At 66.8% G+C, this 56999-nt stretch carries 52 protein-coding genes and 1 pseudogene (2 of these 53 running past the window's edge); 28 read left to right on the top strand and 25 right to left on the bottom strand.

Features of this window, described 5'->3' with window-relative positions:
- From ACAM55_RS15385 to ACAM55_RS15355, 7 genes are all read right to left on the bottom strand, one after another.
- Positions 1-139, bottom strand: partial view of a GspE/PulE family protein gene (locus ACAM55_RS15385; protein ID WP_369652396.1) — the 5' portion only. It extends 1754 nt beyond the left edge of the window; 139 of the gene's 1893 nt are visible here — the first part of the coding sequence; its start codon is at positions 137-139; the stop codon falls past the left edge of the window.
- 136 nt (positions 140-275) lie between these two features.
- Positions 276-3323 (bottom strand): PAS domain-containing protein, encoded by a 3048-nt coding sequence (locus tag ACAM55_RS15380; protein ID WP_369652395.1) that lies wholly within the window; start codon positions 3321-3323, stop codon positions 276-278.
- A gap of 301 nt (positions 3324-3624) precedes the next feature.
- Entirely contained in the window at positions 3625-4971 is a 1347-nt protein-coding gene (locus ACAM55_RS15375) for an erythromycin esterase family protein (protein WP_369652394.1), read from the bottom strand.
- Between the two features lie 12 nt (positions 4972-4983).
- Positions 4984-5649 carry a phosphoribosyltransferase gene (locus ACAM55_RS15370; RefSeq protein WP_369652393.1) on the bottom strand — a complete coding sequence of 222 codons (666 nt, stop codon included), beginning with the start codon at positions 5647-5649 and terminating at the stop codon, positions 4984-4986.
- 113 nt (positions 5650-5762) lie between these two features.
- Entirely contained in the window at positions 5763-6101 is a 339-nt protein-coding gene (locus tag ACAM55_RS15365) for a hypothetical protein (RefSeq protein WP_369652392.1), read from the bottom strand.
- Positions 6102-6128: 27 nt separating this feature from the next.
- Positions 6129-6536: an Hsp20/alpha crystallin family protein gene (locus tag ACAM55_RS15360; RefSeq protein WP_369652391.1), complete on the bottom strand. Its 408-nt coding sequence runs from the start codon at positions 6534-6536 to the stop codon at positions 6129-6131.
- Between the two features lie 41 nt (positions 6537-6577).
- Positions 6578-7015 (bottom strand): Hsp20/alpha crystallin family protein, encoded by a 438-nt coding sequence (locus ACAM55_RS15355; protein WP_369652390.1) that lies wholly within the window; start codon positions 7013-7015, stop codon positions 6578-6580.
- A 302-nt stretch (positions 7016-7317) separates the two neighbouring features.
- On the opposite strand from ACAM55_RS15355, the gene ACAM55_RS15350 reads away from it, so the two are divergent.
- From ACAM55_RS15350 to ACAM55_RS15315, 8 genes are all read left to right on the top strand, one after another.
- Positions 7318-7644 carry a hypothetical protein gene (locus tag ACAM55_RS15350; RefSeq protein WP_369652389.1) on the top strand — a complete coding sequence of 109 codons (327 nt, stop codon included), beginning with the start codon at positions 7318-7320 and terminating at the stop codon, positions 7642-7644.
- Between the two features lie 200 nt (positions 7645-7844).
- Positions 7845-9740, top strand: a complete 1896-nt coding sequence (gene glgB, locus ACAM55_RS15345; protein WP_369652388.1) for a 1,4-alpha-glucan branching protein GlgB — start codon at positions 7845-7847, stop codon at positions 9738-9740.
- On the top strand, positions 9737-11788 hold the full coding sequence (locus ACAM55_RS15340; RefSeq protein WP_369652387.1) for an alpha-1,4-glucan--maltose-1-phosphate maltosyltransferase: 2052 nt from the start codon (positions 9737-9739) through the stop codon (positions 11786-11788). Before glgB ends, ACAM55_RS15340 begins: the two co-directional genes overlap by 4 nt.
- Before the next feature lie 10 nt (positions 11789-11798).
- On the top strand, positions 11799-15131 hold the full coding sequence (gene treS / locus ACAM55_RS15335; protein ID WP_369652386.1) for a maltose alpha-D-glucosyltransferase: 3333 nt from the start codon (positions 11799-11801) through the stop codon (positions 15129-15131).
- Positions 15132-15207: 76 nt separating this feature from the next.
- Positions 15208-15939, top strand: coding sequence for a hypothetical protein (locus ACAM55_RS15330; protein ID WP_369652385.1), 732 nt, complete (start codon positions 15208-15210; stop codon positions 15937-15939).
- A 27-nt stretch (positions 15940-15966) separates the two neighbouring features.
- Positions 15967-18129, top strand: coding sequence for a glycogen debranching protein GlgX (gene glgX / locus ACAM55_RS15325; RefSeq protein WP_369652384.1), 2163 nt, complete (start codon positions 15967-15969; stop codon positions 18127-18129).
- Entirely contained in the window at positions 18126-19967 is a 1842-nt protein-coding gene (gene treZ, locus ACAM55_RS15320) for a malto-oligosyltrehalose trehalohydrolase (RefSeq protein ID WP_369652383.1), read from the top strand. The genes glgX and treZ overlap by 4 nt, the downstream gene beginning before the upstream one ends.
- Entirely contained in the window at positions 19960-25017 is a 5058-nt protein-coding gene (locus ACAM55_RS15315; protein ID WP_369652382.1) for a malto-oligosyltrehalose synthase, read from the top strand. Before treZ ends, ACAM55_RS15315 begins: the two co-directional genes overlap by 8 nt.
- A gap of 81 nt (positions 25018-25098) precedes the next feature.
- On the opposite strand, the gene ACAM55_RS15310 is transcribed toward ACAM55_RS15315, so the two are convergent.
- From ACAM55_RS15310 to ACAM55_RS15300, 3 genes are all read right to left on the bottom strand, one after another.
- Positions 25099-25437 carry a PRC-barrel domain-containing protein gene (locus ACAM55_RS15310; RefSeq protein WP_369652381.1) on the bottom strand — a complete coding sequence of 113 codons (339 nt, stop codon included), beginning with the start codon at positions 25435-25437 and terminating at the stop codon, positions 25099-25101.
- Positions 25438-25619: 182 nt separating this feature from the next.
- Positions 25620-27209: a hypothetical protein gene (locus ACAM55_RS15305; protein ID WP_369652380.1), complete on the bottom strand. Its 1590-nt coding sequence runs from the start codon at positions 27207-27209 to the stop codon at positions 25620-25622.
- Between the two features lie 92 nt (positions 27210-27301).
- Positions 27302-27754, bottom strand: a complete 453-nt coding sequence (locus ACAM55_RS15300) for a helix-turn-helix domain-containing protein (protein WP_369652379.1) — start codon at positions 27752-27754, stop codon at positions 27302-27304.
- A 74-nt stretch (positions 27755-27828) separates the two neighbouring features.
- Between ACAM55_RS15300 and ACAM55_RS15295 the strand changes: the two genes are divergently transcribed.
- A complete protein-coding gene (locus tag ACAM55_RS15295; RefSeq protein WP_369652378.1) occupies positions 27829-28689 on the top strand; it encodes a class I SAM-dependent methyltransferase in 861 nt (286 codons plus the stop codon).
- A gap of 13 nt (positions 28690-28702) precedes the next feature.
- Here ACAM55_RS15295 and ACAM55_RS15290 read toward each other — a convergent pair whose 3' ends face one another.
- Positions 28703-28966 (bottom strand): hypothetical protein, encoded by a 264-nt coding sequence (locus tag ACAM55_RS15290; RefSeq protein ID WP_369652377.1) that lies wholly within the window; start codon positions 28964-28966, stop codon positions 28703-28705.
- A 38-nt stretch (positions 28967-29004) separates the two neighbouring features.
- Positions 29005-29436 (bottom strand): hypothetical protein, encoded by a 432-nt coding sequence (locus tag ACAM55_RS15285; RefSeq protein ID WP_369652376.1) that lies wholly within the window; start codon positions 29434-29436, stop codon positions 29005-29007.
- A 260-nt stretch (positions 29437-29696) separates the two neighbouring features.
- Between ACAM55_RS15285 and ACAM55_RS15280 the strand changes: the two genes are divergently transcribed.
- Positions 29697-30131, top strand: coding sequence for a hypothetical protein (locus ACAM55_RS15280; RefSeq protein WP_369652375.1), 435 nt, complete (start codon positions 29697-29699; stop codon positions 30129-30131).
- Positions 30132-30159: 28 nt separating this feature from the next.
- Here ACAM55_RS15280 and ACAM55_RS15275 read toward each other — a convergent pair whose 3' ends face one another.
- Positions 30160-30639, bottom strand: coding sequence for a DUF421 domain-containing protein (locus ACAM55_RS15275; protein WP_369652374.1), 480 nt, complete (start codon positions 30637-30639; stop codon positions 30160-30162).
- Positions 30640-30880: 241 nt separating this feature from the next.
- Here ACAM55_RS15275 and ACAM55_RS15270 point away from each other — a divergent pair, with 241 nt between their 5' ends.
- Entirely contained in the window at positions 30881-31195 is a 315-nt protein-coding gene (locus tag ACAM55_RS15270) for a plasmid stabilization protein (protein WP_369652373.1), read from the top strand.
- Positions 31196-31219: 24 nt separating this feature from the next.
- Positions 31220-31693 (top strand): CBS domain-containing protein, encoded by a 474-nt coding sequence (locus tag ACAM55_RS15265; RefSeq protein ID WP_369652372.1) that lies wholly within the window; start codon positions 31220-31222, stop codon positions 31691-31693.
- Between the two features lie 17 nt (positions 31694-31710).
- On the opposite strand, the gene ACAM55_RS15260 is transcribed toward ACAM55_RS15265, so the two are convergent.
- Together ACAM55_RS15260 and ACAM55_RS15255 are read right to left on the bottom strand one after the other, a co-directional pair.
- Entirely contained in the window at positions 31711-32286 is a 576-nt protein-coding gene (locus ACAM55_RS15260; protein WP_369652371.1) for a cysteine hydrolase family protein, read from the bottom strand.
- The gene (locus tag ACAM55_RS15255) at positions 32244-32525 is read right to left on the bottom strand and encodes a hypothetical protein (protein ID WP_369652370.1); all 282 of its coding nucleotides are present in this window, start codon (positions 32523-32525) and stop codon (positions 32244-32246) included. The genes ACAM55_RS15260 and ACAM55_RS15255 overlap by 43 nt, the downstream gene beginning before the upstream one ends.
- 411 nt (positions 32526-32936) lie before the next feature.
- On the opposite strand from ACAM55_RS15255, the gene ACAM55_RS15250 reads away from it, so the two are divergent.
- The 7 genes from ACAM55_RS15250 (at position 32937) to ACAM55_RS15220 (ending at position 41078) form a co-directional block, all read left to right on the top strand.
- On the top strand, positions 32937-34109 hold the full coding sequence (locus tag ACAM55_RS15250) for a DUF3182 family protein (protein WP_369652369.1): 1173 nt from the start codon (positions 32937-32939) through the stop codon (positions 34107-34109).
- Complete coding sequence (locus ACAM55_RS15245; RefSeq protein ID WP_369652368.1) at positions 34090-34869, top strand: alpha/beta hydrolase family protein; 780 nt, start codon at positions 34090-34092, stop codon at positions 34867-34869. The genes ACAM55_RS15250 and ACAM55_RS15245 overlap by 20 nt, the downstream gene beginning before the upstream one ends.
- An 8-nt stretch (positions 34870-34877) precedes the next feature.
- The gene (locus ACAM55_RS15240; protein WP_369652367.1) at positions 34878-35363 is read left to right on the top strand and encodes a hypothetical protein; all 486 of its coding nucleotides are present in this window, start codon (positions 34878-34880) and stop codon (positions 35361-35363) included.
- Between the two features lie 144 nt (positions 35364-35507).
- Positions 35508-36005 carry a hemerythrin domain-containing protein gene (locus tag ACAM55_RS15235; protein ID WP_369652366.1) on the top strand — a complete coding sequence of 166 codons (498 nt, stop codon included), beginning with the start codon at positions 35508-35510 and terminating at the stop codon, positions 36003-36005.
- A 94-nt stretch (positions 36006-36099) separates the two neighbouring features.
- Positions 36100-36693, top strand: coding sequence for a hemerythrin domain-containing protein (locus ACAM55_RS15230; RefSeq protein ID WP_369652365.1), 594 nt, complete (start codon positions 36100-36102; stop codon positions 36691-36693).
- Between the two features lie 51 nt (positions 36694-36744).
- Positions 36745-39165 carry a catalase gene (locus ACAM55_RS15225; RefSeq protein ID WP_369652364.1) on the top strand — a complete coding sequence of 807 codons (2421 nt, stop codon included), beginning with the start codon at positions 36745-36747 and terminating at the stop codon, positions 39163-39165.
- 257 nt (positions 39166-39422) lie between these two features.
- Entirely contained in the window at positions 39423-41078 is a 1656-nt protein-coding gene (locus tag ACAM55_RS15220; RefSeq protein ID WP_369652363.1) for a phospholipase D family protein, read from the top strand.
- Between the two features lie 13 nt (positions 41079-41091).
- On the opposite strand, the gene ACAM55_RS15215 is transcribed toward ACAM55_RS15220, so the two are convergent.
- The 4 genes from ACAM55_RS15215 to ACAM55_RS15200 all read right to left on the bottom strand — a co-directional run bounded on the left by ACAM55_RS15215 (position 41092) and on the right by ACAM55_RS15200 (position 43607).
- A complete protein-coding gene (locus tag ACAM55_RS15215; protein WP_369652362.1) occupies positions 41092-41595 on the bottom strand; it encodes a murein hydrolase activator EnvC in 504 nt (167 codons plus the stop codon).
- 131 nt (positions 41596-41726) lie between these two features.
- Positions 41727-42245: a CreA family protein gene (locus ACAM55_RS15210; protein WP_369652361.1), complete on the bottom strand. Its 519-nt coding sequence runs from the start codon at positions 42243-42245 to the stop codon at positions 41727-41729.
- 5 nt (positions 42246-42250) lie between these two features.
- A complete protein-coding gene (locus ACAM55_RS15205) occupies positions 42251-42802 on the bottom strand; it encodes an NUDIX hydrolase (protein WP_369652360.1) in 552 nt (183 codons plus the stop codon).
- Positions 42803-42905: 103 nt separating this feature from the next.
- A complete protein-coding gene (locus tag ACAM55_RS15200; RefSeq protein WP_369652359.1) occupies positions 42906-43607 on the bottom strand; it encodes a fumarylacetoacetate hydrolase family protein in 702 nt (233 codons plus the stop codon).
- An 89-nt stretch (positions 43608-43696) separates the two neighbouring features.
- Here ACAM55_RS15200 and maiA point away from each other — a divergent pair, with 89 nt between their 5' ends.
- Entirely contained in the window at positions 43697-44335 is a 639-nt protein-coding gene (gene maiA / locus ACAM55_RS15195) for a maleylacetoacetate isomerase (RefSeq protein ID WP_369652358.1), read from the top strand.
- Between the two features lie 22 nt (positions 44336-44357).
- Complete coding sequence (gene pgeF, locus ACAM55_RS15190) at positions 44358-45143, top strand: peptidoglycan editing factor PgeF (protein ID WP_369656405.1); 786 nt, start codon at positions 44358-44360, stop codon at positions 45141-45143.
- On the opposite strand, the gene ACAM55_RS15185 is transcribed toward pgeF, so the two are convergent.
- Entirely contained in the window at positions 45075-45461 is a 387-nt protein-coding gene (locus tag ACAM55_RS15185) for a hypothetical protein (RefSeq protein WP_369652357.1), read from the bottom strand. The genes pgeF and ACAM55_RS15185 overlap by 69 nt on opposite strands.
- A 54-nt stretch (positions 45462-45515) precedes the next feature.
- Between ACAM55_RS15185 and phaC the strand changes: the two genes are divergently transcribed.
- The gene (gene phaC / locus ACAM55_RS15180; RefSeq protein WP_369652356.1) at positions 45516-47270 is read left to right on the top strand and encodes a class I poly(R)-hydroxyalkanoic acid synthase; all 1755 of its coding nucleotides are present in this window, start codon (positions 45516-45518) and stop codon (positions 47268-47270) included.
- Positions 47271-47325: 55 nt separating this feature from the next.
- The gene (locus ACAM55_RS15175; RefSeq protein WP_369652355.1) at positions 47326-48504 is read left to right on the top strand and encodes an acetyl-CoA C-acetyltransferase; all 1179 of its coding nucleotides are present in this window, start codon (positions 47326-47328) and stop codon (positions 48502-48504) included.
- A 202-nt stretch (positions 48505-48706) separates the two neighbouring features.
- Here ACAM55_RS15175 and ACAM55_RS15170 read toward each other — a convergent pair whose 3' ends face one another.
- Entirely contained in the window at positions 48707-49618 is a 912-nt protein-coding gene (locus ACAM55_RS15170; RefSeq protein WP_369652354.1) for a LysR family transcriptional regulator, read from the bottom strand.
- A gap of 107 nt (positions 49619-49725) precedes the next feature.
- Between ACAM55_RS15170 and ACAM55_RS15165 the strand changes: the two genes are divergently transcribed.
- From ACAM55_RS15165 to ACAM55_RS15145, 5 genes and pseudogenes are all read left to right on the top strand, one after another.
- The gene (locus ACAM55_RS15165) at positions 49726-50709 is read left to right on the top strand and encodes a tripartite tricarboxylate transporter substrate binding protein (protein ID WP_369652353.1); all 984 of its coding nucleotides are present in this window, start codon (positions 49726-49728) and stop codon (positions 50707-50709) included.
- Positions 50710-50716: 7 nt separating this feature from the next.
- Positions 50717-51625 carry a MaoC family dehydratase N-terminal domain-containing protein gene (locus ACAM55_RS15160; protein WP_369652352.1) on the top strand — a complete coding sequence of 303 codons (909 nt, stop codon included), beginning with the start codon at positions 50717-50719 and terminating at the stop codon, positions 51623-51625.
- 16 nt (positions 51626-51641) lie between these two features.
- Positions 51642-52823 carry a CaiB/BaiF CoA transferase family protein gene (locus ACAM55_RS15155; protein ID WP_369652351.1) on the top strand — a complete coding sequence of 394 codons (1182 nt, stop codon included), beginning with the start codon at positions 51642-51644 and terminating at the stop codon, positions 52821-52823.
- Positions 52820-53689: a CoA ester lyase gene (locus tag ACAM55_RS15150; protein ID WP_369652350.1), complete on the top strand. Its 870-nt coding sequence runs from the start codon at positions 52820-52822 to the stop codon at positions 53687-53689. The genes ACAM55_RS15155 and ACAM55_RS15150 overlap by 4 nt, the downstream gene beginning before the upstream one ends.
- 41 nt (positions 53690-53730) lie before the next feature.
- Positions 53731-54734 (top strand): annotated as a pseudogene (locus ACAM55_RS15145) (tripartite tricarboxylate transporter substrate-binding protein).
- A gap of 21 nt (positions 54735-54755) precedes the next feature.
- On the opposite strand, the gene ACAM55_RS15140 reads toward ACAM55_RS15145, so the two are convergent.
- The 4 genes from ACAM55_RS15140 to ACAM55_RS15125 form a co-directional block, all read right to left on the bottom strand.
- Positions 54756-55550 carry an alpha/beta fold hydrolase gene (locus ACAM55_RS15140; protein ID WP_369652349.1) on the bottom strand — a complete coding sequence of 265 codons (795 nt, stop codon included), beginning with the start codon at positions 55548-55550 and terminating at the stop codon, positions 54756-54758.
- A gap of 7 nt (positions 55551-55557) precedes the next feature.
- On the bottom strand, positions 55558-56163 hold the full coding sequence (locus tag ACAM55_RS15135) for a TetR/AcrR family transcriptional regulator (RefSeq protein WP_369652348.1): 606 nt from the start codon (positions 56161-56163) through the stop codon (positions 55558-55560).
- A 98-nt stretch (positions 56164-56261) separates the two neighbouring features.
- Positions 56262-56765, bottom strand: a complete 504-nt coding sequence (locus tag ACAM55_RS15130) for a CinA family protein (RefSeq protein WP_369652347.1) — start codon at positions 56763-56765, stop codon at positions 56262-56264.
- A protein-coding gene (locus ACAM55_RS15125; RefSeq protein ID WP_369652346.1) for a DJ-1/PfpI family protein crosses the window boundary here: on the bottom strand, positions 56758-56999 show its final stretch. 391 nt of this gene lie beyond the right edge of the window; only the last 242 of its 633 coding nucleotides appear in the window; its start codon lies off the right edge, out of view; the stop codon is at positions 56758-56760. Before ACAM55_RS15125 ends, ACAM55_RS15130 begins: the two co-directional genes overlap by 8 nt.

Raw genomic sequence — 56999 nt, 5'->3', positions numbered from 1 at the left:
CCAGGCCCGCGCGCAACTGCTCTTCGGTGAGCACGCCGAGCGCCATCAGCGCCTGGCCGATGCGCAGGATCGGCATGCGGCTTTGAACCTCCAGCGCATGCAGCAATTGCTCGGGCGCGACGACTTCGGTGGGGGACATGAATGGATCTCCTGTGGGGTGATTCTGCTGGGGCCGGCGGGGCTTGTCAGCAAGGGAGCGGCGCCGGCGCGGCGCGGGCGCAACTCGACACTACGAAAGTTCTCAAAATGAAGATGACCCGGTCGAGGCGGGCGTATCAATCCGAAAACCCGAAGGTGTTGCGGCCTGCCGACTTGGCGCGGTAAAGCGCCGCGTCGGCGCGCGCCAGCAGGTCGGCGTCGGTGATGGCGGCTGCGGTGGGCTGGTGGAACGCGATGCCGATGCTGGTGGTGACCCTGAGGCTCTGGCCGTCGAGCCCGAAGGCCGAGGTGCCGATCTGTTGGACGATTTTCCGTGCCACGGCCACGGCGGCTTCGCGCGTGTGCACGTTCTCCAGCACCACCACGAACTCGTCGCCGGCCAGGCGCGCGACCGTGTCGGTGCTTCGCACGCTGGCCAGCAGGCGTTTCGCATATTCCACCAGCACACCGTCGCCGGTCGCATGGCCGAAGGTGTCGTTGATGGTCTTGAAATGGTCGACGTCCAGAAACAGCACCGCCAGTGCGTTGCCCGAGCGCTGGGCGCGGGCCAGCGCGCTGGGCAGGTACTCGTTGAAGGCGAGCCGGTTCGACAGGCCCGTGAGCGGGTCGAGCCGGGCCAGGTCGATCAGCTGGCGCTCCACGTCCTTCAAGGCGCTGATGTCCAGGCTGAGCGAGAAGATTCCGCGCGTGACGCCGTCGGGGCCGATGTCGGGCACGTAGCTGACGCGGGTCGTGCGATCGAAGTCCTTCGTCCGTGTCTTGGCCTCGAACTCGACGCGCTCGCCGGCGAGCGCACGCGCGATCATGGGCTTGCGCGAAAGATACAGTTCTTCGCCCGCCACCTCGCTCACGTGGCAGCCCAGCAGCCGGGCGGGGTCCACGCCCATCCACTCCCGGTAGGTGGCGTTGGCGAAGGTGATCTTTTCGTCGCGGTCGATATAGGTGATGAGCGCCGGCAGGTTGTCGGTGATGGTGCGCAGCCGCATCTCGCTTTCGGCCTGGCGCAGTTCCGCCTGCTTCAGCGCGGTGATGTTGAAGGTCATGAGATAGAAGCCGAGGAACCTGCCCTCCGCGTCCATGTCGGGAATCAGGTTGACCTGGAAGTAGCCGTTCTTTCCGTGCAGCGGCGCCTGGACCGGGAAGCGCACCGACTTGCCCTCGCGCACCAGCGGAAGGTAGGGCCTCTGCTGCCGGTACACCGCCTTGCCCACCGCCGAGCGCAGGGTCACGCCGTCGAGCGGGCCATCGCCCAGGCCCGCCATGCGCCGTGCGCGGCTGTTGGCGAACAGGCAGTTCTCGTTGCTGTCGAAGTAGCCCACCAGCGCCGGAATGCTGTCGGTCACGTCGCGCAGCCGCTTTTCCTGCGCGGTCAGGGCCTTGCGTATGTTCACTTCGTCGGTGATGTCGAAGGTCATGGCGAAAACGCCCTGCACCACGCCGTTCGCGTCCTGGTCGGGAATGTAGTGGGCCTTGAAGGTCCGCTCGCCGATGCCCAGCGCCGCGTCCCCGGCTTTCTCGATGACCACCGTTTCGCCGGCCAGCGCGCGCTCGTAGGCGGGCGCCACGATCGCGAAATCGGCCGGGCCCCGGACCTCGGGCATCGACCGGCCGACCATCGCGCGCTCTCTGTGCAGCGCCATGACCTGTGCATTGACGAAGGTGTACCGGAGCGAGGCATCGACGTGCGAGACCAGCGCAGGAATGTTGTCCGCGATGATGCGCACCTGCGCTTCGCTGTGCGCGAGGCTGAATTCGATGCGCTTGCGCTCCGTCACGTCGGAGGTCATGGCGTAGTAGCCGCGAACCTGTCCGGCCTTGTTGCGGTCGGGAATGAGTTCGGTCTGGAAGTAGCGGTCTTCCTCGCCGCGGCTCGCATCGCCCCGCCGTTCGAAACTGACGGCCTCGCCGGCCATCACCCGCTCGACGGCGGCCTTCATGGCCGCATCGTCTTCGCCGAAGCTGCGTGCCTCCCGCCCGATCAGCTGGGCCGCCCCGCGGTCGAGCCTCTTGCACAGCGGCGCGTTCACGAAAGTGTAGCGGCCTTGCGCATCGACGTGCGACACCATCGCGGGCAGGTTGTCGGTAATGTCGCGCAGGAACTTCTCGCTCGACTTGCGCTGCCACATCAGCGTGTCGAAGGTGCGCGCAATATCGCCGATCTCGTCATGCGGATAGGTGCGCGGCACGGCCGTTTCGAGGGCCGGGTTGTCCACGTCGAGCATGTGCCGGTGCAGGTGCGTGAGCGGCCTGAGCTGCCGCCGCACGATGCCCAGCGCCGCGGCGCCTGCGACCATTGCGAGCACCACCGCCCCGATCCATGCGGAACGCTCGATGGCGTCGACCCGGGCGAAGGCTTCCTTGCTGGGATACATGGACCCGATGACCCAGTTGGTCTCGCGCAGCCGCTTGAAGGCATACAGGCCGTGCACGCCTGCATGGTTGACGCCCTCGGTCGCGCCTTCGTAGGCTTCCATCGGGCGTTCGATCTCGGGGTTGCCGACCCCCTTCAGGCCCGTCTGGTTGATGATGCGATCCGTGCGCGGGTGGTCGATCACGGCACCTTCGGTGCTGGTGATGAACAGGTAGCCGGTCTGGCCGAATTTCACGTCGGCAAGCTCGCCCAGGATGTTCCGTTCCTTCAGGTTGATGGCACCCGAGATCACATACTTCACATGGCCCGCTGGATCGAGTACCGGCTCGGTCAGGGCGATCTGTGCCAGGCCGGTGAGCCGGTTCAGATACGGTTCCGAGATGACGCTGGCCTTGGAGGCGATGGTCTGCTGGAAGTAGGGCCGGTCCCTGATGTTCACCCTGCCGGGCTGCTGCGCACCGCTGAGGCTCGCGATCAGGTCGCCGTCGGCCGTAAAGAATGCGACATTGCTGAAGGCCTTCCGAAGCGATGGGTGCCTTTCGACAAAGCCCTGCAGCGCCGCCGCATCCGGAAAGTCGTTCGTCGCCACGCTGTTGGCAAAGGTTTCGAGCAGGGTGCGCCGGCTGATGAACTTTTGGTCTACCGTGTTCGCAATGGCCGACAGCCGCGCGAACGCTTCGTTTTCGATCGAGGCCTTCATGCTCGTCTTGACCAGCTGCAATGCCACGGTGGCAATGGCGAAGGTGGCCGCCAGCACCACCGCGGCCACGCCGAGGCTGAGACGTGTGTTCAAGCTGATGTGGAAATTCCTGAGACCTGATGAGTTCATGGGCGTGGAAAAAGCATCGCGACGTGGTCCGCTTTGCGCAGCTAGTGTGTCAGAAGCAGTGAGGGCCGTACTTCGCACAATCCCCCACAGTTGGTGCGGTGCCGGATAGCCTCGAATCCCGTCGCGCTTGCGTAGGAAGATGCCCCGTTGCGAAGCAGGCCGACATCGAGGTCTTGGCCTTGACCATGACGTGCGCGAACGCCGTGATGCCGAGCGTCATCGAAACGCTTCGGAACAGTCCGCGCCGTTTTGCGGGAGGCAGCTGCTACTTGCCGGACGGATAGGTTTCCGGAACCTCGGTGTCCGGTGCAGGCGCGTCACGCTCCAGCGGCTCGACGGCCCTGGTCTGGTCGAAGTGCAGCAGTGCATCGAACTGCACCGGCAGGCGGGCGAAGAAATAGTGGCTCTGCCGTTCGGTCCCGGGGCGGTAGATGACGCCGATGGCGCGCTCGAGCCGCGGCGCCCGCAGCGCGAAGAAGTGGCTTCCTTCGCCGCGCAGGGGCAGCATGAAACGCTCGAAGCCGGTCTCGTGCATGAGGCCTTCGTAGCTGTCGGGCCGCGAGGGAAGGACCTGCTTGCATTCGGCGGCCGCACCCCAGTCCGAAGCCGCCATCACGCTGCCCGCGTGGGTGGTGAAACCCACCAGCACCGCGTCGCGGCCCTGCCGTTCGCGCACCAGCTGGCCCACGTTGAGTTCGCCGCGCCGTTCGCCCATCTCGGTGGCGCGCGCATCGCCCAGATGCGAGTTGTGCGCCCACACCACGATCTTCGGGCGCTCGCTGCTGCGCCACAGGTGGCGCTCGAGTTCGCCCAGCGTCTCGGCCATGTGCCGGTCGCGCAGGTTCCACGAAGACACGTCGTTCAGGTACATCGAGCGGTAGTAGGCCTCGGCGTTTCTCACCAGGCGTGCGTTCTGCTCGGCATTGAAGGCATCTTCTTCGCTGGCTGCACTGCCGCTGCGCCACGCGTTGGCCGAAGCGCGGCGCATCTCGAGCAGCATGTCGATGACTTCCTGCCGGCACGAGGGTGTGTTGCCGAGGCCGGCCATCAGCCCGTACACCTGTGCGCCATCGCCGAAGCGGTCGAAGCAGGCGTAGCGCTCGCGCGCGCTGCGTGCGGTCTGCGGATCGGTCCTGTCGAAGTAGGCGAGCACGGCCTCTATCGAGGCGTGCAGGCTGTAGAGGTCCAGCCCGTAGAAGCCGGTCTTCCCTTGCGCCGGGCCGGCCTCATTGAAGGCGCGCTGCCATTCGATGAAGCCCGCCACGTCTTCGTTCCGCCACATCCAGGTGGGAAAGCGCCGGAAGCCCGCCAGCGCATCGCGCGCCGTGGCGTCTTCGCCGTCGCCGCGGACGTACCGGTTGACGCGATAGGCGTCGGGCCAGTCGCCTTCGATCGCCACGGCGTTGAATCCCTTTTCGGCCAGGAGGCGGCGCGTGATGTCCGCGCGCGCCGCGTAGAACTCGTGCGTGCCGTGCGAGGCTTCGCCGAGCAGCACATAGTGCGCGTCGCCGATCAGGTCGAGCAGCGCGTCGTGGTCGCCCGCGGAGCCGTCCATCGGGCGCGCGGCAAGGCGCACTGCATCGGTTTCCTTGGATGGGGATGATGACTGCATTGTTCTTCGTCCTCAGGCAGAGGGCGGGCGGTGGCGGCTCGCGTTTTCAAGCAGGCGGCACACTTCTTCGTCGCTGGTCTGCGAGAAATCCAGGTACCAGCGGCCCACCCCCAGAAAGGGATCCGGCATTTCGGCGCACACCACCTCGTCGGCCTCGCCGCGCAGGAGCTCGCAGGCTTCGGGCGCCGCAACAGGCGCGGCCACCACGACGCGGGCCGGTGCCTGCCGGCGCGCCGCGCGAACCGCAACGCGCATGGTCGAGCCGGTGGCGAGCCCGTCGTCCACGAGAATCACGACGCGGCCGCGCAGATCGGGCGCGGGGCGCCCGCCGCGGTAGACGCGTTCGCGTCGTTCGAGCTCGTACTCTTCGCTGCGCACGACTTCCTCGACCGCCTCGGCGGAGATGCCGAGTTCGCGCACCAGCATGTCGTCGAGCAGCCGCTCGCCGCCGCTGGCAATGGCGCCCATGGCGAATTCAGGGTTCCAAGGCACGCCGAGCTTGCGCACCACGAGCACGCCAAGCGGCGCGCGGAGCGCCTTGGCAACCTCGTACGCCACCGGTGTCCCGCCCCGTGGCAAGGCAAGCACGGTCACGTCGGACCGGCCGGCCAGATTCACGAGCCGCTTGGCCAGCGCGCGGCCCGCGTACTTGCGATCGCGGAAAGATTCGAACGCCATGTCGATGTCCTTCCGCCCACGTTATTTTTGCCGGCGCACGGACGTTGTGGGGGCGATGCGCACATCTGCGTAGGCATGCGCTGCCACGCGAGGGCAGGGCGCGCGCCGGAACGTCAGGCGCCGGGCCGCCTGGGGTCCGACCGCGCGTACCGCCCGGCCTGCCATGCGTTGACGATCAATGCGCGCGCCTTCGGATGCTCCGGGTCGGTCACCACCCATTCGGGATACGCATGGGGAAGGCTGGCGGCGGTGACGCGTATCGCATCGAATTCAACGGGCGAAAGCGGCGCCGAGGCGCTGGCGCGGTGCGTCAGCGTCTTGCGCAGGCCGGCCTTCCAGGCATCCGGCAGGTGATCCACGGCGGGCAGGAGCGCCAGCGCGATGTGCGCGGCGCGCGGGCTCAAGGCTGCGGCGTCGGCGCGCAGGCGCGCCAGGCGTTCGGTTCCGCTCATCTTTCACCTCCGGAGCACATGCGCACCTCAGGACGCCTGGATCTCGATGCGCCGCGGCTGGGCATGCTGGGCCTTGGGAATGCGCAGCGTCAGCACACCCTGCTTGAGTTCCGCCGAGATGGCGGCCGTGTCCAGCTCCTTGCTCAGCGTGAACACGCGGCGGAAGCGGGCCAGGCCCACCTCGGTGTGGCTCGACTCGAGCCCCTCGGGCACCGACAGGTCGGACTCCGCCTCGATGGTGAGGGTGTCGGAAGCCACGTGCAGGCCGAGCTTGTCGCGCGAGACGCCGGGCAGGTCGGCGTAGAGCGTGATGCCGCCGCTGTCCTCGATCACGTCCACCGGGGGCGTCAGCGCGGCGTCGCTGTAGCGCGTGCTGTCTTCCTTGCGGGCGAGCTGCGCCCGTTCGGCAACGCGAGGCGATGTGTTGGTGTTCATGGTCGTCTCTCCTTTCACTTTTCCTTACGGCTCTTCACGCTTCACTGGACGGTAATGCGGCGCGGCTGCGACGAAGCGCGGCGCTGCACCGAGATGTGCAGTACGCCGTCGCGGTACTTGGCCGTCACCGCGTCGGGGTCGGCGTCGTCGGGCAGGGTCAGCACCCTGCGGAACGTGCCCTCGAAGCGTTCGTTGATGTGGATGGCCGCCTTCTCGTCATCTTGCGCAAGCGCGTTTTCGCGCTTTCCGGCGATGGTGAGGAGGCCGCGCTCCAGGTTGACTTCGAGGCTCGACGGATCGACGCCGGGTGCGAACGCATAGATCTCCACCGTTTGCGGCGTGCCGCCGATGTTCAAGGCCGGAAAGCCATTGCGGCCGAAGCCACGGATGGTCGGAGACAGATCGAAGGCCTGCTGCATCTCGCGTTGCAGGCGATCCATTTCGGCGAACATGTCGCGCGGGAACAGGGATCGGTACATGGCGAAAACCTCCATTCAAGACAAAGTTGAACGAAGCGCCGGAGGCGTCTCCAGCGCTTCCGATGAGCGAAATAGGCGCTGCCGGCGCTTTTTCAAGAGGTTTTTTTTGGCCCGACGCCACGGGCGGGCGCGCCGACATGGATTGCAGCAATTCTTACGCGCGTGCGCCCACGATTCGCGCCCCTCTCGAGGCGCGCAGGGCGCATCCTCCTGGATACGCGCGGAAAGCCATGCCGCCGGTTGAATGGGTCCGCGCTGAATTCGAGCCGCACTGCAAGCGCTCAAGAGATCAGGAGACAGCCATGGACTTTGAAGGGATTTACTGCTTTGACACGGCGACCGTCCGCTTTGCAATCTACCCCGATGGCCGCGGTGGCGCGCGGATCATCGCGCAGATTTCAGAGGAGACCCTGCACGATGTGTTCGGCACCAGGAATCTGGGCGACCGCCTGCTGGATACCTGCAAGACGCACTTCGACGCCCTGAGCGCTGCCGCGCTCCGGTGCCACCGGGCCAACCCGAAAGCGCCCATCAACCTGACCGTCGACGACTTCTCGCCGTGCGTCTCGCCAGGCTCTGCCAACGACAGCGAGCACGACGCCACGGCGGGGGCGCCGGTTGCCGTGTAAGTAAAAATGCCGCGTCTCGCGTGGGTGGTTTTTCAAAGCCAGGCCGCGTGATGGGCAACTCTCCGACACGGCAAGGAGGTTTCAGCCTTAACCGCTGAGCCCGGTTTTTTTGCAAATTGTGCGGTCAGGTCTTGTGAACGCCGAAAGCGTGCTCCTTTGGGCACCCGGTCCGCTGGCCTGCACGCAAGCAAGGAACACCGGTGCAAGTGAACCCGCCAATAAGACCAGAAGCACAAGACGCCTACCTGTTCCGCGAGGGAACCCATTCCCGCCTGTACGACCTCCTGGGGTGCCACCCGGGAAAGGCAGGCGGCGCGCAGTTCGCGGTCTGGGCGCCGAATGCCGAGTCGGTGGCGGTGGTGGGCGACTGGAACTACTGGTCGGGCGAAGCGGACCCGCTCTCGCCGGCGCCGGACGGCACGGGCATCTGGCAAGGCCATGTTCCTCAAGCGGCGCTCGGCCAAGCCTACAAGTACCGCATTCGATCCCGCCTGGGCGGCTACGTCGTCGACAAGGCCGACCCCTTCGCGTTCTGCAGCGAGCTGCCGCCCGCCACGGCCTCGCGCATCTGCGAACTTTCCTACGAATGGCAGGACCATGAATGGATGGCCACGCGCGGCGCGCGCAATGCGCTGGACGCGCCAACATCGGTCTACGAGGTGCACCTGGGTTCGTGGCGCCGCCGCGATGGCCAGTTCATGGGCTACCGCGAGATTGCCCACGAACTTGCGGCCTACGTGAAGCAGATGGGCTTCACGCATGTCGAACTCATGCCCGTGACCGAGCACCCGTTCTACGGCTCCTGGGGCTACCAGACCACCGGCTACTTTGCGCCCACCTCACGCTTCGGCTCGCCGCAGGACTTCATGTACCTGGTCGACCACCTGCACCAGAACGACATCGGCGTGCTGCTCGACTGGGTGCCTTCGCACTTTCCGACCGACGAGCACGGCCTCGCCTATTTCGACGGCACGCATCTCTACGAGCATGCCGATCCGCGCCAGGGCTTTCACCCGGAGTGGAATTCGAGCATCTTCAACTACGGGCGTTCGGAAGTGCGCAGCTTCCTCGTGTCGTCGGGACTGTTCTGGCTCGACCGATACCACCTGGACGGCCTGCGCGTCGATGCCGTCGCGTCGATGCTGTACCTGGACTATGCGCGCAACCACGGCGAATGGATTCCCAACCGCCACGGCGGCCGCGAGAACCTGGATGCGATCGATTTCCTGCGGACGCTGAACCGCGCCGTGTACCGCGAGCATCCCGACACGATCACCGTGGCCGAGGAGTCGACCGCATGGCCGCGCGTCTCGCGGCCGACCGACATGGACGGCCTGGGCTTCGGCGAGAAATGGAACATGGGCTGGATGCACGACGTGCTCGCCTACATGAAGGAAGAGCCCATCCATCGCAAGTACCACCACCACAAGATGACGTTCTCGCTGGTCTATGCGTTCCACGAGAACTTCGTGTTGCCCCTGTCGCACGACGAAGTGGTCCACGGCAAGGGCTCGCTGCTGGGCAAGATGCCCGGCGACCCCTGGCAGCAGTTCGCGAACCTGCGTGCGCTGTTCGGCTTCATGTGGGCCCACCCGGGCAAGAAGCTGCTGTTCATGGGCGGCGAGTTCGGGCAGCGGCGCGAGTGGACGCACGACGGCGAGCTCGAGTGGTGGGTGTGCGATCTCGAAGGGCATTCGGGCCTGCAGCGTCTGGTGGCGCAGCTCAACCGCGTATACCGCGGCGCGCCGGCGCTCTACCAGCAGGACTTCACCGCCTCGGGCTTCGAGTGGGTTGCGGCGGACGATGCCGAACGCAGCGTGTTCGCCTTCGTGCGCAAGGCGCGCGATGGCCATCCGCCGCTGCTGGTGGTCAGCAACATGACGCCGGTGCCGCGCACCAACTACCTGCTGGGCGTGCCGCAGGGCGGCTTCTGGCACGAACTCATCAACACCGACGCCGTGGAATTTGGCGGTTCGGGCTGGGGCAACCTGGGCGGCGTCGAGTCCGCGCCCGTGCGCTCGCATGGCCGCATGCAGTCGGTGTCCATGACCCTGCCGCCGCTTTCCACGCTGATCCTGGAACACCGGCCATCATGAAAAAAATGTTCGCAAACCCGCAGATGCCCACGGCTTCGAGAATGCCCGAAGTGCGCGACGGCAACCGGCGCGCGGTCATCGACGCCATCCTGCCATCGGTGGACAACGGCCGTTTCCCGGTCAAATGCGTGGTGGGAGAGTTGGTGCGCGTGAAGGCGCATTGCTTCACCGACGGCCACGACGTGCTGCGCGTGCAGCTGTGCTGGCGTCCGCACGACAAGGCCGAGTTCCGCGAAGTGCCGATGAAGCTGCTCGTCAACGACGTGTGGGAGGCCTCCTTCTCGCCGCCCGCGCTCGGGCGCTACTACTACACGGCGGTGGCGTGGGTCGATCCCTTCGAGTCGTGGCGCCACGAGATGACGCGCCGCGTCGAGGCCGACGACGTGCGCATTGCCTCGCAGGTGGGTGCGCTCGAGGTGGCCGCCGCCGCCGAGCGGGCCGAGGGCGCCGACCGGCAGGCGTTGGCACGCTGGGCCACCGAGCTCGATGCGGTGGCCGCACACCCGTCATCGGAGGTGTCGACCCTCAAGGCGCTGGCGCTCGACGAAGAGCTGGCCATGCTCGCGCGCCGCCACCCCGACCGGCGGCACGAGGTGCGATTTTCCGTAGAACTGCCGCTGGAGGCAGAGCGCGAGCGCGCGCGCTTCAGCACCTGGTACGAACTGTTCCCGCGCTCGGCAGGCACCACCCCGGGCGTGCACGGCACGTTCAGGGACGTGGAGGCCCGGCTCCCCGCCATCGCGGCCATGGGTTTCGACGTGCTCTACTTTCCGCCGATCCACCCCGTCGGCCGCGTGCAGCGCAAGGGGCCCAACAACGCGCTGGCCAGCGGGCCCGAGGACGTGGGGAGTCCCTGGGCCATCGGCGCGGCCGAAGGGGGGCACAAGGCGATCCTTCCGGCCCTTGGCACGGCGGAAGACTTTCGCCATCTCTATGCGCAGGCCGCGGCGCACGGGCTCGAAATTGCGCTCGACATCGCCTTTCAGTGCGCGCCCGACCATCCCTACGTGAAGGCGCATCCCGACTGGTTTCGATGGCGGCCCGACGGCAGCGTGCAGTACGCCGAGAACCCGCCCAAGAAGTACCAGGACATCTATCCCTTCAACTTCGAGAGCGAAGACTGGCGCGGCCTGTGGGCCGAGCTGCGCAGCGTCATCGAGCACTGGATCGGCGAGGGTGTGCGCATCTTCCGCGTCGACAACCCGCACACCAAGGCCTTTCCGTTCTGGGAATGGACCATCGGCGAAATCCGGCGCGAGCACCCGGAGGTGATCTTTCTCGCCGAGGCCTTCACGCGGCCCAAGGTGATGCACCGGCTGGCCAAGCTGGGCTTCTCGCAGTCGTACACGTACTTCACCTGGCGCAACACCAAGCAGGAGCTCATCGAATATTTCACCGAGCTTTCCACGTCGCCCGGCGTCGACTATTTCAGGCCCAACGTGTGGCCGAACACGCCCGACATCCTGCACGAGCAGCTGCAGGGCGGCGAGGCCTCGGTGTTCATGGCGCGGCTGGTGCTTGCCGCCACGCTGTCGGCCAACTACGGCATCTACGGCCCGGCCTACGAACTGCGCGAGCACCTGCCGCGCTCGCCCGGCAGCGAGGAATACCTCGACTCCGAAAAATACCAGCTGCGCCACTGGAACCACGACGACCCGGCCAGCCTGGCGCCATTCATCGCCCGCGTGAACCGTATCCGCCGCGAGAACCCGGCACTGCAACGGGACCGCGGCCTGCGCTTCCTGCCCATCGACAACGAGCAGCTGCTGGCATATGCCAAGACCTCGGAGGGCGGCGACAACGTGATCGTGACGGTGGTCAACCTCGATGCGTACAACGTGCAGTCGGGTTGGCTCGAGCTCGATCCGAAGAGCCTGGGCGTGGAACCTGCGCGAACCTTCCAGATGCACGACCTGCTGAGCGGCCAGAGGTTCAACTGGGAAGGCGGGCGGCACTTCGTCCGGCTCGACCCGCACAGCGTGCCCGCGCACATCTTCGTCGTCAGGCGGCGCCACGGCGACGAGCGCGACTTCGACTACTTCCTGTGAGGCCGCGCCAATGAACGCTCCTGTTTCCCACATTGCGCTTGAAACGGTCGAGATCGACATCAGCGACGATCCGCTGTGGTACCGCGACGCGGTGATCTACCAGCTCAACGTCAAGGCGTTCTTCGATTCGAACAACGACGGCATGGGTGACTTCAAGGGCGTGACGGCCAAGCTCGACTACGTGAAGGAACTGGGCGTCAACACCATCTGGCTGATGCCGTTCTATCCCTCGCCGCTGCGCGACGACGGCTACGACATCGCGGCCTATGAAGACGTGAACCCGCAGTACGGCACGCTCGATGACTTTCGCGAGATGCTCGACGCCGCGCATGAGCGCGGGCTGCGCGTGATCACCGAGCTGGTCATCAACCACACCTCGAGCGACCACCCGTGGTTCCAGGCCGCGCGCCGCGCGCCGCCCGGATCGCCCGAGCGCGACTTCTACGTGTGGAGCGACACCGACCAGATCTACCAGGGCACGCGCATCATCTTCACCGACACGGAGACCTCGAACTGGGCCTGGGATCCGGTGGCCAAGGCCTACTACTGGCACCGCTTCTTCAGCCACCAGCCGGACCTGAACTTCGACAACCCCGCCGTGCTGGAGGCCATCTTCAAGGTGATGCGCTTCTGGCTCGACATGGGGGTGGACGGCTTCCGCCTGGACGCCATTCCCTACCTGGTGGAGCGCGACGGCACCAGCAACGAGAACCTGCCCGAGACCCACGCGGTGATCAAGAAGGTGCGCGCCGCCATCGACGCGCAGTACAAGAACCGCTTCCTGCTGGCCGAAGCCAACATGTGGCCGGAGGACGTGCGCGAATACTTCGGCGACGGCGACGAGTGCCACATGGCGTATCACTTTCCGTTGATGCCGCGCATGTACATGGCCATTGCGCAGGAAGACCGGCACCCCATCGTCGAGATCATGCAGCAGACGCCGGACATTCCCGAGGGCTGCCAGTGGGCGATCTTCCTGCGCAACCACGACGAGCTCACGCTCGAGATGGTGACCAGCAAGGAGCGCGACTACATGTACACCATGTATGCCGCCGACATGCGCGCGCGCATCAACCTGGGCATTCGCCGGCGCCTGGCGCCGCTGATGGAAAACGACCTCGACCGCGTGAAGCTCATGAACGGCATGCTGCTGTCGATGCCCGGCTCGCCCATCATCTACTACGGCGACGAGATCGGCATGGGCGACAACGTGTTCGTGGGCGACCGCAACGGCGTGCGCACGCCGATGCAGTGGAGCCCCGACCGCAACGCCGGCTTCTCGCGCGCCGACCCACAGCGCCTGTACCTGCAGCCCATCATGGACCCGATGTTCGGCTACGAGGCGCTCAATGTGGAGGCGCAGGCGCGCGACAGCAGCTCGCTGCTCAACTGGACCAAGCGCATGCTGGCCGTGCGCAAGACCAGCCATGCCTTCGGCCGCGGCAAGCGGCGCTTCCTGAAGCCGGGCAATCGCAAGATTCTGGCCTACCTGAGCGAATATGGCGACGACATCATCCTGACGGTGTTCAACCTCTCGCGCGCCGCGCAGCCGGTGGAGCTCGATCTTTCGGCCTTCAAGGGCCGCGTGCCCATCGAGATGCTGGGCCGCGCGCCGTTTCCGCCCATCGGCGAACTGCCGTACCTGCTCACGCTGGCCTCGTACGGCTTCTACTGGTTCCGGCTCACGTCCGACGCCGAAATGCCCAGCTGGCACCAGGAGGGCGTGGCGCTCCAGGAATGGCCCACGCTGGTGCTGTTCGACGGCTGGACCAGCTTCTTCCGCGACCGCGTGATGCCGTGGCGCATCGGCATGTCGGAGCGCATGCGCAACCAGTTCGAGCTGGAGACGCTGCCGCGCCACATCGAGATCCAGCGCTGGTATGCATCCAAGGGCACCACCATCGAACGTGCGCGGCTGGCCGACCACGTCATCTGGGAAGTGGGGCCGCTGAGCTGGATGCTGCCCCTGCTCGAACTCGACGGGCCGCCCGGCGGGGCCACCTATTTCATGCCGCTGGCGCTGGCCTGGGAAGAGCGCGACGAAGAGCGCATGGCTGGCGTTGCGCAGGCGGCGCTCGCCAAGGTGCGGCAGCAGGCGCAGGTGGGGCTGATGGGCGACGCGTTCTACGACGAGGCCTTCTGCCGCGCGCTGTTGCAGGCGATCCGCAGCGGCATGGAACTGGAAACCGCGAACGGGCGGCTGCGCTTCCGCGCGACGGCCGCCTTTGCCGCGATCGACCCCGACATCGCCAACCTGCCGGTCGGCCGGCCGAGCGGCGTGAGCAGCAACACCGTGGTCACGGTGGACGAGACCCTGTTCCTCAAGGGCTACCGGCACTTGCGCGAAGGCCTCAACCCCGAACTGGAGATGGGCCGTTTCCTGACCGAGGTGGCAGGGTATCCGCACTGCGTGCCGGTGCTGGGCGCGCTCGAATACACCGGCAACGACGGCCGCACCATGACGCTGGCGATGGTGCAGTCGTACGTGTCGAACCAGGGCGACGGCTGGGACCACACGCTGGGCTACCTGGAACGCTTCCTGCGCGACTTCGCCACCACCAACGGCGCGCTGCCGGATCCGATCGCGGTGCACGGCGGCTTCCTGGCGCTCATGGCCACGCTGGGCCGGCGCACCGCCGAGCTGCACCAGGCGCTGGCGATGCGCACCGGTGCGGCGGCGTTCGATCCGGAGCCACTGCACGCCGACGACATCGTGCGCTATGCGGCCCAGGCCCGCGCCGACACCACGGCCACGCTGGCGCTGCTGCGCGAAAGGATGGACCAGCTGCCCGCGGCGGCGCAACCCGATGCAGAGGCCCTGCTTGCCATGGAAGACGCGCTGCAGGCCTGCGTCGATGCGCGCAAGCCGCAGGCGCAGGGCAGCATCAAGAGCCGTTACCACGGCGATTTCCACCTGGGCCAGGTGCTGCTGCGCGACAACGATTTTGTGATCATCGATTTCGAGGGCGAACCGGCCCGCGGTTTCGACGAACGCCGGGCCAAGGGCTCGCCGCTGCGCGACGTGGCCGGCATGCTGCGCTCGTTCAACTACGCGCGCTGGTCGGCCCTCAGGCGCGTGGCGCAAAGCGCCGAGGAGGCCGCTCACCTGGCACCGCCGGCCGCTGCCTGGGAGCAGGCCGCGCGCCAGGCCTTCATGGACGGCTACACGGAAGCGTCTGGCGCGGAGGGCGGCGCGGCGCGCATCGATACCGAACTGCTTGCGCTGTTCGAGCTCGAGAAGGCGCTGTACGAGCTTCGCTACGAGCTCAACAACCGCGCCGACTGGGCACAGGTGCCGTTGAACGGCGTGCTCGCGATTCTGCAAGGGGACCGGCCCGGTTGATGCTTGCACCGAATCCGCCGCTTTCGTCCGCCACAGCAACCGCCCTCGCAACCGCAATCACGCACCGGAGAGAAACATGGACAGATTTGGCATTCACCTGGAGCCGTTGAACGCAATGCTCTACCAGGTTGGAGCCTTCGTGCCCCGGCTGGCCATTGCGCTGGTCGTGGTGCTGGCCGGCTGGCTGATCGCCAAGACGGTGCGCTTTGCGGTGACCAAGGCGTTGCGCGCCATCAATTTCAACGTGCTGACCGAACGCGCGGGGCTGGACAACTTCCTGCGCCAGGGCGGATGGCCAGGCGACACCAGCAGCCTGTTCGGGGTGCTGGCCTATTGGCTGGTGATCCTGGCAGCGCTGCTGATAGCGTTCAACGGCCTGGGCCTGAGCTACATCGCCGACCTGCTCGGGCGCGTGGTGTGGTTCGTGCCGAATCTCTTCGTGGCCTTGCTGGTGCTCGCCTTCGGTTCGTATTTCGCGCGCTTCGTGGGAGAGGCGGTGTCGAGCTATTTTCGCGGCGCGCAGCTGCGCGATGCCGTGCTGCTGGGGCAGATCGCGCGCTATGCGGTCATGGCCTTCGTCATCCTGATTGCGCTCGACCAGGTCAAGGTGGGCGGCGACATCGTGCGCGAAAGCTTCCTGGTGGTGCTGGCCGGCGTGGTGTTTGCACTGGCCCTGGCTTTCGGCCTTGCGGGCAAGGACTGGGCCGCGGCGCAGATCGAACGCTGGTGGCCGCGCCTGCCGAAAGACGGCAGCCCCCGCAGCGGCGCTCCGAAGGGCAACCCGCCCGACGAGCGCCCGCCGCGCTGAAATTTCTTTTCTCCCGCATCCAATTTGATGACACGCAGCCAACGCAACTCGATCACGGCCGTCTGGCCGGGGCGCCCCTATCCGCGCGGCGCAAACTGGGATGGGGAGGGCGTGAACTTCGCGCTTTTTTCGCAGCACGCGCAGGGAGTGGACCTGTGCCTCTTCGACGAGAAGGGCCGCCATGAACTCCAGCGCATCCCGATCCGGGAGCGCACCGACGGCGTATGGCACTGCTACCTGCCCGAGGCACGGCCCGGGCAGGCCTACGGCTACCGCGTACACGGCCCCTACAAGCCGGAGGAGGGCCACCGCTTCAATCCGCACAAGCTGCTGGTCGACCCTTACGCCAAAGACTTGGTGGGCGAACTGCGCTGGGGCGACGCGCTCTACGGCTACACCGTGGGCAGCAAGCGCGAAGACCTGTCGTTCGACCGCCGCGACAGTGCGCCGCTGGTGCCCAAGGGCCGCGTGCTGGAGCCCGCCTTCACCTGGGGCGACGACCACCGGCCGTCGGTGCCCTGGCAGGACATGGTGATCTACGAGCTGCACGTGCGCGGCTTCACCATGCGCCACCCCGAGGTGCCGCCCGAGCTGCGCGGCACCTACGGCGGCCTGTGCTGCGCGCCGGTGGTCGACTACCTGAAGCGCCTGGGCGTCACCACCATCGAACTGCTTCCGGTGCACAGCTTCCTGAACGACCGGCACCTGGCCGAGAAGGGCCTGCAGAACTACTGGGGCTACAACTCGCTGGCCTACTTCGCCCCCGAGACGCGCTACAGCGCCTCGGGCAAGGTGAAGGAATTCAAGACCATGGTGAAGACGCTGCACTCGGCGGGCATCGAGGTGATCCTCGACGTGGTCTACAACCACACCTGCGAAGGCAACCAGCTCGGGCCCACGCTGTCGATGCGCGGCGTGGACAACGCCTCCTACTACATCGTCAATGCCGAGCGCCGCCGCTACTACGACGACTTCACGGGTTGCGGCAACACTGTCAATCTCGAGCATCCGCATGCGCTGCAGCTGGTGATGGATTCGCTGCGCTACTGGGCCGAGGAAATGCACGTCGACGGATTCCGCTTCGACCTGGCCTCGGCACTGGCGCGCGAAGCCGGCAAGGTCGAGAACCTGGGCGGCTTCTTCGATGCCATTCGCCAGGACCCGACGCTCAACCGCGTCAAGCTCATCGCCGAGCCCTGGGACCTGGGCCACGGCGGCTACCAGGTGGGCAACTTCCCGCTCGGATGGGCCGAGTGGAACGACCGCTACCGCGATGGCATGCGCGGCTTCTGGAAGGGCGATGCGGGCGTGATCGGCGAGGTCGGCAAGCGGATCTCCGGCTCCGAAGACCTGTACGGCTGGTCGGGCAAGCGGCCCAACGCGAGCATCAATTTCATCACCGCGCACGATGGCTTCACGCTCAACGACCTGGTCTCCTACAACGAGAAGCACAACGAAGCCAACGGCGAAGACAACCGCGATGGAAGCAGCCACAACATCTCGTGGAACTGCGGCACGGAAGGGCCGGCATCGGACCCCGAGATCGCGGGATTGCGCGAACGCCAGAAGCGCAACCTGCTGGCCACGCTGCTGCTGTCGCAGGGCGTGCCGATGCTGCTGGCGGGCGACGAACGCGGCCATACGCAGGGCGGCAACAACAACGCCTATTGCCAGGACAACGACATCAGCTGGATCGACTGGACGCCCACACCGGAGCGCCAGGCGCTGATCACCTTCGTGGAGCGCACCATCGCGCTGCGGCGCGCCCACCCTTCCTTCCGGCGGCGCAGTTTCTTTGCCGGCAAGCCTTCCGAAGCCGAGAGCGTGACCGACGTGGTCTGGCTCAAGCCTGACGGCGCCGAGATGCGCCCCGAGGACTGGAGCGATACCAACGCCCGGTGCATCGCGATGTACATGTCCGGCGGCGGCATCGCCGACCGCGGGCCGCGGGGCGAGTCGCAGCACGACGACGATTTTCTGGTGCTGTTCAACGCGCACCACGACGAGATTTCATTCACGCTGCCGGCCGCACGGTATGGCGCATGGCGGTTGCTGCTCGATACCGCCAGCGGCACGCCGCCACCTGCCACCGAGGACGTGGCCGCGCTCGCGCCCGCTTGGTCGGAGCCGGCCTATCCGCTGCAATGCCGCTCGCTCGTGGTGCTGAGCCGGCCGGACGTCAGGCCATGAGGCGCATTCACGAGATGCCCTTCGGTGCCACGGTGCACGGCGGGGGCGTCGATTTTGCGCTCTGGGCCCCCTCGGCCGGCAGCGTCGTGCTGCTGCATACGCCCGCCGACGGGCCCGCCGCATCGCACGCCATGCGGCGCAGCGCCGATGGCTGGCACCGCCTCACGCTCGCGGACGCGCGCCATGGCGACAGCTATGCCTACCAGCTGCCCGACGGCACCACCATGCCCGACCCGGCTTCGCGCTTCAATCCGCAAGATGTGCACAAGCCGGGCCAGGTGGTCGATCCGGGCCGCTTCGAATGGACCGACGCGGCGTGGCGCGGCCGCCCCTGGCACGAGGCCGTGGTGTACGAGCTGCACGTGGGCACCTTCACCGAAGAAGGCACTTTCCATGCCGCCCGCGAGCGGCTCGGCGAACTGGCGGAGCTCGGCATCACCGCCGTCGAACTCATGCCCCTCGCGGATTTTCCGGGTGCGCGCAACTGGGGCTACGACGGCGTGCTGCAGTTCGCCCCCGATGCCAGCTACGGGACGCCGGACGACCTCAAGGCGCTGGTCGGCACCGCGCATGCGCTGGGACTCATGGTGCTGGTCGACGTGGTCTACAACCACTTCGGGCCGGAGGGCAACTACCTGCATGCGTGCTGCCCCGAATTCTTCAACGCGGCGGAGCGCACGCCCTGGGGCTCCGCCATCAACTTCGACGGCCCCGGCTCGCGCACGGTGCGCGACTTCTTCATTCACAACGCGCTCTACTGGGTGGAAGAGTTCCACCTCGATGGCCTGCGCATGGATGCCATCCACGCCATTCGCGATACGTCTCCCAAACACATCGTGCAGGAGATCCGCGAGGCGCTGAACGCCGGTCCGGCGCGCCAAAGGCACGTGCACCTGGTACTCGAGAACGACGCCAACCAGGCCTCGATGCTCGCGCGCGACGGCAACGGCCAGCCCATTGCCGGCACCGCGCAGTGGAACGACGACCTTCACCATGCCGTGCACACGCTGGCCACCGGCGAGCGCGACGGCTACTACGCGGACTATGCCGACGACCCGCCGGCCGGCTTTGCGCGGGCACTGGCCGAGGGCTTCATCTACCAGGGTCAGCCGTCGGCATTTCGCGGCGGAGAGCGGCGGGGCGAACCCAGCACGCAGTTGCCGCCTGCCGCCTTCGTGTCTTACCTGCAGACCCACGACCAGGTGGGCAACCGCGCCTTCGGCGAGCGGATTCACGCACTGGGCGACCCGGTGCTGGTGCGCGCCGCGTTCGCCTGCCTGCTCTTGTCGCCGCACGTGCCCATGTTCTTCATGGGGGACGAGTTCGCGGCCTCCACGCCGTTCCTTTATTTTTGCGATTTTGGTCCTGAGCTTGCGTCGGCCGTGGCCGAAGGGCGCCGTGCGGAGTTCGGTGGCTTTGCGGCCTTTGCCGATGATGCGGCCCGCGCGCGCATTCCCGATCCCAATGCCAACGAGACCTTTCTTGCCTCGAAGCTGCGATGGCGCGAGCGCGGCTCGCAGCCGCATTTCGCGCGCCTGTGCGAGGTGCAGAAGCTGCTCGACCTGCGCCATCGCCTCTTGGTGCCGCACTTCGCGGGCGCACGCCGCGCGGGAAGCCATCGCTGCGAGGAGGGCGTCATTCGAGTCGAATGGGAGCTGGCGGGCCAGCGTCTTCATCTGATCGCCAACCTCGGCGGGCAGCAGGCCCTGCAAGCTGCGGTGCCGCCCGGGGCGGTGATCTACAGTGCGGGTGCCACATCCGACGCGACGGGCCTTCGGCTCGATCGCGGAGCGGTGCATGCGACGCTGGAGCAGACGGAGGGCAGCGCTGGTGGCTGATCCGGGTCATTGGTCCCACGACGCACTCGAGCGCCTGTGCCGGCACTACGGCATTTCGCCGACCTATGTCGATGCCTTTGGAACGCAGCGCCACGCCACGCCCGAGAGCCTGGCCGCGCTGCTGGCCGAGTTCGGCGTGGAAGCGGGTGCTGCCGAAACGGATGGCGCCGGCTCGTCGCCCGTGCCCGCCATGCCGCCGGTGCTGGTGGTGCAAGCGCATGCACCGCACTGGTCGCTGCAGCTGCCGCATCTCTCCGGCAGGCTCCACTGGCGGTTGAGCGACGAGGAGGGGCGTTCGCGCCAGGGCGAAGCCGACGCAGAGCCGTGGCCGCATGGCAGCTGCACGCTGCAGATGGCGGAACCGCTCGCGCCGGGCTATCACTGGCTGCACATCGACGGCCTGGTGGGCCGGACCATGGTCGTCGCTTCGCCCGGCCGCTGCTACCGGCCGCCCGCGGTGCGCGATGGCGGCCGCGTCTGGGGGCCGGCGGTGCAGCTGTACGCACTGCGCTCGCAGCGCAACTGGGGCATGGGCGATTTCGGCGACCTGGAGGCACTGATCGACGGCATGGCCGGGCAGGGTGCCGATGTGATCGGGCTGAACCCGCTGCATGCGCTGTTCCCGACCGATCCGCTGCGCGCCAGCCCCTACAGCCCGTCATCGCGGCAGTGGCTCAACGTGCTGTACATCGACGTGGAGGCGGTCGACGATTTCGCCCATTGCGAAGCCGCGCGCCGACGCGTGGAGTCGCCCGAGTTCCAGGGCCGGCTCGCGGCGCTGCGGGCTGCGCCGCTGGTCGACCACGCCGGCGTGGCGGCCGCAAAGTTCGAAGTGCTGGAGTTGCTGTTCGAGCACTTTCGCTCGCACCACCTGCCGCCGGCCGGTGCGCCCGACGAAAGAGGCATGGCATTTCTCGCCTTCGTCTCGGCGCAAGGCGAGCCGCTTCGCCGGCACGCGCTTTTCGAAGCGCTGCAGGCCCACTTTGCCGCCGCCGATCCGCAGTGCTGGGGCTGGCTTGCATGGCCCGAAGCCTACCGTGAAGCCGATTCGTCCGAAGTGCAGGCCTTCGAGGCGCAGCACGCCGATCGCCTGCAATACCACCAGTACCTGCAGTGGGTCGCTGACCGCCAGCTGGCACGGGCCGGCGAGCGCTGCGTGGCGCTTGGCATGGGCATCGGGCTCTACCTGGACCTGGCCGTCTCGGCGGACCGCGGCGGTTCGGACGCCTGGACTGCGCAGCATTGCTTTGCGGTCGGCGCCAGCATCGGCGCGCCGCCCGACGAGTTCAACCCCGCCGGGCAGAACTGGGGCCTGCCGCCGCTGCGTCCGGACCGCCTGCGTGCCCATCACTATGAGCCCTTCGTGCAGATGCTTCGCGCCAACATGCGGCATGCAGGCGCGCTGCGCATCGACCACGTGATGGGGCTGATGCGCCTGTTCTGGATTCCGCCGGGCCGCACCGCGCACGACGGTGCGTACGTGCGCTACCCCGTGGAGGAAATGCTGGCTATCGTGGCGGTCGAAAGCCACCGCCATTGCTGCATGGTGGTGGGGGAAGACCTGGGCACGGTGGAAGACGCGATGCGCGAAGCGCTCGCGCGCGCCGATGTGCTGTCGTATCGCCTGCTGTACTTCGAGAAGCAGCATGACGGCGGGTTCACGCCGCCCGAGACCTATCCGGCGGCCGCACTGGTCGCCATCAGTACGCACGATCTCGCCACGCTGGCAGGCTGGTGGTCGGGCCATGACCTTCGGCTGCGCCTGGCGCTCGGGCTCTTTCCCGACGCACGGCTGTTCGATGCGCAGCTGCTGAACCGCGCGCAGGAACGCATCCGCTTGCTGCTCGCCGTGCGCGAGGCGGGCCTGCTGTCGCAGGACGAGGCCGCGCAGGCCCTGGCACATGCCACGCCTTCGCCGCGGACCATGCAGGCCGTGCACGCCTACCTTGCCGCGGCGCCGTCGGCGCTGATGGTGTTCCAGCTCGAAGACGTGGCCGGCGAAGTGGAGCAGGCCAACATGCCCGGCACCACCGACACGCACCCCAACTGGTGTCGCAAGCTGGTATCGACCGTGCACGAACTTGCAGCGGGCGATGCCATGCGGGGCCTCACGGAACGCCTGCGCGCCGCTCGGCCGCGCCGCAGCGCGGGTGCGGAACCGGCGCCTGTGCTACTGCAGGCGCGCGTGCCGCGGGCCACCTACCGCCTTCAGTTCCACAAGGGCTTCGGTTTCGACGACGCGATTCGTGTGCTGCCTTACCTGGCGCAACTCGGGGTGAGCCACGTGTATTGCTCGCCGATCCAGCGGGCGCGCGCGGGCAGCACCCACGGCTACGACGTGGTGGCCCATGCGGAGATCAACCCGGAGCTGGGTGGCGCCGAAGGCTTTGCGCGCTTCGTCGAGGCGCTGCAGGCGAACGGGCTGGGGCAGCTGCTCGACATGGTGCCCAATCACATGGGCGTGCTCGGCGCCGACAACGCATGGTGGATGGACGTGCTGGAGAACGGACCGGCTTCGTTGTTCGCGCATCATTTCGACATCGACTGGCAGCCGCTCAACAAGGAGCTGGCCGGCAAGGTGCTGCTGCCGGTGCTTGGCGGCCACTACGGCGAGGTGCTTTCCAGCGGAGAGCTGGTGCTGCACTTCGAAGCCGCGCAGGGCAGCTTCGCGTTGCGCTATTTCGATCACCGGTTTCCGCTGGCGCCCGAGACCTATCCCGTGCTGCTGGCGCGCGCGCTGGCGCACCTGAAAGACCCGGCGCTCACCGCGCAACTGGCGAGCCTCTCGACCGCCTTCGGGCACTTGCCAGGCCGCCATGCGCAAACGCCTTCAGAATGCACCGAGCGCGTGCGCGACAAGGAACTGTTCAAGGCACGCCTCGCGCACCTGGCCGCAGCGCATCCGTCGCTGGCGCGCGCGGTGCTGGCGGCGGTGGCCGAGCTCAACCTGGCATCGGAGGAAGCGCGCGACGAGTTGCATCGGCTCATCGACCTGCAGGCCTACCGCCTCGCCTATTGGCGCGTGGCCGCCGACGAAATCAACTACCGGCGCTTCTTCGACATCAACGACCTGGCGGCCGTGCGCATGGAGCGCGAGGAGGTTTTCGAGGCCACGCAGTCCTTCGCGCTCGACCTGGCGGCGGCCGGCGTGGTGGACGGCTTGCGCATCGACCATCCCGATGGCCTGTACGACCCCGCGCGCTACTTCCGGCAACTGCAGGAAGGCTATGCGCGCCGCGCGGGCATCGTGCTGCCGGCCACCATGGGACTGGACGGCCGGCCGCCGCGCCCGCTGTACGTGGTCGCCGAGAAAATCGCCGCCTCGGAAGAAGAAGTGCCGGCGGAGTGGCACGTGCACGGAACCACCGGCTACCGCTTTGCCAACGTGGCCAACGGCGTGCTGGTCGACACCGCCGCGGCCGGCGCCTTGCGCAAGACCTGGCATGAGTTCACGGGCGAGACGCAAGACTTCGAAGCCGTGGCCCGGTCGAGCAAGCGCGAGGTCATTCGCAATGCGCTGTCGTCGGAACTGAACGTGCTCTCCACCGAGCTGCTCAGGATTGCGCGGGCCGACCGCAGCACGCGCGACTACACACTCAACGCATTGCGCCGCGCGCTCACGGGCGTGGCGGCATGCATGCCCGTGTACCGCACCTACATCGTCGACACGCCCTCCGCGCAGGACGCGCATTTCATCGACGCCGCCACCGAGGCCGCCGAGCATCAGAGCCGCGACGCCGACCGCTCCGTCTTCGCCTTTGTGCGCCGCTCATTGCGCGGCGAGGCTGCCGAGCATGCGACGCCCGCGCTGGCCGAACGCGTGCGGCGGTTCGCGATGCGCTTCCAGCAGTTCAGCGCGCCCGTGGCGGCCAAAGGCGTGGAGGACACCTCGTTCTACCGCTACTTTCCGCTCAGCTCGCTCAACGAAGTGGGCGGCGAGCCCGACCATTTCGGCTTCGACGTGCCCGAGTTTCATGTGCTCAGCGCCGACCGCGCGCTGCACTGGCCGCACACCATGCTCGCGACCTCGACGCACGACAACAAGCGCTCGGAAGACGTGCGCAACCGCATCGACGTGCTCTCCGAAATACCTGGCGAGTGGCGCGATGCGCTGGCGCGCTGGCATCCGCTCCGCCATGACGGGCGGGAAGCTGCTGCGCCTTCGCGCGCTGACGAATACCTGCTGTACCAGACCCTGCTCGGCACCTTGCCGTTCGGCGGCCTCGATGCGGCCGCAGTGCCCGCGTACGTCGCGCGCATCTGGCAGTACATGCAGAAAGCCGCGCGCGAAGCCAAGCTCCAGACGCGCTGGACCCAGCCCGATCCGCACTACGAAGCCGCGCTCGAAGACTTGGTGAAGAGAATTCTCTCGGACCGTTCAGCGGGTGCATGCCTTGCGGACATCCAGCGCCTGGCCGATCGCTTGTCGTGGTTTGGCGCATGGAACGGTTTGACCCTCACGCTGCTGAAGTACGCCTCGCCCGGCGTGCCCGATCTCTACCAAGGCAGCGAGCTTGTCGACCTCAGCCTCGTCGACCCCGACAATCGCCGGCCGGTGGACTACGAACTGCGCAGCCGGCGTCTCGACCAACTTCAAGCGATGGCCGGCGAGCCCGATCTCGCAGCGCGTGTGCAGGCGCTCGCCGCGGCGCCGCACGACGGCGGCGCGAAGCTGTGGTTCATCTGGCGGATGTTGTCGATGCGGCGCGAGGACGCGGAGCTCTTTCGCGAAGGCGGGTATGAAGGGCTGGCCGTCGAAGGGCCGTTGGCGCGGCATGTCGTGGCCTTTGCGCGAAGGCACGAAGGGCGGACGCTGCTGGTGATGGCAGGGCGGTTCTTTGCGGGCATTGCGCAGAGTGGGGCGGATGGCAACGTGCCGATGCTTCCCGATGCGAGCGCCTGGCGGGGGACCGGAGTGGTGCTGCCTGAGGGTCTCGAAGGCGCGGGACTGGAGAACATGCTGACCGGGGAGCCGTTGAGTGTCGACGGCAATGTCGTTGCGCTCGACGAGGCGTTTCGTCGGGGGCCTTGGGGTGCGTTCAAGGGCTGAATACCCGGTCTCTCTTGCCTCTCCCTATTTCAACGACTGCAATGGGCCGCAGCCTCCTGCCCAGGCCGCGGCCCCATGCTCCTAGAGCCCGTAATACTTGTCCACCGTTCCGCTGTATGCATCGTCGTAATCAGGCACGCGGTCGCTCGCGTAGCGCGGCGCACCTTCGAGCTGTGCCTTATCCAGCGGCACCACGTACCCATCCTGCGAAGTGTCGTACTTCAGCATGGCCCAGGGGATCGGATAGCGGTCTGTGCCCATGCCCAGAAAGCCGCCGAACTCCAACACGGCATAACGGACCTGGCCCGAGATCTTGTCGATCATCAGATCGTCGATGCTGCCAAGCTTGTCTCCCGACGGGTTGTAGACGGATGTCCCTTCGACACGCTCTGACGAAATAACTGAATTGGCGCTTGCCATGAAAGTCTCCAACCGGCATTTCTGGGGAATGACGGCGTTGATTGCAGTGCCCAGGCATGCAACTCTCCATCCGCAGAATCTGCGTCGCATCGGTCGAACGACCGTCGTGTTGTAGGAGGCTGTCTGGCAACCAGGTGCAAAGCTATCCGCGATGTTGGGTGCCTGCCTTGGGCAGGCTGAGATCAAACCAGGACCAGCAACACCAGGCATGCTGCCGATAGGCCCAATCCCAACATTTCCGTACTCGACATGCTGCGCAGCCGCCGCACGGTCAGCGTCAGCAGCGGCAGCAGAAGGGCGAGGCCGATCCAGCGGTCCAGCGGCACGAGGCAGATGCGTGCGAGTGCCCACAGCCAGGCGCAGTGGGCGAGAAAGACCCAGAACTCGGCGCGGCTGGTCGTGGAAGTCAGGTCGAGCGCATTGCGCCAGCCTTTGGCCACGGCGTCCCACCAGTCGATCTGCTCTTTGTCCAGCAGCTTTTGCAGACCGTGCAGCGCCAGCACGCACAGCAGAATGGGCCCGAAATAGACACCCCACAAGCCGATGCCGGTGTACAGCGGATGGCCGTAGCCGGTGCCACCAGTGCCCAGGCTCGTGGCGGCCAGCACCGTCAGGCCCGTGCCGGCCAGCAGCGTGCCCGCCGCCACGGCGAACTTCGGCATGCCCGCGCGCAGCAGGCCGCGCCCGCCGGCAAACAAGGCAAGCGCGAGCACGGTGGCGGCCAGGAAGTGCTTCAGTGCCGCAGCAGACGACTTCCAGCCCTGGTGGGGCCGCGCGGCCCAACGGCTCGACACGGGCGGCTCCAGCGGGAGCGCGCCGGGCGCCCATTGCCGCGCAGGCTCCTGGCGTGCCGTCAACAGCCGCCGGCCCCAGTCTTCGGCCTGCGGCGCGAGTTCCGTCAGCGCCAGTTCCAGGTGATACAGGCGCCGTGCGTTGTCCAGATCGTGCGGCACCAGTAGCGGCTTTGCGGTGCCGCCGGCCGCCATGAGCGCTGGCAATTGCTCGCGCCAGTGCATGGGGGCGGGCTGCGCCTCGCACGCCAATGGCCCGGATGCCTCGCCGGGCTGCACCATGGTCACCGCATTGGCCTGCATGACGCTCAGGTTGTGTTCCGGGCGATCCCAGGCGCAGGCAAAGGCCAGGCCGCCGAGCCCGGTGCCGGGCGCACCGCCCAGAACGATGTCGGGCCGAAAAACGGGAAGCGGCTGCGTGGATGTGTTGGCCAGACGCAGCGCCAGCATCAGGCGAACTCTGCCGTCGGCGGCCGGCGCAGCCCACAGGCCGGGCGCGATGGGCTGCATGTCGCGCCTCTCGATCGCGAAGAAGGGCGTGCGCGCGGCGCCGGTCTCCCACCGCGGGGCCAGCCCCTGGTTGAGCGCGCCTTGCCAGGCGGCGCGAAAGGGCGCATCGAGCACGTCGCTTCGCGCGTGGCCGCGTGCAATCGCGGCGGCCACGGTGTCTTTCGGGGCGGGTGCCATGCCGGGCAGCTGGCGCTTCAAGGACTCCCAGGTGCCGGGCCGGGGCGCGGGGGTAGCGGCCGGGCCAGTGATCTGGGCCAGATACGCATGCAGGAGTTCGCGGCGCAGGTCCTCCACATCGGCAGCAGGCGCGTCGGCGCTGCGCAACATACGAATGAGGAAGAAGGCCTGGGCTGCATTGCCGCCCACCGTCGTTTCGCGCAGGGCGGCGGTGAATTCGGTGGACCCCGACGCAGAGGCCAAGGCTGGCAGGCAGAGCAAGACACAGAGGATGCGGCGCAGGTGGTGCGTCATGGGCGATGCAGGGGCCGATGGCGGAGTTCAGGGCGGGGGGATCTTAATGTTGATCCGGACGCGCGGCTCCCGTGTCGCCGCTCGGCGTTCAATCAAGAAGGGACGCCCGGTCGCTTGCCTTTCTTCCCTTGGGCCTTGATGGCTCCAGACGCAGCCGCCCGCAGGATGCGGCGGAACGTCGGGCATTCCATGTGGCTGGGAGCAGGGCAGGCGGCGGCATGCCGCAGGCCGTCGCGCATGGCGCCGAGTTTGCGGATCGTCCGGTCCAGTTCGTCCGCCTTGGATGCGAGCATCTGCCGGTCGATGCGCGGCTTGCCTTCCGGCGCGAACATGAGTGCAATCTCATCGAGCGAGAAGCCCGCGGCGCGCCCGACGGCGATCAGCGCCAGCCGTTCCAGCACGCCGGGGTCGAACAGGCGGCGCAGGCCACGCCGGCCGGTGGAGCCGATGAGCCCCTTTTCCTCATAGAACCGCAACGTCGATGCGGGAACGCCGGATCGCTGCGCCACTTGGGCGATGTCCAGATGTGTCGTTGTCGTTGTCACCTCTTGACCTCAAGTCGACTTGAAGTTGCACAGTCTAGCTTCCGCCTCTCGAGGCCAGCCAAGGAGAAACGATCATGGACATCACGCAACAGCAAAAGGAAACCGAACAGACCGCGCTCTGGAATGGGCCCGCCGGTCATGCCTGGGTCGATGCGCAAGAGTTGCTCGACGAAATATTGCAGCCGTTCGAAGACCGGCTCGTCGACCAGGTGCGCGCCGGGTCGGCGCAGCGGGTGCTCGACGTGGGTTGCGGCACGGGCGCCACCGCGCTGGCGGTTGCGCGGCTGCTGGCCCGCGCGCAAGGCAGCTGCGTCGGCGTCGACATCTCGCAGCCGATGATCGCCGCCGCCCGTGAACGCGCGCAGCGAGAAGACGTGCCGGCAAGCTTCATCTGCGCCGACGCGCAGCGCCACGCCTTCGAGCCTGAAAGCTTCGACATGATCATTTCGCGCTTCGGCGTCATGTTCTTCGACAGCCCGGTGCAGGCCTTTGCAAACCTGCGGCAGGCCGCGCGGGGCGGCGCGGCGCTTCGGGCCCTCGCTTGGCGCGGCCCTGCGGAGAACCCATTCATGACGACAGCCGAGCAGGCCGCCGCGCCGCTGTTGCCGAACATGCCGGCCCGCCAGCCGGGTGCACCGGGCCAGTTCGCTTTTGCCGACCCGCATCGGGTGTCTTCCATCCTCCAGGAGAGCGGCTGGGCCGGCATCGACCTCCAGTCCATCGATGTCGAATGCACGATGCCCGAGAAGGATCTGCGCGGCTATTTCACCCGGCTCGGCCCATTGGGCCTGATGCTTCAGGATGAGGCGGACGAGCGCAGGCGTGCGCAGGTCATCGACACGGTGCGCGCCGCATTCGAGCCGTATGTGCGCGGCGGTGTAGTTCGGTTCACGGCCGCGTGCTGGATGATCCGCGCCGAGGGAGCTTCCGCGTAGCGGCGCCGCCTGGCTAAAACTTGGCGGCGGTGCGTTCGTCGTCGACGGTGGCTATCCGCAGCCGGGCCCGCTCGTGCTTGATGATGAGCTCAGCGCATCGCTGCTGTAAGGATGCATCCGGCGGAGGCCGTTCGCTGCAGTCCACGAGAAGCTGCGATTCTTCGAAGTCCAGGCCGTGAAGAACCTCCTGGCCCTGCGAATTGAGGGCCAGGAGGTTTTCCGAAGACAGGTGGGCGCGCAGGGCTTCCGAAATGGCGAGCGTCTGCAATGGCTTCACCGTCTCATTCTTGGAGTGCCGGCTTTTTCCGCCATTCATTATTTCTTCATTGCCTTGATGTCGGCCTTGCCCTTTGCCTCTTCGGCCTTGGCTTCCTTCACGCAGGCGCTCTTGGCATCACCCTTCAGGTCGTCGCACTTTTCCTTGGCGACGTTGTAGGTGGCCTCCACCTTGGCTTCGGCGACTTTGCGGGCGTTGCCGTCGCTGGGCTTCTGCTTCTGGTCGAGTTCGGCCTTGGCAATCTTTTCCTTGCCCTTGGCTTCTTCCATGCAGACGTCCTTGGCGTTGTCCTTCATTGCATCGCAGGCCGCCTTGGCGGCCTTGTAGTCGGCCGAGATCTTGTCGCGGGCAGCCTTGAATTCGGCAATCGCCGGATCGGCGGCGGCCGAAGGTGCGGGGGTCACTTGCGCGTGCACCTGAACGACAGTCAGGCAGGAAGCCGCGGCACACATCAGTAACAGTTTCTTCATGGTGTGATCTCCTGGACGCACGGTGGTTTTTATTGCAACGGAGACGCCGGCGTCGAAGCCAATATAGAAGTCGGCGGCCCGGAATCGGTAGGACGCTGCTCGAAGCGGCCGTAAGCACACGCCGACGCTTCGTCATGGCGTCGCGCTGTGGCGTGCAGGTCGTCGGCACCTGCCGCCGCTGGCCATGCGCCACGTCCTACCGGGCGGGCCGGTGCGGGGCGCACACTGCCTGAACGCGGATCTACATACAGGAGATCGCCATGCAAAAGCTTCACGCGTTGTCTGTTGCCATTTGGCTTGTGTGCGCGGCCGTGGTTCCAGCGGCAGCGCAAACGCCGCCGCCGCATCCGGCCGAGATCGACCCCACCCTCGTCGAATACAGCGCCGCCCGGGAGCGGATCGGCGCCACCTCCAAGGTAGCCTTGGGCCAGTGCGAGGCACTGGCCGGGCCGGGCCGGCCGGTCTGCATCAAGGAAGCCAGGGGCCGCGAAAAAATTGCCCTGGCCGAACTCGACCAGCAGCGCAATCCGAGCGACGCCAATGCCCGCAGGCTCGCGGAAACCAGGGTGGCGGTGCACTACGAGATTGCCGTCGAGAAGTGCAACGACCGCCAGGGCGCAGACAAGGCCGAGTGCCTTTCACGCGCCAGCGCGGAAGAGTCGAAGGCCCGGGCCGGCATCCGGACGGGGCAGTAAGTGGTCAGGGCGGCCGTTCACGCCGCAGTCAGTCGTTGCGAATGACACTGACCTTTCCGTCGCCTTCGAGCCGTGCAATCCTGATCACGCTCAAGTCGTCAATGCCTTCTTCGCGCAGCTTTGCCAGCACCTCTTCGGCGGTGATGCGCTCCTTCCGGAGCGTGCGCGTCACGAGCCTGCCGTGCCGCACCAGGGGCTCGGCGGGCGGCTCCAGGAAGGCCGCCACCTTGGCATAGCGGAACGCGAGCACGTCCAGCAGGTAGTTCCATCCGACCAAGGTGCCCAGCAGGGCGATGCCGTTGGTGACGGACCTGTATTCGCCCTGCATGGCATTGCTCGATGCATCGGCCACCAGCACGATGAACAGCAGGTCGGCCATGCTCATCGAGCCCACGTCGCGCCGCAGCACGAACCGGAAGACGATCAGCAGGAACCAGTAGATGACGCTGCCGCGGACCACCATTTCGAGCAGCGGCAGATCGGGGGAGAACAGATCGGACAGGTTCATATGCGCCCTTCGGCGGCGGCGAGGGCGGCCACCTGCAGTCGGATACTCCGCGCGTGCGAAGGTGCTGGGTGTCGTGCAATCGGCTTCAGGGGCCGTCGGCGCAATCCCACAGCGGGGCCCAAGGCCGCGCGGCGTTTGCCGCCCGCCAGACTGCTCCCACGCACAGGCCCTGTCTCTTCCGACCTCCGTCGCGAGTGGGGGGTGCACGATGCAATCCCCTTCACACTTCAGGAGAGCAATCATGCCGAGAGGTGACAAGTCGTCCTATACGGACAAGCAGAAACGCAAGGCCGAGCACATCGAGGAAGGCTACGAACATCGCGGCGTGGGCAAGGCCGAATCCGAGAGGCGCGCATGGGCCACGGTCAATGCCGAAACCGGCGGTGGCAAGAAGAGCGGCAGCGGGCGCGGCAAGGCCGAGAACCACGGGCCCTCGCGCAAGGGCGGGCACAAGGGCGGCGCGGCGGCGGCATCGCGCACCGCCGCCGAGCGCTCCGCCTCGGCCAGGAAGGCCGCCGCCACGCGCAAGCGCAATGCGGAGCGCCGCGCCGGCTGAGTTGACCAACCCAGGAGATTTCCCATGACTCGCGTATCCGAACTGATGACCCGCGGCGTCCGGACCCTGTCGCCCTCGGACTCGGTGGCGCTCGCTGCCCAGGCCATGGACGAGCTGGACATCGGCGCCATTCCCGTGTGCGACGGCCAGCGGCTGATGGGCATGCTGACCGACCGCGACATCGTTCTTCGCGTGGTGGCGCAGAAGCTTCCGCTGGAGACCAAGTTGTCCGATGTGATGTCGAAGGACATCAAGTGGTGCACCGACAGCGACAACGTAGATGCCGCAATGAATCAGATGGCCGGCTACCAGATTCGCCGCATTCCTGTGGTCGATCTCGACCGCAAGCTGGTGGGCATGCTCTCGCTCGGCGACACCGCGGCGAAGGGCGACGCCGGCAAGGCGGGCGATGCGCTCAAGATCATTTCGCAGCCGTCGGAACCGGACCGCTCGAAGCAGTCTGCGGCAAGCGGGCCCGCTGGCGGAGGCTCGTCCTGAGAGGCACTGCGGCTTTTTCAGCGCTTCGCAGGCAGGCGGATGCGCGAGCCGGACGCGGTGGAGACCCGCAGTGCTTCCTCCGCCTGGCGCAGAAAGCGCTGGTTGCGCGCGGGCGTCTGCGAGGCCACGCAGTCGCGCGGAACCACGGCTTCCAGGTCGCGCATGCCCGCGTCGGCCACGGTAGCCAGGATGCATTGGTCGCTTGCCACGCCGGTCACGATCAACCGGCTCGCCTTCAGATGCGCGAGCAGCAGTTCGAGCGGCGTGGCGAAGAAGGCCGACTGCTTGGGTTTGAGGACGAAATAGTCCGGCTCTTCGGGCAGGAGCGCGGATGTAATCTCGGCGCCGGCACCTCCCGAGGCCAGCGACAGTTCCACCAGCCTTGGAAAGTCGGAGCGCCAGCGCCCCCGGTTGTCGTTGACGTAGATGGTGGGCACACCTGCGCGCGTGCAGCGTGCCTTCAGCGCCGCAATCCGCCCGGCAATGGCGTGCGCGCCGGGCAGAAGCTTCTCGGCATCGGGAAAATCCCAGCAGCTGATCATGTCGATGATCAGCAGGGCCGTATGGCCGGCAGCGGGAAGGGGGGCAAGCACGGGAGGCTGGGAAAGCGCCATGAACCGGAGTCTCTGTGAGCGGAGTCGTCGGGCACGCCGAACGCGGCGCGCATCTCGTCGAGCCGCACCTGCGCGACCCGGAAGCACTCGGAAATCTGCTCGGCCGTTGCCGCGGGATAGCCGGCCGGCGGCTGCAGCGCATTGCCCAGCCGTTCCCAAGAGGCCTCCCATGCCAGCTTGGCGAGCGCGCGGGACTCCGAGATGGATGGAGCGGGCATGTTGGTCCTTGGTTTGCGACGCAATGGAGTATGCGCCTGGACAATGCTGGATGGCGGGCGCAGGCGGCGCGTAGGAGGCCGCTTTCACGACGACGCGCGTTATCCCGCCCTGCGGGGGCGAAAGCTGTTCGACCATGGCGGCGAGGATGACGGCTGCTGCGTGCTGCAGTAAATTCAAACTAGGCCCGCCTGCGAAGAGTTCTTGTAGGAGCCGGACCCATCGACATGCACGGATCACCTCCGTGCGCCCCAGCCACCGTTCACAAGGAGCTGCCCCGATGAACACGACCGATCTCAGCCGGCCCTTTGCCATCGTCGTCGGCGCGTTGTCCGGCATCGGCCTGGAACGGGGGCGCCGCTGGTTGGCCGGGCCCGGCACGGCGCAGCACCGCTGACACCGGGGCCGATCCCATGGACACCCTTGTCGGTTCAGGAGCCGCCGTCGTGGACACGGTCCGGAAAAGCACCGGTGGCAGCGTCGTGGTCTGGAGCGCGGATCCAGAGGCCTATTCCAGCGACCATGAACGCGCCACGCGCAGCAATTTTGCGCAGCGGCTGGCGGCGCTGAAGCAGTTCCGCTTCGCCGGCGAATACGACGCCTCGCGCGCCCGCGAGAACACGCCGCTGTACTTCGTGCCGAGCGACACCGTCTCCAGCACGCAACTGGCGCGCTCGCTCGGTATCTCGACGCTGCACGACCTGTTCGGGGGCGTGGTTCCGTACCCCTTCGTTGCGACCAAAGCCATCACGCACCCGCTCGCCGGCCGCGCGGCCGCCTGTCCCGAGGGATGGACGCCGGCCTTTGCCACCGGCGTATCGGATGCGGTGCTCGACGGCTTCTCGGCGTTCTCGCTCGAGGACGCCCGATGGGCCGGGCGGCAGCTGCTGGACAACGGCCCGGTGCGCGTCAAGCCCGTGTGCGCCACCGGTGGCCGGGGCCAGACGGTCGTCACCGACGCCGAGGCGCTGGACCGTTGCCTTGCCGCCATGGAGGAAAGCGAGATCGCGTTGCATGGCGTGGTGGTCGAGGAGAACCTCGAGAACCCCGAGACCTACAGCGTGGGACAGGTGCTGGTCGACCATCTGATCATGAGCTACTACGGCCGCCAGCGCATGACGCGTGGCAACGACGGGCAGAGCGTCTATGGCGGCTCCGACCTGACGCTCGTGCGCGGCAACTTCGATGCGCTGCTCGCAATGACCAGCCCGCCACCGGCGCTGTGCCTGGCCATCGAGCAGGCGCGGCGCTATCACCACGCAGTGATCGAATGCTTTCCGGGCTTCTTTGCCTCGCGCGTGAACTACGACGTGGCGCAGGGCGTGGGCACGGGCGGCACCTGGCGCTCGGGCGTGCTGGAGCAGTCGTGGCGCGTCGGCGGCGCGACCGGAGCCGAAATGGTTGCGCTCGAATGCTTCTGGGGCGACCCGACGCTCGACCGGGTGCGCGTTTCCTGTTTCGAGGCGTATGGTGCGCAAGCGCCGATCCCGGACGATGCAAAGGTGCACTACCGCGGTATCGACAAACAGACGGGACACCTCACCAAATACGCATTGCAAAAGCCGTATGACAGCGACCCGACATAACTTCATAGACATATCCGTAGACGGTCAGCACATTGCCGGAACGCTGGTTGCCGCCTCCACCATGGTGCCCGGCGTTCTCCTGGTCCACGGCTGGGATGGCAGCCAGGAGCAGTACATCGCGCGCGCGCACGAAATCGCGGCGCTCGGCTGCGTGTGCCTGACCTTCGACCTTCGAGGCCATGCGCGCCATGCCTCGCTGCGCCAGGAGGTCACCCGCGAGGACAACCTGCGCGACGTGCTCGCGGCCTATGACACGCTCATCAGCCACCCGACTGTCGACCCTGGCGCCATTGCCATCGTCGGCAGCAGCTACGGCGGCTACCTTGCGGCGCTGGTCAGCGCCATGCGGCCGGTGCGCTGGCTCGCGCTGCGTGCGCCGGCGCTCTATCGCGATCGCGAATGGCTGGCCCCCAAGGGGCAGCTGAGCAGGCCCGATCTCGTGGCCTACCGGCGCACGCTGGTCGGCCCGCGCGACAACCGTGCGCTGGCGGCATGCGAGGCGTTCACGGGCGACGTGCTCATCGTCGAGTCGGAGCATGACCAGATCGTGCCGCACCCGGTGATCGAGAACTACCTGGGCTCGTTCAAGCGCGTGCGCTCGGCGACGTACCGGGTTCTCTCGGGCGCCGACCATGCGCTTTCGAAACAGGCGCACCGCCAGGCCTACGGGCAACTGCTCGTGTCCTGGATGACCGAGATGACGATCGGCGCCAGGGCGACCGGCGCCATGACGCGGCCCGTGGCCGCGAGTCCTGCGTAGGGGGCCTCATGAAGACTGCAAACCAGCGGCAGCTGCAGGTGTTGCGAACCGGCCTGTTGGCCGGCACTTTGGCCAGCTTTGCTTCCACCGGGGCGCTGATGCTGTGCGGCCGACGCGAGGCCGGCAGCATGGTGGCACCCACCAACGCCACCAGCCACTGGCTGTGGGGCGACCAGGCCTTTGCGGTGCGCCGGCCCACGCTGAAGCACACCGGCATCGGCTACGCCACGCACCATGCGAGCGCCATCTTCTGGGCGCTGCTCTATGCCTGGCTGCATGCCAGCCGGCACCCCGCGCAGTCGGTGCCCGCGGCGCTCGCCAGTGCCGGCGCCGCCACGGCGTTGGCCTGCGCGGTCGACTACACGATCACCCCGCGCCGGCTCACGCCGGGTTTCGAGCATCACCTTTCAAAACGCTCGATGGGCATCGTCTACGGCCTGTTTGCCGTGGGGCTGGCGGCCGGCTGCCTGCTGGCGCAGCGCGGCCGCGAATAGGCATTGGCGCAGCGCGGGGGCAATGAGTCCGGGAGCAGTGCGAGAGTAGTGCGCTGTGCTACGTGCACTCAAGGAGCTTTCCTACGTGGCGGGGTTTGCGGGCCTTTCATCGTTCAGCTTCCATCAACCCAACCGGAGCCCACGATGCCCACCTCCACCAAGCGTGCAGCACCCGATGCCTGCAGCCTTCTCGACACGGACCACCGCAACGTCAAGAAGATGTTCAAGGAATACGAGGAACTGACCCATTCGAGAGCTGCCGATGCGCAGCAGAAGAAGCGCGAGCTTGCCAACCAGATCTGTACCGAGCTGACCATTCACGCGCAGATCGAGGAAGAAATTTTCTACCCGGCACTGCGCGAGGCGATCAGCGAAACCGATCTTCTGGACGAAGCCGAAGTCGAGCATGGCACCGCCAAGGAACTGATCGCGCAGATCGAATCGGCCACCGATGTCGACGAAAAATTCGACGCCAAGGTCATCGTGCTGGGCGAGTACATCGACCACCACGTGAAGGAAGAGCGCAACGAAATCTTCGTCAAGGCCCGGGCTGCAAAGGGGTTGGACCTGGTGGCCATGCGCGAGCAGCTTGCAGCGCGCAAGGAAGAGTTGATGGAAGAGCTCACGGGCGTGGCCGCCTGAGCGGGCAGCCCGACCGGATCGCTTGCCATTGATCCCGGCGCCCGGCCGCCATCGGCCGGGCGCCCCTTTTTTTCGCCTCGCCTCGGAGTTCACCATGACAAACATCGTCTCCCGACTGTTTCCCTCGGCGACCAACATGATTCGCCTGGACCACACGCACGTGCTCTCCACCTTCCACCAGTACAAGGCAAGTGCGCCGTCCCGGGTGAAGAAGGGCCTGGTCAACACCATCTGCACCGCACTCGAAATTCATGCGCAGCTCGAAGAAGAAATCTTCTATCCCGAGATGCGCAAGGTCTGCGAGGACGAACGCATCACGAAGGCGCTTGACGAGCATTCCGAGATGCGCCGCCTCATCAGCCTGCTCCGCACCATGGAACCCGAAGCGCAGGACTACGACGAAACCCTGTCGACGCTGATGCGGGACGTGATGCATCACGTCGCGGACGAAGAAACCATTCTGCTGCCCGCGGCCGAGAAGTTGCTGGCCGACAAGCTCGGCGACCTTGGCGCGCAGATGACCAAGCGCCGGTTGCAGCTTGCCGGGCCGCGCTCCGGCGAGATCGCGCTCGACATGGGCCGCGCGGCTTCGGGCAACACCGCGGCCATCGCGATGGTCGGATTGGCCGCGGCCGGGCTCTTCCTGGCACGGCGTTCCGGCCACCTGCGCCGGCATGCGCGCGCCTGAACACGCGACCCATCCCCGCGACTGCGACGCAACTCATCGAACGGAGTTTTCATGTCAACCTCCAAGACGCCTCCCGGTTCCGACCGCGCCACCACCAACGCCGCGGCAGCTGCCCGCAACACCGACAGCGGCGCCGCGAACCTGCCGGGCGGAATACCGACCGACCCCCCATCGCAAAAGGCCGCGCACGCGCAGGCGCTTGCGGCTTCGATGCCTTTCAATGCGAACAAGCCACTGGAGCATGGACACGACAACGCGCTTCACCCCCAGGCCGGCCAGACAGCCGAGCCGCTGTCGTCCGCGGCGACGGCCAGCACGCTCTCGGAAGAGATCGACTCGCAGAAGACTGGCAGCATGGCCATGCCGGGCCTGAATGCCACCATCGAATCCCTTGACCGAGTGCGCGTGGACTCGGGTGGCCAGCGGCTCACCACCAACCAGGGTGTGCCCATCGCGGACAACCAGAACTCGCTGAAGGCCGGCCTGCGTGGCCCCGCGTTGCTGGAAGACTTCATACTTCGCGAGAAGATCACTCACTTCGACCACGAGCGCATTCCCGAGCGCATCGTGCACGCGCGCGGCTCTGGCGCCCACGGCTTTTTCGAATGCTACGAAGGCATTCCACAGTTCACCAAAGCGGCGCCGCTGCGCGAAGCGGGAAAAACCACACCGGTCTTCGTGCGCTTTTCCACCGTGGCTGGAGAGCGCGGCTCCAAGGACACCGCGCGCGACGTGCGCGGCTTCGCCGTCAAGTTCTACACGGAGGAAGGCAACTGGGACCTGGTGGGCAACAACATGCCCGTGTTCTTTATCCAGGACGCGATGAAATTCCCGGATCTCGTCCACGCCGTGAAGCCCGAGCCCCATCACCAGATGCCGCAGGCCGCGAGCGCGCACGACACCTTCTGGGATTTCGTCGGGCTCATGCCAGAGTCCACCCACATGCTGATGTGGGCGATGTCCGATCGCGCCATTCCGCGCAGCTTTCGCATGATGCAGGGCTTTGGTGTGCACACCTTCAGGCTTGTGAACGAAGCCGGCGACTCGGTGTTCTGCAAGTTCCACTGGACACCCGTTCTCGGAACCCATTCGCTGGTATGGGACGAGGCGGTGAAGATCTCGGGCGCCGACCCCGACTTTCATCGCCGCGACCTGTGGGAGGCCATCGAGGCCGGGGAGTTTCCGGAGTGGGAACTCGGCCTGCAGATCTTCACCGAGGAGGAGGCCAATGCCTTCAGTTTCGACGTGCTCGACGCCACAAAGATAGTGCCGGAAGAACTGGTGCCGCTCACGCCGGTAGGCCGCCTGGTGCTCAACCGCAATCCCGACAATTTCTTTGCCGAGACGGAGCAGGTGGCGTTTTGTGCCGCTCACGTGGTGCCGGGCATCGATTTCACCAACGACCCGCTGCTGGCCGGGCGCATCCACTCGTATGTCGACACGCAGATCACGCGGCTGGGCGGGCCGAACTTTCATGAGCTGCCGATCAATGCGCCGATGGCGCAGGTGCACAACAACCAGCGCGACGGCATGCACCGCCAGGCCGTCCACCGCGGGCGCGCGGCCTACGAGCCCAACTCGCTGGGTGGCGGCTGTCCGTTCCAGGCCGGCGCTTCGGCGGGTTTCATGACCTTTCCGCAGCGCGTGGAGCAGGACAAGGTGCGCGGCAAGCCCGAGAAATTTGCCGACCACTACACGCAGGCCACGCTTTTCTTCGAGAGCCAGACGCCCACCGAGCAGGCGCACATCGCGGCCGCGTTTCGCTTCGAACTATCGAAGTGCACCGTGCCTGCCGTGCGCGAACGCATGGTGGCAAGCCTCGTCAATGCTTCGCCGCTGTTGGCACAGCAGGTGGCCGATGGGCTGGGCATGTCCCTGCCGCCCGCGCTGCCCAAGGCACTCGAGCAGCCCGTGAAGCCGGAGGTGACGCGTTCACCCTCACTCTCGCTGATGGCTCGGCCCGGCGACGGCTCGGTGCGAACGCGCAAGGTGGCATTGCTGGTGGCGGACGGCATACAAGGCGAGCAGATCGCGGCCATCCAGGCGGCATTGCTGGCAGCGGGCGCCGTAGGCCGGTTGGTGGGCCCGCGCATCGGGCCGTTCCGCACCGCCGAGGGTGGAACGATGGACGCCGACGCCTCGATGGAGAGCGAGCCCGGCTTCTTGTTCGACGCGCTGGTGCTGCCCGACGGAACCGAAGGCGTGGAGCTTCTCTCCGCCAATCTCCACACCGAGCCGATCATCAAGGACCAGTTCCAGCACGGCAAGACGATTCTTGCGCTCGGCGCGTCCGCCGCACTCTTGGCCGAAGCGAAGATTCCCGAGGCCCTGCCTTCGGGGGATCCGGACCCGGGCGTGCTGCGCGCTGGGCCGGAGAATTTCGAGTCTGCCATCGAGGCCTTCGTCGCGGCGCTCGCGAAGCATCGGCATCCGGCACGCGAACTCGGTGTGCTGGTGGCGGGAGAGGACTAAGGGGAGAAGAGCGGGCGTTCTACAGGGTCCGCACTCAGGCGGAAATAGTCGAGAACGAAGTTTGTGTCCGATGCCGCCGGCCTCGCATCCGAAATGCTGGCCTGCTTCGCTCCGTTGCTCCAATGTGGCGCCGCCGCAGGCGCGGGTGCGTCAGCTTGCCTCTTGCCAATGGTGTAGGAGGACTCCATGCGCGCGGTTTTTCCCTGGCTCATGGTAGAAACCGGCGACCCTGCGCGCGTTGCGCATCGCATCGACCGATGTCAGAACACCTCACCCCGCGAATTTCAGAGACGGCCGGCAGCGCCGGCTTGCGCCGCTCCTGGGCGCAGTGGCCGCTGTGGCTCTTGCTCGGCATTGCCTTGCTGTTCCTGGGCGGCTGTGCCGGCCTGCCGGCGGGGGTGGAACGCAAGCCGTCGGTGGCCATCACGGACGGCGCGGACACGGAGCTTGGCCGGATGGTCACCGCGGCATCGCCGCCGGGACAGGGGCTGAGCGGCTTTCGCCTGCTGCCGATGCCGCAGTTTTCGCTGCATGCGCGCGTCGAGCTCGCGCGCCGGGCCCAGCGCTCCATCGACGTGCAGTACTACCTGGTGCAGAACGACGAAACCGGCCGTTACCTGCTGCGCGCGCTGCGCGATGCGGCCGAGCGCGGCGTGCGCGTGCGCCTGCTGGTCGATGACCTCTACACCGCCGGCGCCGACCCGTTGTTCGCGGGCTTCGCGGCGCATCCGAACGTCGAGGTGCGGATGTTCAATCCGTTCCCGGCCGGGCGCGACCGGCTGGGAACGCGCTGGGCATCGTCGCTGCTCGACTTCGACCGCGTGCACCGCCGCATGCACAACAAGCTGTTCGTGGTGGACAACACGATGGCGGTGATGGGCGGGCGCAACATCGCCAACGAATACTTTCTGCGCGATGGCGGCTCCAACTTCATCGACATCGATACGCTGGTGGCCGGCACGGTCGTGCCGCGGCTTTCGTCGCTGTTCGACATGTACTGGAACAGCCCCTATGTGTATCCCGTCGAGTCGCTGGTTTCGAACGGCGGCGCCACGCCGCAGCAATTGCGCGAGCGTTTCGAGCAGCTGACCGGCGGACCGGACACGCTGCACCCCGAGCCGCCGGTTTCGACCGATCTGCTGGGCAACAACGCGCTCGCCAAGGACCTGGGCGAGGGCGTGCTGTCGCTCGTCTGGGCGCGCGCCGAAGCCTATGCCGATGCGCCCGCCAAGGCACTGGGGCCCACGGACGAGATTCGCGGTCTGCCGGCCGACGAGTCGACCGACAGCGTGCTCTACAACGTGCGGCGATACCTGCGCGGCGCGCAGCAGGAAATCTTGCAGACCACGCCTTACCTGATTCCGGGGCGCGGCGGCATGGAGACGATCCGCCTCGTGCGGCAGCGGGGCGTGAGCTACACCATCGTCACCAATTCGCTGGCGGCCACGGACGAATCGCTGGTGCACATCGGCTATCGCCGCTACCGGCCCGAGATGCTGCGCCTTGGCGTGGAACTCTACGAGCTGAGCCCCAAGCGCGTCGAAGAAACCAAGCGCTTCGGCATGTACGGTTCGGCCAGCGGCCGGCTGCACGGAAAGTCGGCCGTGGTCGACCGCAATATCGTTTTCATCGGCTCGATGAACTTCGACCCGCGCTCGATGCTGCACAACACCGAGATCGGGATCTTCATCTTCAGTCCGCAGATCGCGCAGCAGCTCACCAGCCTGATCGGTTTCATCCGCCTCGACGGCGCCTACCAGCTGCAGCTGGGCCCGCGCGGCGGCATCGAGTGGGTGAACCCGGGGTCGGGCGACGCGGCCGACACCATCCTGCACGTGGAGCCGGAAACGGATTTCTGGTCGCGCTGGAAACTGGAGCTGTTCGCCCCGCTGGTGCCCGAGAGCCTGCTTTGAGGCGCGTTCTGCGCTATTGCTGCAGGCGTCCGCTCAGGTAGGGCTCGGGATCGACGGCGGTGCCGTTCTTGCGGATCTCGAAGTGCACCTTCACGCGGTCGGTGTCGCTCTTGCCCATTTCGGCGATCTTCTGGCCCTGCCGCACCACCGCGTTCTCCTTCACGAGAATGGTTTGCGCATGGGCGTAGGCGGTGAGGAAGGTCTCGTTGTGCTTGATGATGACCATGTTGCCGTAGCTGCGCAGCTCGCCGCCCACATAAACGACGCGGCCGTCGGCCGAGGCCACGATGGGGTCGCCGGCGTTGCCGGCAATGTCGAGTCCCTTGTTGCGCACGCCGTCGAAGCGGGCAATGGTCGTGCCGCTGGCTGGCCGGATGAACATGGCCTGCGGCTGCTGGACGGGCGGAGGTATGTTCAGGCCCGGCCGCCCGGGCGGCTGCGGCGTGGTGCAGGCTGCGAGGCCGGCCGCCACGAGAACCGCGGCGCCGGTACGGAAAACAAGATCTTGAAGGTGCATGGCTCTGTTGGAACGATTTCGTTGCGGAGGGTTCCTTCGGGTCGGCGCGCCGGGCGAGCCACCGCGGGGCATGCTAGCAAACTCGCAGGGGTTGCCCGAACCGGGCGGACCGCCCGGGCCCGGATGTGAAGCTACTTGAGCGGGATCGGGGTGCCGCGGTCGATAGGCACCGCGGTGACGCTGTTCTTGGGCGAGCCGTCGATCAGCAGGTCGGAATAGGTGAGATAGACCAGCGTGTTGCGCCTGGCGTCGACCATGCGCACCACGCGCAGCCGCTTGAAGAGAATCGACAGCCGCTCGGTGTAGACCTCTTCGCGCTTGGGCAGGGGCTGCGTGACGCTGACCGGGCCGACCTGGCGGCAGGCAATGGAGGCCTCCGACTTGTCTTCGGCCACTCCGAAAGCACCGGCCAGGCCGCCCGTCTTGGCGCGCGAGACGTAGCAGGTCACGCCGTTGACCTTGGGGTCGTCGTAGGCCTCGACCACGATCTTGTGGTCGGGCCCGATGAGCTTGAACGCGGTGTCGACGTCGCCCACGGTTTCAGCATGCGCCACCACGGCCAGGCCCGCACCGAGGGCGAGGCCGCAGGCGAGGGCACCGCGGCGCAGCAAGGTGGCCGAGGTGGTGGTGGTGCGGAGTGCCTTGTTCATGCGTTTCAAACGATGCTGAGTTCGTGCACCCGGTCGAAGCTGCCGCGCCGCCGGTCTTCGAAGAAGTGTTCGAGTGCCTCGCGCACGGTGCGAAAGGCGATTTCTTCCCACGGAATTTCCTGCTCCGTGAAAAGCCGGGCCTCGATGGTCTCGTGGCCCGGGTCGAAGCGGTCGTCCAGCAGGCGGGCGCGGTAGAACATGTGCACCTGGCCCACGCGCACCACGCTGATCACCGCGAACAGGCCCTGCATCTCGTAGTGGGCGCCGGCCTCTTCGTCGGTCTCGCGGGCTGCACCCTGGGCCGCGGTTTCGCCGAGCTCCATGAATCCCGCGGGCAGCGTCCACTTGCCCCAGCGCGGCTCGATGTTGCGCTTGCACAGCAGCACCTTGTCGCCGAGAACGGGGATGGTGCCCACCACGTTCAGCGGGTTTTCGTAGTGGATGGTGCTGCAGGCCGGGCAGACCGCGCGCTCCTTGGTGTCGCCGTCGTCGGGGACGCGGTAGACCACCGCGGTGCCGCAGTTCTTGCAGTGCTTGATGGGTACGCGCAGGATCATGGAGTGTGGGGTCAGGCCTCTCGCCGGGCCGCCCCAAGGGAGGCCTGCGCCCCCTCGGGGGGCAGCGAATACACGAAGTGATGAGCGTGGGGGCGCATATCAGTCAGACGACCTTGACGGTCAGCTTGGGCAGTCCGGCAACTTCGCCCACCAGCGTGTCGCCCGCCACCACCGCGGCCACGCCTTCGGGCGTGCCGGTGAAGATCAGGTCGCCGGGCTGCAGCTCCCAGGCGGCCGACAGATGCTCGATGGTCTCGGCCACGTTCCAGATCAGCTTGGCGACCGTGCTGCGCTGGCGGTCGGTGCCGTTCACCTGCAGCGAGATCTCGGCTTTTTCGGCGTCGCCGGCCGCGGCCACCGGCACGATCGGACCGATGGGCGCGCTCTGCTCGAAGCTCTTGCCGATGTCCCAGGGGCGGCCCTGCTTCTTCATGTCGTTCTGCAAGTCGCGGCGCGTCATGTCCAGGCCCACGGCATAGCCGAAGATGTGCTTGTGCGCATCGGCTGCCAGGATGTTCTTGCCGCCCGTGCCGATGGCCACCACGAGCTCGATCTCGTGGTGCAGGTTCTTGGTCAGGGTGGGGTAGGCAATGGTGCCGGTCTGCCCCGCATCGACCACCACTGCGGCGTCGGCCGGCTTCATGAAGAAGAAGGGCGGTTCGCGGCCGGTGAAGCCCATTTCCTTGGCGTGATCTTCGTAGTTGCGGCCCACGCAATAGATGCGATGCACCGGAAAGCGGGCCGGCTGGCCGACCACCGGAACCGAAACGGTGGCGGGCGGGGCAAAAACAAACTCGGAAGCCATTGCGACGGTCCTTTTCAGCGAAACTGGAAAAAACGGCAGTGTGCCAGAGGCAGGCCGAGGCTGCCGGTGAGCGCTATGCTCCTGGAATCATGAAGCTGCACAACTACTTCCGCTCCTCCGCGTCGTTCAGGGTGCGCATTGCGCTGAACCTCAAGGGCCTGGAGTTCGACTACGTGCCGGTGCACATTGCCCGTGGCGACCATCGCACCGGGCCGTACTCGGCCATTTCGGCCGACATGCTGGTGCCGCTGCTCGAAGACGAGGGCGAGCGCTTTTCGCAGTCGATGGCCATCATCGAATACCTCGACGAGACCAACCCCGAGCCGCCGCTGCTGCCGAGCGACCCGGTCGGCCGTGCGCACGTGCGCGCGCTGGCCCAGTCGATCGCCTGCGAGATCCATCCGCTGAACAACCTGCGGGTGCTCAAGTACCTGGTGAAAGAGCTCAAGCTCGACGACGCCGCCAAGAATGCCTGGTATCGCCACTGGGTGCGCGAAGGCATGCTGGCCTTCGAGCGCCAGCTGGCGCAGCACCCCGGGGGCATCTTCTGCTACGGCAATACGCCCACGCTGGCCGACTGCTGCCTGGTGCCGCAGATCTTCAACGGCAAGCGCTTCGACTGCGACTTCAGCGGCCTGCCGCGCACCATGGCCGCCTACGAGGCCTGCATGGAGCTCGACGCCTTCCAGCGCGCCCAGCCCTCGCAGGCGCCCGACGCGGAAGCCTGACCGGGTGACCGGGCCCGCCATCATGGACGCGCACTGGCTCGTGCCGGAATGGCCGGCGCCACCGAATGTGCGGGCCGTGTGCACCACGCGGCAGGGCGGGGTTTCGCGCGGCCGCTACGAAAGCCTCAACCTCGGCGACCACGTGGGCGACCTGGCTGATGACGTCGCCGAGAACCGCCACCGCGTGGGGCAAGCCATCGGTGCGCGCCCGGTCTTCCTGCAGCAGGTGCACGGCACCGGCGTCGCGGCGCTCGATGAGGCCGGCTCGGCGGGCGCCGTGCACGACGGCACGGCGGCCGATGCCTGCACCGCCACCACGGTCGGGCTGGCCTGCACGATCATGGTCGCCGACTGCCTGCCCGTGCTTTTCACCGACGGATCGGGCCAGCGGGTGGCGGCCGCGCACGCCGGCTGGCGCGGCCTGGCCGGTGGCGTGCTCGAAGCCACCGCCCGGTGTTTCACGCCGGAGCCTGAAGCCGGTCCCCGACACGGTGCTAGCAAAGTCATAGCGTGGCTCGGCCCCTGCATCGGGCCCAAGGCCTTCGAGGTCGGGCCCGAGGTCAAGGCAGCGTTCGAGGCGCATGCGCCCGAGGCCGCAAGCTGCTTTCAACCCGCCCCGGCGGCCGGCAAATGGCTTGCCGACCTGCCCGCGCTCGCGCGGCAGCGCCTGCGCGCGGCCGGCGTGGAGGCGGTGTATGGCAACGACGGCAGCGACGGCTGGTGCACCGTCGCCAACCCGTCACGGTTCTTTTCGCACCGGCGGGACGGCATCAGCGGGCGCTTCGCCGCCCTGGTCTGGAAGGCCTGAGTCTTTTTCGCTTGCCGCTGCTGCATCGGCGGCCGCGGCCAGGCGTGCCGCTTCCTGCGCTTCGGCCTCCCGCTGCCTGATCGCGCGGCGCCGGCCCGGCGTTCCCATCAGGTAAACCACCAAGGCGACCGGCGCCAATCCGTACAAAAGAAATGTGAAGATGGCGCCCAGCACGGTGCCCGTGGTGTTGGTGGCTTCGGCCACGGCCATCATCAGGGCAACGTAGAGCCAACCGATCACGATCAGGTGGATGAACACAACAAGTTTCAGTCGGTAAGTGAGTGGGCGGCGTTGTGAGCGCCTCGTGAAATGCAGCATACTCAAAACACGAGAAGCCATCCGTACAGACTCAGGCGAGGACCAGGAGACATGATGAAGCAACAAGCGACGGGGGCCGACGCGTTCGCGCCCTTCCAGCAGGCACTTTCAGAGGGATGGAACAAGGCGCTGGAATCGTTCCAGCAATCCGCCGCGCAGGGGGCTTCGGCCTTCAATGTCACCGGCGGCACGCCCCTGTGGCAGATTCCGTCGTCGGCCAGGATGCCCGAGTTGCCCAAGATCTCCATCGACCCCGAAAAGCTCCAATCCATCCAGCAGCAGTACGTGGCCGAGGCCACCGAACTCTGGCGCCAGGGCTTCGCCGCCAAGCCCGAAGGCGACAGGCGCTTTGCCTCCGAAGCCTGGGGCAGCAACCCGCTCGCGGCTTTTTCGGCGGCCGTGTACCTGCTCAACGGCCGCACGCTGCTGAACATGGCCGAGGCCATCGACGGCGACGAAAAGACCAAGGCGCGCCTGCGCTTCGCGGTCGAGCAATGGATGGCCGCCTCGTCGCCGAGCAACTCGCTCGCCTTCAATGCCGAGGCGCAGAAAAAAGCCATCGAGACGCAGGGTGAGAGCATCGCCAAGGGCATCCAGAACCTGCTGCACGACGTGAAGCAGGGCCACCTCAGCATGACCGACGAGAGCGCCTTCGAAGTGGGGCGCAACGTGGCGACCACCGAAGGCGCGGTGGTGTTCGAGAACGAGCTGTTCCAGCTGCTCGAATACAAGCCGCTCACGGCCAAGGTGTACGAGCGGCCCTTCCTGCTGGTGCCGCCTTGCATCAACAAGTTCTACATCCTCGACCTGCAGCCCGAGAATTCGCTGATCCGCTACGCCAACGAGCAGGGCCACCGCGTGTTCGTGGTGAGCTGGCGCAACCCCGACGAATCGCTGGCCAATGCCACCTGGGACGACTACATCGAGAACGCCGTCATCAAGGCGATCCACACGGTGCAGGAGCTCAGTGGGAGCAAGCAGATCAACGCGCTCGGCTTCTGCGTGGGCGGCACCATTCTCAGCACCGCGCTGGCGGTGCTCGCGGCGCGCGGCGAAAAGCCGGCGGCGTCGGTCACGCTGCTCACCACGTTCCTCGATTTCAGCGACACCGGCATCCTCGACATCTTCGTCGACGAGGCAATGGTGGCGTACCGCGAAATGCAGCTGGGCAAGGGCGGCCTGCTGCCGGGCATGGACCTGGCCTCGACCTTCAGTTTCCTGCGCCCGAACGACCTGGTGTGGAACTACGTGGTGGGCAACTACCTGAAGGGCGAGACGCCGCCGCCCTTCGACCTGCTCTACTGGAACAGCGACGCCACCAACCTGCCGGGCCCGTTCTACACCTGGTACCTGCGCAACACGTACCACGAGAACAAGCTGGCGAAGCCGAACGCGCTCACCGTCTGCAGCGAGAAGATCGACCTGGGCAAGATCGACATCCCGGTCTACATCTACGGCTCGCGCGAAGACCACATCGTGCCCATCGGCGGCGCCTATGCGTCCACGCAACTGCTGCCCGGCAAGAAGCGCTTCGTCATGGGCGCATCGGGCCACATTGCGGGCGTGATCAATCCGCCGGCCAAGAAAAAGCGCAGCCACTGGATTCGCGAAGACGGCAAGTTCCCCAAGACGCAGGCCGAATGGTTGGCCGGCGCTACTGAGCAGCCCGGCAGCTGGTGGACCGACTGGGCACAATGGCTCAAGGGCCATGCGGGCAAGCAGGTTCCGGCGCCCAAGGCGTACGGAGACGGCAAGAAATACAAGGCCATCGAGCCGGCCCCGGGCCGGTACGTCAAGGCCAGGGCATAACCGGCCGGCCGACGCACTCGTTCACTCACTTCAAATCACTTCAACGGAGAACCTCATGGAAGACATCGTCATCGTTTCGGCTGCACGCACGGCGGTCGGCAAATTCGGCGGCTCGCTCGCCGGCATTGCGGCCACCGAGCTGGGCGCCCTCGTGATCAAGGAAGTGATTGCGCGTGCCAACCTCACGGCCGACCAGGTCGGCGAAGCGATCATGGGCCAGGTGCTGGCCGCTGGCGCTGGCCAGAACCCCGCACGCCAGGCATGGCTCAAGAGCGGCGGAGCCAAGGAAACCCCGGCGCTCACCATCAATGCGGTGTGCGGCTCCGGCCTCAAGGCCGTGATGCTCGCGGCGCAGGCCGTGGCAACGGGCGACAGCGAAATCGTGATTGCCGGCGGACAGGAGAACATGAGCATGGCGCCGCACGTGCTGCCCAACTCGCGCAACGGCCAGCGCATGGGCGACTGGAAGCTGGCCGACACCATGATCGTGGACGGCCTGTGGGACGTCTACAACCAGTACCACATGGGCATCACGGCCGAGAACGTGGCCAAGAAGTTCGGCATCGACCGCACCGCGCAGGACGAACTCGCCCTTGGCAGCCAGACCAAGGCCGCGGCCGCGCAGGACGCCGGCAAGTTCAAGGACGAGATCGTGCCGGTGAGCATTGCCCAGAAGAAGGGCGACCCCATCGTCTTCGACAAGGACGAGTTCATCAACCGCAAGACCAGCGCCGATGGTCTGGCCGGCCTGCGCCCCGCCTTCGACAAGGCCGGCGGCGTGACCGCGGGCAACGCCTCGGGCCTGAACGACGGCGCAGCCGCCGTGATGGTGATGACCGCGAAGAAGGCCGCCTCGCTCGGCCTCAAGCCGCTGGGCCGCATCGCGAGCTACGCCACCGCCGGCCTCGACCCGGCCATCATGGGCATGGGCCCCGTGCCCGCGTCGACCAAGGCGCTGCAGCGCGCCGGCTGGAAGGCCGCCGACCTCGACCTGCTCGAGATCAACGAAGCCTTTGCCGCGCAGGCCTGCGCCGTGAACAAGGAAATGGGCTGGGACGTGAACAAGGTGAACGTGAACGGCGGCGCCATTGCCATCGGCCACCCCATCGGCGCGTCGGGCTGCCGCATCCTGGTGACGCTGCTGCATGAAATGCAGCGCCAGAACGCCAAGAAGGGCATTGCCTCGCTGTGCATCGGCGGCGGCATGGGCGTGGCGCTGACGATCGAGCGATAGGTCGTTCTTTGGGCGGCGCACTTTGTGCACCGCCCAAATTTTGAGCAAACTGATTATTCCTTATATAAAACAACGACTTAAATCGTGTTTACAAGGAAGCACATCAGTTATCCCCAAAGTTGTCCACGGAAATTGGGGACGGCACACACGCTTCCTCACCATTCGCTTGCAAGTCCTTGTTTTCAGTAGCGCGGGCCAGCTCTCAGGCGATGGCAGCCTGCTCACCGGCATAGTGCCGGCATAGCGTATCGACCAGCGCCTGCGCATAGATGGGCAGGGCGGCCCGGTCGCGCACCAGCAGATAGCGCTCCCGCACGCACCACGCGTCGCTGAGGTCGATCAGCGCGAGCTGCATGCTTTCCTGGTTGCGCCGCGCGGCCGATTCCGGCACCACCCCAATGCCGACACCGCTGCCGATCATCCGGCACATGGCGTCGAAGCTGCCGAGTTGGATGCGCAGCTTCTGCCGCTTGCCGAGGTTGTCGGTGATCTGCGCGAGAAAGGCCTGCAAGGTGCTGCCCTGCTGCATGCCGATGGCGTCTTCGTCGAGCGTCTCGGCGAATGAAATCTTGCGGCGCTTCGCGAAGCGGTGTTTTCGCGAAGTGACGAGCACCAGCCGGTCGGTGCTGAAGTGGATGGCTTCCAGGCCCAGCGTGTCGACACGGCCCGCCACGATGCCGATGTCGGCGCGGCCGTCGAGCACGCCGCGCGGGATCTGAGCATTCGGTTTTTCCTGAAGGTCGACGTTGATGCGCGGATTGCGCGCAAGAAAGCCGGGCAGGATCTCGGGTAAAAAATCGGTCACCGCAGTGGTGTTGGCGAACACGCGCAGATGGCCGCGGAGGCCTCCGCCGTATTCGAGCAGGTCGGCGCGCAGCTGCTCGGTCTGGTGCAGCACCAGGCGCGCATGATGCAGGAAGGCTTCTCCCGGCGGCAGCAGGCGAACGCCCCGGGCTTCCCGCTGCAGCAGCTGCAACCCGGCCTGGGTCTCGAGCGCCTTGATGCGCGCACTCGCCGCCGCGAGCGACAGATGCTGCCGCTCGGCCGCGCGCGTGAGATTGCCGAGTTCGGCCGTGGCAACGAAAAGGCGCAGGTCGGTCAGGTCGAAAAGCATGGCGCCATCGTACCCAAGCCTTCGGAATTCCAGAAGGCTGGGTTCCGAAATCGCAGATTGCGCGAAGGCTGGGGGCCAACGACCATGCGGGCATGGAGACAACACACATGAACCGCAAATTTCGCGTCGGCGCGCTGCTTTCGCTGGCGGCCGCGCTTGTGCTTGCGATGAGCCCGGCGAGCGCAGAGCCTTATCCCTCCCGGCCCATCACGCTGGTCGTGCCGCAGGCCGCAGGCGGCACCAACGACATCGTCGGCCGCCTCGTGGGCCAGAAGCTCGGCGAGGTGATGAACAACGCCAGCGTGGTGGTCGACAACCGGCCCGGCGCGGGCGGCAACATCGGCACGCAACTGGTCGCCAGGGGCCCGAAGGACGGCTACACGCTGCTCATGACCATCAGCAGCAGCCAGGCGATCAATCCGGCGCTCTACAAGAACCCGGGCTTCGACCCGGTGAAAGACTTCAAGCCCGTGGGCCTGGTCGGCGCGGTGCCCAACGTGCTGCTGGTCAACCCCTCGTTTCCGGCCAAGGACTTCAACGAGTTCCTGAAGCTTGCGCGGCAGAAGGGCGCCAACTACCAGTACGCCTCGGCGGGCAACGGCACGCTCAACCACCTGCTCGGTGAAATGCTCAACAGCATGGCGGGCATCTCTCTGCAGCACGTGCCGTACAAGGGCGTGGCGCCTGCGCTCAACGACGTGCTGGGCGGGCAGTTGCCGATCGTGTTCGCGAGCCTGCCTTCGGCGCTCTCGCACATCAAGGCCGGCAAGTTGCGTGCATTGGCCGTGAGCGGCGACAAGCGTTCGCCCGTGCTGCCCGACGTGCCCGCCATCGGCGAGGCGGTGCCGGGCTACAACGGCACGCTCTGGATCGGCCTGTTCGCGCCAGCGGGCGTCCCGGCCGACGTGCTGGCCACGCTGCAGGATGCGACGCGCAAGGCGCTGGCCGCCAAGGACCTGCGCGACAAGCTCGACCAGCAGGGCGTCGAGATCGCGGCGCCCACCACGCCCGATCAATTTTCGAAACTGCTGCAGGACGATCTCGCCAAGTGGGCGCGCATCGTCAAGGCCTCCGGCGCTGCAGTGGATTGAAAGAACCATGAGCGATTCCATGCATGAAACTTCTTCCGTGCTGATCGACGGCGATGCGCTGGCCAGGCTCCAGGCGTGGCAGGGCCGCAGCGAAACGCTGGCCGACGAGGTCACTGCCGCGCCCGTGCGCGCGCTCTCCGCCACGCTGGATCGCGACGACGCGCTGCCCGTGGCCGGCACGCGCCTGCCCGAGCTGTGGCACTGGCTCTATTTCCTGCCGCACCATCGCCAGTCCGAAATCGGCGACGACGGACATGCGAAGCGCGGCGGCTTCCTGCCGCCCGTGCCGCTGCCGCGCCGCATGTGGGCTGGTGGCCGGCTGGCGTGGGACGAGGGCAATCCGCTGCGGGTGGGCGACGCGGTGGAGCGCACCTCGACCATCGCCTCGGTCACCCACAAGGCAGGCCGCAGCGGCGAGCTGGTGTTCGTGCTCGTGCGCCATGAAGTGCGCAACGAACGCGGCCTCGCGCTCACCGAAGAACACGACATCGTCTACCGCGCCGCGGCCGCGCCAGGCGAGAAGGCGCCGCCGCCCACGCCGGCGCCGAAAGACGCCGCCTTCAGCCGCGAGATCGTGCCCGACGACGTGCTGCTGTTCCGCTATTCGGCGCTTACCTTCAATGGGCACCGCATCCACTACGACCGCCGCTACGTGACGCAGGTCGAGGGCTATCCGGGGTTGATCGTGCACGGGCCGCTCATCGCCACGCTCTTGGTCGACCTGCTGCGCCGGAACGTGCCGGGCGCGCAGCTCGCGCGTTTCGAATTCCGCGCCGTGCGGCCGACCTTCGACATCGCGCCGTTCCGCGTGCACGGCAAGCCGGCCGAAGGAAGCACGGACGGCAAGACTTTCAGCCTCTGGGGCGAAGACGCCGATGGCTGGCTCACGATGCAGGCCACGGCCGTGCTCGCATGACAAGGAAAGCAAGCCCATGACAAGACCTCTTGACGGCATCACCGTGGTTTCGCTCGAACACGCGATCGCGGCACCGTTCTGTACCCGCCAGCTGGCCGATCTTGGCGCCCGCGTCATCAAGGTGGAGCGTCCCGGCGTCGGCGACTTTGCACGCGCCTACGATGCGCGCGTGGGTGGCGAGGCCTCGCACTTCGTGTGGGTCAACCGCTCGAAGGAAAGCCTCACGCTCGACCTCAAGCAGCCCGCCGCGCTCGCGGTGCTGCAGGAGCTTGTGGCCGAGGCCGACGTGCTGGTGCAGAATCTCGCACCCGGCGCGGCCGCACGCATGGGCCTGGGCGCCGAAGCGCTGCAGGCGAAGCACCCGCGGCTCATCGTCTGCGACATCTCGGGCTACGGCGAAGACGGCCCGTACCGCGACAAGAAAGCCTATGACCTGCTGATCCAGAGCGAGGCGGGTTTCCTGTCGGTCACGGGCACGCCGGACGATCCGTGCAAGTCGGGCAATTCCATCGCCGACATTGCGGCGGGCATGTACGCCTACACCGGCATCCTCGCGGCGCTGCTCCAGCGCGGCAAGACCGGCAAGGGCTCGCACATCGACGTGTCGATGCTCGAGTCGCTCGCCGAATGGATGGGCTATCCGATGTACTACGCCTACGAAGGCGCGCCGCCGCCGCCGCGCAGCGCCGCTTCGCACGCCACCATCTACCCGTACGGCCCGTTTCCCGCGGGCGATGGCGGCACGGTGATGCTGGGCCTGCAGAACGAGCGCGAATGGCGCGTGTTCTGCGAGAAGGTGCTGCTGCAGCCGGGGCTCGCCACCGACGCGCGCTTCGACAGCAACGCGCGGCGCAACGAAAACCGCGACGCGCTGCGCGCGATCATCGTGGAGACCTTCGCCGCGCTCGGCACCATGCAGGTGGTCGAGCGCCTCGACGCCGCGCAGATTGCCAATGCGCGCATGAACGACATGGCGGGCCTCTGGGCACATCCGCAATTGCAGGCGCGCGAGCGCTGGCGGCAGGTGGGCTCGCCGGCAGGCGACATTCCGGCCCTGTTGCCTGCGGGGCGCCAGAGCGCCTTCGACTACCGAATGGACGCCGTGCCGGCCGTGGGCCAGCACACCGACGCCATCCTGCGCAGCCTGGGGCGCGGCGACGCCGAGATTGCCGCGTTGCGCGAGGCGGGGGCGGTGTGAGCACGGCTGCGAATCCGCCGCTGGCCCTGGCGCGCACCTTTCTCTTCGTGCCCGCCGACCGGCCCGAGCGCCACGCGCGCGCGCTGGCCACCGGTGCGGGAGGCGTCATCGTCGATCTCGAAGATGCCGTGGCGCCCGATCGCAAGGTGGCGGCGCGCGAGCAGCTGAGATCTTCTTTCGCTGCATTGCCCGCCGCGGAAAGAGGGCGCCTGCTGGTGCGCATCAATGCCCATGGCACACCGTGGCACGACGACGACCGTGCGCTGGTGGGTGAGCTTGCCGCCGAAGGCCTGATTGCCGGCGCGGTGCTGCCCAAGGCCGAACGCGCCGCGGACTTGCATCAGCTCGCCGCTGACATCGGCCCCAAGGGCCTGCTCGTGCCCTTGATCGAATCCGCCGCGGGCCTCGAAGCCGCCGCCGAACTCGCGGCCGCGCCGCAGGTGCTGCGGCTCGCGTTCGGCAACCTCGACTTCCAGGCCGACCTGGGCCTTGCCTGCGATGCGGACGAGGCCGAGCTGGTGCCGGTGCGCCTGGCACTGGTGCTGGCCTCGCGCCGTGCCGGCCTGGCCGCCCCCATCGATGGCGTCACGCCCGATTGGCGCGATGCGCCGCGGCTCGCGGCCGACACGGCTCGTGCACGCCGCGGCGGCTTCGGCGCCAAGCTCTGCATTCACCCCGACCAGGTGGCGCCCGTGCACGCCGCCCTGGGCCCGAGCACCGATGAGCTGGCATGGGCGCGCCGCGTGATGGATGCGACCCGCACCGCCGGTGGCGGCGTGGTGAGCCTCGACGGGCGCATGGTCGACGCACCCGTGGTGCGCCTGGCCGAGCGCCTGCTCGCGCTCGATACGCAAACGGTGCCCTGACGAGCGCCGCAGATCGACATCAAGACAAAGGAGACAACGAAGTGAACGCAACAAGCAACTGGAAAACACGGGCAATGCATGCGGCTGCGCTGGGCGCCTGCCTGCTGGCGGCCCAATCGCCCGCGGCGGCGCAGGCCCCGTGGCCCGAGAAACCCATCACCATGGTCGTGCCGTATTCGGCCGGCGGCCCCACCGACGTGGTCGCGCGCATGCTCGCGATTCCCATGGGCAAGTCGCTTGGGCAGACCGTGATCGTCGAGAACACCGTGGGCGCGGGCGGCACCATCGCACCCGGCCGCGTGGCCAAGGCGGCGCCCAACGGCTACACCATCCTCATCCATCACATGGGCATGGCCACCGCGCCCGCGCTCTACAAGAAGCTCAGCTACGACCCGCTGAAAGACTTCGAATACGTCGGCCAGGTGATGGACGTACCCATGACCCTGCTCTCGCGCAAGGACTTTCCGGCCAACAACTTCCAGGAGCTGCTGGCCTACGTGAAGACCCACAAGGACAAGGTGACGCTCGCCAACGCCGGCGTCGGTGCCGTGTCGCAGCTAGCGGCATGCTCTTCGCGCACCAGATCGGCGTGCAACTCACCACCGTGCCCTACAAGGGCGCCGGTCCCGCGCTCAACGACCTGATGGGCGGGCAGGTCGATCTGCTGTGCGACCAGACCACCCAGACCGCGCCCGTCATCAAGGACGGCAACCGGGTCAAGGTGTTCGGCGTGACCACGCCCAAGCGCCTGTCCAGCATGCCCAACATCCCCACGCTCGACGAGCAGGGCCTGAAGGGATTCGACGTGAAGGTGTGGCATGGCATCTACGCCCCCAAGGGCACGCCGCCGGCCGTGATGGAAAAGCTCAACACCGCCTTGCGCGCCGCGTTGCAGGACGACATGGTGAAGCAACGCTTTGCCGAACTGAGCACCGAGGCCGTGCCGATGGACAAGGTGACGCCCGAGGCGCTGCGCAAGCACCTGGCGGCCGAGACCGAGAAGTGGGGCAAGGTGATTCGCGCGGCCGGGGTGCAGGCGGATTGAGGCAGGAGCCTGCGGGCGTGTTCAATCCGTCCGCGCAAGAAACGCTTGCAGTTCGCTCCCGACCAGCTCGGGTGCTTCGAGCGGCAACCAATGGCCGAAGCCCCGATAGCGACTCACGGCTTGCGCACCAAAACGTTCGGCGAACTCCGGAGCGATGTAGGGATCGTCATCGCTCCACAGAACTTGCACCGGAATGCGCGATGCAAGCTCTCGCAATTGCGTATCCCAACCGTGGAAGTGCGCCAACTCGGTTGTCCTGAAAATGCGCAGCGCCATTTGTTTCATGGCAGGCGTGATGCGATCGAAGATTCGATCGATCTGTTCGGACGTGAGCCGGCTTGCGCCTTTCTTCATTTCCCTGGTGAACGCTCGCCGGCTTGTCAGGCGCTGGGCCAGCTCACCCAGGATAGGGGTGCGCCAGATCCTGTGTAATGCCGTCCAGCGGTATTCGGGCGAGAAGGCAGTGTTGAAGATCACGATGCGCCTGACTTTTTCGGGATGCTTGACGGCCCATGCCAAACCGAACTGGCCACCGATGTCATGGACCACGAGGCTGATCTTTTCGTGCAGCCCGAGCTGAATGACGAGATCATCGACAAACTTGGCCAGGTGCTCGAGAGAGCAATCAAAATCCGAGGCTGCGACGGAATGTCCATACCCTGGCAGATCAGGCGCGAGGCACCGATGGTGCACGCTCAGTTTCGCAATGAGATCGCGCCAGATATCGGAAGTATCGGGATTGCCGTGCAGGAACAAGACCGGCGGTCCGTTTCCCTGATCGACCACGTGCACTTGATGACCTTGAAAACTCAGCATGGCAGTCCTATTTCGCGGAGGCATTTGCGCCAGTGACGATCAGGTGAAGCATGCTCCCGAGCACGCTGTCGAATGTCGGTGATGAATCCAGTTTGCCCGCTAGTTGCAAAGACACGGCACCGTGAATTGCGCTCCAGAAGATCCGACCCAGCAGACGTGGATCGCCCTTGATGGAACCCTCTTGCACCAGGCGTTCCAGTGGCGCGGTCATGATCTGCTCGGCACGCAGCGCGGCGCGCGCCAGGTCAGGGAAGATCGACATCCTGGGATGGGGGAGGTCGAACATGAGCTTGTAGGCCCTTGGATTCTCGAAAGCGAAGCGCAGATAAGCCATGCGCACCGCGGCCGATCGTTCGAGGCCGCTGCCGTCGATGGCGAACGCCGTCTCCAGTGCGTTCGAGAAGCGGTCCAACGCCGCCGCTGTGACGGCCGCCAGAATTTCGTCCTTGTCCCGGAAATACCGATACGGCGTCATGGCACTGCAGCCAAGCTGCTGCGCCAGCTGGCGCACCGTGACGCCATCGATTCCATGCTCCGCGAAGGAGCGTTCGGCAACCGACAGCAGGCGTCGACGAAAGTCTTGGACTTCCGCATCGGAGAGGGCTTTGGGCATGAAGTATCTCAATCAATTTACATCGTAAATGTACGATGTAAATTAAATGCAGGCAAGCTTGGCTGGAGCGGCGCCGTTCGCACTCGTCCGATGAAGGGCTAGGCCCGGAGCGTCTCGTCGAACAGCAAGAGCAACTGCCGCGCGAACACGTCCATGTTCGACACGCGGTCCGCGTCGCCGGTCTCGATGGTCCTGCTTGCGGTGGCCGCACCGGCGATGGCCACGCACACATGGCCCGGCGCGTCGCCGTAAGGGCTGCCGGAAGGGCCGGCCGCGCCGCTCTCGGCGATTCCCCACGTGGCGCGGTGGCTGTCGCGGATCCTGCCCGCGATGAACCTGGCATAGGGTTCGGTTTCCGCGCGCATGCCGGCGGCCATGTCCTCTGGAGTCAGTCCCAGCAGCGCCTTTGCAGCGCGCCGCGAATAGACCACCGCGCCGCCGAGGAAGAAGGCCGATGCGCCTGGAATGGCAAGCAGGGCGGCCGACACGAGGCCGCCGGCCGAAGATTCGGCCACGGCCACCGTCTGGCGCCGCTCGCGCAGGGTGGCACCGACGCGTGCGGCGAGGACGGAAAGCGGCTCCAGGCCGGAAACGTCAGGCATTGGGCCGCCGCACGTACGCTGGCGCCCGCTCATGGCTCGCCGTGCTGCCATAGACCGTGCCAGCCGGGTAGTACTCGGCCTGCAGCTGCACCCGGGCCGCGGCTTCCTCGCCGGCGGTGTGGGCAATGAAGGCGAGCATCAGGTCGGTGCCGGCCGAAACGCCGGCCGAGCTCCACACGTTGCCGTCCCGCACGAAGCGCTCTTCCACCACATTCACATCCCCGAGCGCGCGCA

Source organism: Variovorax sp. V213, from assembly GCF_041154455.1.
In the GTDB taxonomy this organism is placed as follows: Bacteria; Pseudomonadota; Gammaproteobacteria; order Burkholderiales; family Burkholderiaceae_C; genus Variovorax.
This window is presented reverse-complemented; position numbering and strand designations above follow the sequence as displayed.

Coding starts and splice junctions, on each gene's coding strand:
- ACAM55_RS15305 (WP_369652380.1), bottom strand. CDS start 27,209: ATGACGCACCACCTGCGCCGCATCCTCTGTGTCTTGCTCTGCCTGCCA.
- ACAM55_RS15280 (WP_369652375.1), top strand. CDS start 29,697: ATGCAAAAGCTTCACGCGTTGTCTGTTGCCATTTGGCTTGTGTGCGCG.
- ACAM55_RS15295 (WP_369652378.1), top strand. CDS start 27,829: ATGGACATCACGCAACAGCAAAAGGAAACCGAACAGACCGCGCTCTGG.
- phaC (WP_369652356.1), top strand. CDS start 45,516: ATGAAGCAACAAGCGACGGGGGCCGACGCGTTCGCGCCCTTCCAGCAG.
- ACAM55_RS15170 (WP_369652354.1), bottom strand. CDS start 49,618: ATGCTTTTCGACCTGACCGACCTGCGCCTTTTCGTTGCCACGGCCGAA.
- ACAM55_RS15205 (WP_369652360.1), bottom strand. CDS start 42,802: ATGATCCTGCGCGTACCCATCAAGCACTGCAAGAACTGCGGCACCGCG.
- ACAM55_RS15220 (WP_369652363.1), top strand. CDS start 39,423: ATGTCAGAACACCTCACCCCGCGAATTTCAGAGACGGCCGGCAGCGCC.
- glgX (WP_369652384.1), top strand. CDS start 15,967: ATGACACGCAGCCAACGCAACTCGATCACGGCCGTCTGGCCGGGGCGC.
- ACAM55_RS15350 (WP_369652389.1), top strand. CDS start 7,318: ATGGACTTTGAAGGGATTTACTGCTTTGACACGGCGACCGTCCGCTTT.
- ACAM55_RS15155 (WP_369652351.1), top strand. CDS start 51,642: ATGACAAGACCTCTTGACGGCATCACCGTGGTTTCGCTCGAACACGCG.
- treS (WP_369652386.1), top strand. CDS start 11,799: ATGAACGCTCCTGTTTCCCACATTGCGCTTGAAACGGTCGAGATCGAC.
- treZ (WP_369652383.1), top strand. CDS start 18,126: ATGAGGCGCATTCACGAGATGCCCTTCGGTGCCACGGTGCACGGCGGG.
- pgeF (WP_369656405.1), top strand. CDS start 44,358: ATGGACGCGCACTGGCTCGTGCCGGAATGGCCGGCGCCACCGAATGTG.
- ACAM55_RS15265 (WP_369652372.1), top strand. CDS start 31,220: ATGACTCGCGTATCCGAACTGATGACCCGCGGCGTCCGGACCCTGTCG.
- ACAM55_RS15185 (WP_369652357.1), bottom strand. CDS start 45,461: ATGCTGCATTTCACGAGGCGCTCACAACGCCGCCCACTCACTTACCGA.
- ACAM55_RS15165 (WP_369652353.1), top strand. CDS start 49,726: ATGAACCGCAAATTTCGCGTCGGCGCGCTGCTTTCGCTGGCGGCCGCG.
- ACAM55_RS15160 (WP_369652352.1), top strand. CDS start 50,717: ATGAGCGATTCCATGCATGAAACTTCTTCCGTGCTGATCGACGGCGAT.
- ACAM55_RS15240 (WP_369652367.1), top strand. CDS start 34,878: ATGAAGACTGCAAACCAGCGGCAGCTGCAGGTGTTGCGAACCGGCCTG.
- ACAM55_RS15210 (WP_369652361.1), bottom strand. CDS start 42,245: ATGAACAAGGCACTCCGCACCACCACCACCTCGGCCACCTTGCTGCGC.
- ACAM55_RS15285 (WP_369652376.1), bottom strand. CDS start 29,436: ATGAAGAAACTGTTACTGATGTGTGCCGCGGCTTCCTGCCTGACTGTC.
- ACAM55_RS15250 (WP_369652369.1), top strand. CDS start 32,937: ATGGACACCCTTGTCGGTTCAGGAGCCGCCGTCGTGGACACGGTCCGG.
- ACAM55_RS15130 (WP_369652347.1), bottom strand. CDS start 56,765: ATGCCTGACGTTTCCGGCCTGGAGCCGCTTTCCGTCCTCGCCGCACGC.
- ACAM55_RS15140 (WP_369652349.1), bottom strand. CDS start 55,550: ATGCTGAGTTTTCAAGGTCATCAAGTGCACGTGGTCGATCAGGGAAAC.
- ACAM55_RS15330 (WP_369652385.1), top strand. CDS start 15,208: ATGGACAGATTTGGCATTCACCTGGAGCCGTTGAACGCAATGCTCTAC.
- ACAM55_RS15225 (WP_369652364.1), top strand. CDS start 36,745: ATGTCAACCTCCAAGACGCCTCCCGGTTCCGACCGCGCCACCACCAAC.
- ACAM55_RS15235 (WP_369652366.1), top strand. CDS start 35,508: ATGCCCACCTCCACCAAGCGTGCAGCACCCGATGCCTGCAGCCTTCTC.
- ACAM55_RS15200 (WP_369652359.1), bottom strand. CDS start 43,607: ATGGCTTCCGAGTTTGTTTTTGCCCCGCCCGCCACCGTTTCGGTTCCG.
- ACAM55_RS15360 (WP_369652391.1), bottom strand. CDS start 6,536: ATGAACACCAACACATCGCCTCGCGTTGCCGAACGGGCGCAGCTCGCC.
- ACAM55_RS15310 (WP_369652381.1), bottom strand. CDS start 25,437: ATGGCAAGCGCCAATTCAGTTATTTCGTCAGAGCGTGTCGAAGGGACA.
- ACAM55_RS15365 (WP_369652392.1), bottom strand. CDS start 6,101: ATGAGCGGAACCGAACGCCTGGCGCGCCTGCGCGCCGACGCCGCAGCC.
- ACAM55_RS15370 (WP_369652393.1), bottom strand. CDS start 5,649: ATGGCGTTCGAATCTTTCCGCGATCGCAAGTACGCGGGCCGCGCGCTG.
- ACAM55_RS15175 (WP_369652355.1), top strand. CDS start 47,326: ATGGAAGACATCGTCATCGTTTCGGCTGCACGCACGGCGGTCGGCAAA.
- ACAM55_RS15255 (WP_369652370.1), bottom strand. CDS start 32,525: ATGCCCGCTCCATCCATCTCGGAGTCCCGCGCGCTCGCCAAGCTGGCA.
- ACAM55_RS15135 (WP_369652348.1), bottom strand. CDS start 56,163: ATGCCCAAAGCCCTCTCCGATGCGGAAGTCCAAGACTTTCGTCGACGC.
- ACAM55_RS15340 (WP_369652387.1), top strand. CDS start 9,737: ATGAAAAAAATGTTCGCAAACCCGCAGATGCCCACGGCTTCGAGAATG.
- maiA (WP_369652358.1), top strand. CDS start 43,697: ATGAAGCTGCACAACTACTTCCGCTCCTCCGCGTCGTTCAGGGTGCGC.
- ACAM55_RS15245 (WP_369652368.1), top strand. CDS start 34,090: ATGACAGCGACCCGACATAACTTCATAGACATATCCGTAGACGGTCAG.
- ACAM55_RS15375 (WP_369652394.1), bottom strand. CDS start 4,971: ATGCAGTCATCATCCCCATCCAAGGAAACCGATGCAGTGCGCCTTGCC.
- ACAM55_RS15230 (WP_369652365.1), top strand. CDS start 36,100: ATGACAAACATCGTCTCCCGACTGTTTCCCTCGGCGACCAACATGATT.
- ACAM55_RS15355 (WP_369652390.1), bottom strand. CDS start 7,015: ATGTACCGATCCCTGTTCCCGCGCGACATGTTCGCCGAAATGGATCGC.
- ACAM55_RS15215 (WP_369652362.1), bottom strand. CDS start 41,595: ATGCACCTTCAAGATCTTGTTTTCCGTACCGGCGCCGCGGTTCTCGTG.
- ACAM55_RS15270 (WP_369652373.1), top strand. CDS start 30,881: ATGCCGAGAGGTGACAAGTCGTCCTATACGGACAAGCAGAAACGCAAG.
- ACAM55_RS15275 (WP_369652374.1), bottom strand. CDS start 30,639: ATGAACCTGTCCGATCTGTTCTCCCCCGATCTGCCGCTGCTCGAAATG.